A 57,671-nucleotide genomic window follows, 5' to 3' on the forward strand; every position below is an offset into this window, starting at 1 on the left:
TCTGTCCCAGCTTAACAGCGAACATAGCATTATATTTAAGTAACATAAAAAATAAATACCATAATAATTCGTAGGAGGTGTATTATGGATTATCCACTTTGGTTGGCTAATAGTGATGTTCCTGGTGCATTGGTAATTGCTTTAGTAGCTGTGTTACATGTTTTTATTTCTCATTTTGCAGTTGGAATGGGTTTATTTCTAGTTTTAGCAGAACTTAAAGCTATAAAAATTGGTAATGCTGACCTAAAACAGTTTGTTAAGAAAACTAGTGGCCTTGTTTTGCTTGTATCTGCTGTGGTCGGTGCCCTTACAGGAGTTGGTATATGGTTTACTATTGCACTTGTTTCACCTACAGGCACATCAGCTTTAATACATAATTTTGTATGGGGATGGGCTACAGAATGGGTGTTTTTTGTCTTAGAGATTGTAACCATATTAATATATTATTACACATGGGACAAAGTCTCAGATAAATACCATGTTTTGCTGGGATGGTTATATTTTGTTGGTGCATTTATGAGTTTGGTTATTATTGTAGGTATTATTTCATTCCAGTTAACACCAGGTAAGTGGATAGAAACAAAATCATTCTTTGATGCATTTTTCAATCCAACCTATATACCATCAGTTATTGGTAGAACAGGTATAGCATTTTTATTAGCAGGTCTTTATGCAATGGTTACAATATCTTTTATTAAAAATCAAAATATTAAAAAGGATGCTTCCCATTTTGCAGGCTATTTTGTGTTAGCTGGTTCAATTTTTGCTTTTTTGGGTATGACATGGTGGGTATATGCTATACCTGTAGATGTGAGAGAACAGATGATAGGTGGTAATCAAATTTTGACTAACTTCTTAATTTATTCTGGATGGCTTACTGTTATTATAACAATATTATCACTTCTATTTATGTTTGTTGTACCTAGATATATAAATATAACAATAGCGTTAATCATATTGGTTTTAGCTCAAATTAGTTTTGGCTATTATGAATTTGCAAGAGAAAGGGTTAGAAAACCATTTATTATTAGAGACTATATGTATTCTAATGGGATTCTTGTTTCTGAGGTTGAAAAGCTAAATGAAAATGGTGTTTTATCAAAAGCTAAGTGGGCAAACATAGCTGGTTACAAGGATAAACTTAAAGTGGGAAGAGCTGTATTTGTAGCTGAATGTAAAATTTGCCACTCCCTAAATGGGTTCAATGCCTTAAAACCTAAAATTGAAGGGCTAGAAGCTGAAGATCTTGATGGTCTTTTAATGGATTTAGATTCAAACCCATTGATGCCACCTTTTGTTGGTACTGACAAAGAAAGAGAAGCTTTAGCTGCTTATTTAGCAGAAATAGCAAAATAGGAGGCTAATATGAACGAAATTTTAAATTATATACCATCACCAGATCTAATACCTATTCCAAGTCATCAATATATATTTCTATTTTTCCTTGTTTTTACATTATTTATGCATTTTATCTTTATGAATCTCACACTGGGAGGAACCATTTTAATATTAGTATCTAAATATATTTCTAAAAATATGGGTGATAATGTTTATGATAAAATTGCTGAAGAGATTGGTTGGTTAAACACTTTTAATATATCGCTTACAGTTACTACTGGAGTTGCTCCTTTACTTTTCTTGCAGGTATTGTATGGTCAGTTTTTTTATAGCTCTTCTGTTTTACTATCATGGAAATGGTTATTTGTGCTATTAGCAATTATTTTAGCTTATTATTTTTATTACCTATTTAAATTTAAGCCTTTTGGATTGAAATATACTGGCGGGCGAGGATTTATTTTCATAGTATTTGCTGCTATACTATTTTTATATGTGGCTTTAATGCTTGTGACTAACACTCTTTTATCTATGCAACCAGAACTATGGAAAGATATATATTTAGGAAAATTATCTGTTTTTTCTGCAAAAACCCTTACTTTGAGATTCTTCCATTTTCTTTTTGCTGCCATTGCCTTTAGTGGCGCATTTTTGATGTTATATTCAAAAATGAGAAAAAAATATAGTAAGGAATTATCTGATAAAATGTACTCTCTTGGCAAATATTCATTCTTAATCCCTACTTTAGTGCAGTTAATTGTAGGGACATGGTACTTGTTTTCTCACCCTGCAAATTTTTATTCAAATCCAACTTTGATACTGTTTTTAGTTATTGGAATTGCTTTAGCCCTTTATCCTGCATTTTTAATACTTATGAAAAAAGAGAATGAAAAAATTGTTTTTGGAGCTGCTACATTGTCAGTGCTCAGTATGGTAATTGTTAGAAGAATTATAGAAAGCACATATTTTTCAAAATACTTTGACTATATGAGCTTAAGTGTTAAACCTCAGTGGGGGATTTTTATTATTTTTATAATATTATTTGCAGCCTTGTTAGCTACTCTTTATTATTTAATAATTAAATTGAAGTATGAACTTGCTAATAAATAAGTTTTATTTGTAGCAGGAGATTTTTCTCCTGCTTTTTTGTTGCAAACTAAAAATTTTAAATAACACTTGAGAAATAAGCAAACTTAATGTATGATTATTAGAGATAAATATCAAATAATATCAATATGTTATAAAACTGGAGGTATTTTTGATGTATTCAGAAAAGATTTACGAACTTTTAGATGAGGAGCCAAAATTAACACCAAATGCTTTAACTGTTCTTAGAAAAAGATATTTAAAAAAGAATGAAAAAGGGGAAATTGTTGAAACCCCAAAGGGAATGTTTCAAAGGGTAGCTATGAATATAGCCTTAGCTGATCTGAATTATGATAAAAATGCTGACATTGAAAAAACTGCTAAAGAGTTTTTTGATATTATGGTATCACTTAAGTTTTTACCCAATTCCCCTACCCTTATGAATGCTGGTAAAGAGTTACAGCAATTATCAGCATGTTTTGTTTTACCTGTTGAAGATTCTTTAGATAAAATTTTTGATGCTGTTAAATATACAGCATTAATTCATAAATCTGGAGGAGGAACTGGTTTTTCTTTTTCAAGATTAAGACCAAAAGATGATGTAGTAAAGACAACAAAAGGTGTTTCTAGTGGTCCAGTATCTTTTATGAGTGTTTTTGATGCTGCAACAGAAACTATCAAACAGGGTGGTACAAGACGTGGTGCTAATATGGGCATACTAAGAGTGGATCACCCCGATATAATGGAATTTATTTATGCAAAAAAGGATAAAACAAAGCTGACTAATTTTAATTTATCCGTTGCTGTTACAGAACAATTTATGGAAGCTGTTTTGAAAGGTGAAGATTATCCACTGATTAATCCTAAAAATGGTAAAGTTGTAAAAAAATTAAATGCTAAAGAAGTTTTTGATCAAATGGTAAAACTTGCTTGGGAAGGTGGCGACCCGGGTATTATTTTTATTGATAGAATAAACAAAGACAATCCAACCCCCAAAGAAGGTGAAATTGAGTCAACAAACCCTTGTGGAGAACAGCCACTTTTACCTTATGAGTCATGTAATTTGGGTTCTATTAATTTAGGTAAATTTGTTAAAAATAAAAAGATCTTATGGGATGAATTAAAAGATGTTATACATGTAGCAGTTCATTTTTTAGATAATGTAATTGATATGAATAATTATCCTATCCCTCAAATTGAAGAGATGACTAAGAAAAACAGAAAGATTGGCCTAGGTGTAATGGGCTGGGCAGATATGTTAGCTCTTCTTGAAATTCCATATAACAGTGAAGAAGCATTAAATTTGGCAGAAAAAGTTATGTCGTTTATTCGTGAAGAAGGTAGAAAAGCTTCAATGAAACTTGCAGAAAAAAGAGGGAGTTTCCCTAATTTTAAAGATAGTATTTATCCTGAACAAGGTTTCAAAATGTTAAGAAATGCTACCATAACTACTATTGCTCCAACAGGAACAATATCTATAATTGCAGGGGCTTCTTCAGGTATTGAGCCTTATTTTGCGATTGCTTTTTATAGAAATGTTCTTGATAATGATAAATTAGTTGAAGTAAACCCAATATTTAAAGAGATAGCAAAAAGAGAAGGTTTTTATAGTGATGAATTAATGGAAAAAATAGCAGAAACAGGCCATTTATCAGAGGTTGAAGGAGTACCTGAAAAATGGAAAAAGGTTTTTGTTACAGCACATGAAATCTCACCTATTTGGCATGTAAAAATGCAGGCTGCATTCCAAAGATACACTGATAATGCTGTAAGTAAAACAGTTAATTTTCCAAATGAAGCCACTGTAGAAGATGTTAGAGAAGTTTATTTGCTTGCATATAAAGAAGGTTGTAAAGGGATAACAATTTATAGGGATGGCAGCCGTGACGAACAAGTTATTAATGTAGGTATAAAAGATAAGGATGAAAAAGAAGAAACTCAGACAATTGAAATAAGAGGACAATTTAAACCAAGACCAAGACCAAAAGTTTTAGTAGGTAAAACAATTGAGATGATGACTGGATGTGGAAAATTGTATGTTACAATTAATCAGGATGAAAATGGTGAACCATTCGAAGTATTTACAAGTATGGGTAAAGCAGGTGGTTGTGCTCAAAGTCAATGTGAAGCAATAGGTAGACTTATTTCTTTGGTTCTTCGTAGTGGAGGAGAGCCTGAAACAATAATAAAACAATTAAAAGGTATTTCATGTCACATGAGATATGGTTTTGGCCCAAATCAAGTTTTAAGCTGTGCTGATGCAGTAGGAAAAGCTATTGAGCAAGCCTTAAATATGCCAACAGAAATTAAAGTGGTAAAGCAAGAGGAAATAACTGTAGATAAGTTATTAAGTGAAGTGGAAAAACAGGATAAAACCTCAACCCCTAGAAACGGTGCTTGTCCAGAATGTGGTGGAATTTTAAATTATGTTGAAGGGTGTGATGTCTGCTATTCTTGCGGATATTCTCATTGTAGCTAGAAACTAAAAAAGCTCCCAAAAGGGAGCTTTTTTTTATTTTAACGCCAACCTGGCGTTAGAATTAAGCTCAGCTAAAACCAGTAGGTCCACCACTACATGATGAACCGCTATTACCAGAAATAGATGATATTGTTGATATTAATTTCTCAATATTTTTACTTTTACAAGAAGGGCATTCAACTTCTTCATCAAATTTAAATACTAATTTTGTAAACTCTTTACCACACTCTTTACACTTGTACTCATAAATTGGCATTTTCTAATACCTCTTTTTTATAAGTACTTATTGATTGCATCTAAATATACACCTTTTGGTTGAACACCAATAAATTGTTCAACAACTTTTCCATCTTTAAAAATCATAACTGTAGGGATACTCATTATTCCGTATCTTGCTGCTAAGCTCTGGTTTTCATCTACATTAACTTTCCCTACTTTTGCTTTACCTTCAAGCTCAGTAGCCAACTGATCAATAGTTGGTGCAAGCATTTTACATGGGCCACACCAAACAGCCCAAAAATCTACTAAAACAGGAACATCACTTTCTAACACTTCTTTTTGGAAATTCTCTTCAGTAAAAGTTAAAGCCATTTTTCTAACCTCCTTTTTATATTCAACGATAATATATATTTTATAGCTTAATTGTCAATTAAAAACACACCCATTAAACCATCTGCATTTTTTACAACTTTCTTTTTTTCTAAATTTACAGCCTTCTAACATGCCTAATCTTGTAATTGCAAAATCATATTTAAGCGGGTCATAATTATTAACTTTTAAAAAGTAATTTGTTACATTTAAAACATTTTTAAAGTTGTTTGATTTATTTTTTATAATATTCATATTATATGCATATGTCAATATATGAATATCCAAAGGTGCTTTCAACAGTTTTTTATCATATTTTTTCCAAATTCCAAAATCTATACTATCTTTTCTAATCATCCATCTAAAAAACATCCTTATGCGCTTAGCAGATGATTTGTATATGTCGGGCAATAAAAATTGCAATCCATGTGAAGTGTTATTTTTAAAAGTTTCTAAAAAATCTTTTCTAAAAAGATAGTAGGCTTTTTCAACATCAGAACTATCTAAAATTAAAAAATAATTGTACAAACTGCCAAATTCATCGTAGATATTTTTTAGAAATTTAAGAAAATTAAAAATATCATCATTAGTTTGAAATCTGTAATAAAGATTTTTTTTGATTGTTATATTACTTGGTTCTGTTCCATATTCATTAAAAAGATTATTTAAAAATTGGTTTATTGATTTAACCCTTCCGTATGCAAATAATGAAGATAAAAAAGCTACATACTCTTTATTGCCATTTAGCTTATGAGGAAATAAAATAGGATCCGTGGAACAAAAACTTATATTATTGTAATAATCATATATTTTTTCTAAGAAACTTTGCATTTATAAAGAAGTGAGGATATAATCCTCACACTATTCTTTTTTCTCAAAACTACCTTGAGAGCCACACTCTGGACATTTTCTTGGCTTACATCTACCCTCTTTTTCATAACCACATTTTGTGCATTTGAATACTGCCATATTAAAACCTCCTACTGCTTTTTACAATTTTTACAAACACCTTTAATATGTAAGTCAATATGCTCAATTTCTGCGATATAATCTTTTTCAAAATCTATTTGAATATTTTCAAGGTCATAAACTTTATTACATATCTTACAGACAAAATGACCATGCTCAGAAATATCTGGATCAAATCTGCTGCATGTAGGATCCACAGTAATCTGCTTTATTGCTCCAGCTTTAACTAAAGTATCTAACGTATTGTAAACTGTGGCAAAAGAAAAATATTTTTTATCTTTTCTTAAGTCATCATAAATTTCAACTGCAGATGGGTGATTTTTGTTTCCATCAAGATACTCAACAATCCACATCCTCGGCTTAGTTAATTTAAAACCCGCATTTTTTAAAGCTTCAATCGCTTTTTCTTTAAACATTATGCTCTCCAAAATTATTTTTTGGATAAATCTTTATCCTAACTAAATCTAATTTAGAAATATTATAATCCCAAAATCTGAAAAAATCAAGAAAATTAAAGCTTCCTTTAGGTGAGATAACAAGCTTTATAAAATTATTGTTAATTTCCACTAAAAAGTCATTCAAAAAAACTTTTTTGTTTACCCCTTTTTTACTTTTTTTAATATAATAACTTTTGTTTTGTAAAAGCGAATTATTCAAAAATTCCATGGACTTTTCATCTAAAAGAAATTCTTGATAACAAACATTGAAATCATTATTTCGTAAATATTCAATGTTTTTTATTTTAAAGCCCATTCTATCTTTATAATGCAATAATTCAAAAATTTTTTCGTCAGATTCTACAATTAACAATTCATTTTGACCAACTACACCTATAGGTAAAGGGTATATATAATTTAGTTTGGGTTGAGGATTAAAACCTTGGGAAAATTTCAAATTAACACCATTTCTAATAAATAAGTTTTGAAAATATCTATTTGTGTCAAGAGCCGAGAAAAAAATAGCATCCTTTTGCTTTTCAAAAGTTATAAGAAATTTTTTATAGTTTACGACATTAACTACTTTCTTTTGTTTTTTTGGATAATCATTTGCAATAATATTTTTCATACTTTTAAAATCACATAACCCACAAGCATGACAAACCCCTTGTTTACAATCAGAAGTAGTTGATACATTTTTACTTTTTATAAACTCTTTATATAAGAATTTTTTAGATACACCTATATCAATATTGTCCCAGGGAAGCGAATCATTTTCCAAGTAACTTTTTGAAGCATACCTATAAATATTTAAACCATTCATTTCAAAAATCTCTTTCCACTTTTCAAAATTAAAAAATTCACTCCACCCATCAAAAATAATTTCATTATTTAACGCATCTTCTAATATTTTGTTTATTTCTATTCCACCTCTTGAAAAACAAGCTTCGAGTATACTTTGACCAATATCATGGAGTTTAATTTTAAGTTTTCTTTTTCTAAATTCTTCTCTTAAAAGTTTATGCTTTTCTAATAAATTCTCATAATAATCTTGACCGCACCACTGAAATGGGGTGTGTGGTTTAGGAACAAAATTAGAAACAGAAACGGAGATCCCAAATCTTTTGCCAACTGTTTTTTGAGCTTTTTCAGCTAAATCAGCTATAGCAACTACATCTGAAATTTCTTCAAATGGTAAACCAATCATAAAATATAATTTTGCATGATCGAAACCACCTTCTTTAGCTAAAAGAATAGCTTCTAATATTTCATCTTCAGTCAAATTTTTATTAATAATATTTCTTAGGCGCTGAGAACCTGCTTCTGGAGCGATAGTAAATCCTGATTTTCTAACTTTTGTTAATTCTTCAAAAATAAAACTTTTAATTTGATCTGCTCTAACAGATGGTAAACTTATGGAAACACTCTTATCGGCTAAATTATTATTTAAATTATATAAAAGTTCTTCAAGTTTTGTATAATCTGCAGCTGACAAAGATAATAATGATAATTCAAAATATCCTGTATTTAGAAATTGTACAATTGCGTTATCTAATAATAAATCTATATCTCTTTCTCTAGATGGCCTATAAATATAGCCTGCCTGACAAAATCTACACCCTCTGGTGCAACCTCTACATATTTCTAAATTTATTCTATCATGAACCACTGAGAAATTTGGAACTAAAGGTTTTTTAATAAATCCTTCTTTATCAAACTGATTATAAACCAATCTTTTAACTTTTTTGTTTGGGTCTATTAATGGAACATAAATAAAATCATACTGATTAAAAAACTCCAGCTTTTCTGTTCTATTTTTAAATGATTTTTTACTGAATTTATCAATTATATCACTTAAAGCTTCTTCGGCTTCACCAATAAAAAAAACATCAATAAATTCTTTGATTGGTGCGGGGTTAACCACACATGGTCCACCTGCAAAAACGATTGGGTCATTGTTTTTCCTTAATTTAGATTTTACTGGTATTTCTGATTTTTTCAGGATATACAGCATATTTGTATAGGACAATTCATATTGTAATGAAAAACCTATTATATCAAATAATTTTAATGGAGTCTTAGTTTCTAAAGAAACAAAAATATTTTTGTCTAAATAATTGATAGCATCTACCCAAGGCATAAAAAATCTTTCACAATATATATCATCCATTTCGTTTAGTTTTTCATACAGAAGTTTAATTCCATAATGAGACATACCAATCTCATAAACATCAGGAAAAACTAGGCAAAAATGTGTCTTAAACGAATCTTTGTAATATGAATTTGTCTCTTTTCCTACATATCTTAGCGGTTTTGAAATGTTTAAAAGCTCTTTATTATGTGACAATGTCATATCTCCTTAAAGCTATTGAGTTTACTATCCCGCACAAACTAAAAAAAGTAATCAAAGATGAACCTCCATAACTTACAAATGGCATTGGTATTCCAACAACCGGCATTATTCCCATAGTCATTGCTGCATTAACATAAGTTTGAAAAAATATAAGAGATGCTGCTAAAAGTGCAATAATTTTTCCTGTTGGCTCTTTAACCAACATGCCAATATAGAGTAATCGGCTTAATAATAATATGAATAAAAATAAAACTATGCTACCACCAATAAAACCGAACTCTTCACATATTAATGAGAAAATAAAATCTGTATGTCTTTCCGGTAAAAATTTAAGATGTGATTGTGTTCCTTTGAGAAAACCTTTACCATTTATTCCACCTGAACCAATAGCAATTTTAGATTGTATTACATGATATCCAGCTCCAAAAGGGTCTTTTTCTGGGTTTAAAAAGGTTATAACACGCTTTTTTTGATAATCTTTTAAATAGTTCCAACCAATAGGTAGTGAAATAACAAGAATTAATAATGTAATTATCACAGTATATCTTCTTACACCTAAATATAATATTCCAACCCCCCAAAGATAAACATAAACAAGGGCAGTTCCCAAATCAGGCTCTAAGAATATAAGTAAAAAAATAGGTATTAGATATATAGATTTTTTGAAAATATCTAAGAAAGTTGCATATTCAACTTTATTGGTTGCAAACTGTTTTGCTAAGAAAATAATCCAAATCGTTTTGATAAACTCCGAAGGTTGTAATCTAAAACCTCCTATATTTATCCATCTTTGTGCTCCCATACCAATATGCCCTTTTATTAAAACTAAACCTAAAATAAAAAGGCTAAAAATATATAATAACATTGAATATTTTACCAAAAATCTATAGTTGATTATTGTAAAAAATAAATAAGAAATAAAGCCTATAATTAACCATATTATCTGTTTTAAATAAAAGTTAGCAAATTTACCTGTATTTAAATCAAAAGAAGCTGAATATATGGCAAAAACTCCAATTGTCGAAATAAGTAGAATTAATATCGTTAATATATAATCAAAATTTTTAAAGTATTTTTTATTTAGCTGAAACATAACCTAAATCCACCATTTTATTTATTATAGCTCCTACAATAGGTGCTGCACCTTTACTCCCTGATCCACCATGTTCTACAAAAGCCACAACTACAAATTCAGGATTTTTTATAGGGACAACAGCAGCAAACCATGAATGATCTCTATACTCCCAAGGGATTTTATCCTCATCTAAGTCTTTAAATTTTTTTAATGATACTACTTGAGCAGTTCCAGTTTTACCCCCAATTTTAACCTTGCTAACCCTTGCTCTATAACCAGTGGCTTTTTCTGAATAAACTGTATCGTAGAGTGCATTTAACAAAAATTTTGTATAATTATTATTTAGATTTAGTTTATTTATGATTTCTGACTTTTTTTCAATAAATTCACCATTGTTTCTTTCAACTCCAAGGACAACAGAGGGTTTGAAAACATTTCCTCCATTAAAAAGTGTTGATAACATAACTGCAATTTGCATAGGAGTGGTAGATATATAGCCTTGACCTATAGAAGCAATTATAGTTTCTCCTGGATACCAAACTGTTTTAAATCTATTTTTCTTCCACTGTCTATTAGGAAACAGACCACTTTTTTCATTGGGTAAATCTATACCTGTTTTCTTTCCTAATCCAAAATTTAAAGCATAGTCAGATATTTTGTCTATTCCAAGTTGCAATCCAAGATTATAAAAGTATATATCACACGATTGGACAATGGCATCATGCAATGAAATATTCCCATGCCCGCCTTTTTTCCAACAACCATAGCTATAACCATTAAAATCAAATAAACCATTACAAAAAAAACTTGTATTATAATTAATTACTTTTTCATTTAATCCTATATAAGCCATAAGTATCTTAAATATAGAACCTGGAGGATAAGCATCTTCGATTACTCTATTTGTTAAAGGTTTGTATCTGTTTTTTATAATTTTTTTCCAATTATCCTGACTTATAAAAGGGGTAAAAAGGTTTAAATCATAACTTGGAGATGAATATAAAGAAAGGATTTTTCCAGTTTTAATATTTAAAACTACAACACCACCTACTTTATTACCAAATATTGTGCTGACAGATTTTTGTAAATCATAATCAACACTTAATATTATATTTTCCCCTTTAATGGGCTCTTTTACTGACAGTTCATCAATTACAAAACCAAGACTATCAACTTCAACCTGTCTTACACCATTTTTTCCTCTTAAAATATCTTCATAAGTTTTTTCTACACCTGTTTTACCAATTAAATCGCCTGTAGCATAACCACGATTCTTTTTTAAATCATCTTCAGTGACTTCCCCCATATACCCGATTATATGTGATAACCTTTTGCTATCATAGTATCTTCTGACAGAGTCAACTTCAATTTTTATCCCTGGAAACTCTTCATTATGCTCTAAAATATAATTTACTTGTTTTTGGTTTAAGCCCCTGTAAATTAAAAAATCCCCAAAATAATATGTTTTTTTGTATCTATTTTTAATAATTTCTTCATCAATATCAATTACTTTTGATAATTTATTAATTGTATTGTCTAAATTTTTAATATAATTTTTTGTACCAATTAAATTAAATGATGGTTGATTTGTTACTAAATATTTCCCATTTTTGTCTTTTATAAACCCCCTATCTGCTTTTATCCTAATTAGTCTAATTCGGTTATTTTCTGATAATGAATAATACCTTTCATAATTAACGATCTGTAAATAAAACAATCTTGATATTAATACCAAAAAAAACAACAAAAAAACTAAGAAAAATAAAACTAACCTTTTATTATAAATATTATTTACTAAATCACTTAAAGCTCTGAACAAAATTATACCTCAAAATAATTATTTTAGTTACAATTAAAAAAGTTATATTTAATAATAAAAACTTAAAGATATTTAATAAATTAAACTCATCATAGAAGTATGATAGTATTATAAAAAATATAATAACAAAAAGTACTTGTGTAATAAATAAGATTAACATTTTCTGATTAATAGATTTTTTTAAAATTTGATAAAGTATTTTATAAAAGATGAAAATTAACAATGTAGAACCAAAAAAAAGATTATTTATAAAATCTGAAAAAAAAGAAATCAGTATATCAAGTGAATCTATTTCAATATCTTTAAATCTTTCAAAAGCTAAAAACATTAAAAATGGGTACTGAATCACATTCCAATATTTGTCAAATGAATTTGTTAAACTATATAATAAAATTAATACAAGCAAAAATATTAATTGTTTTTTAATTTTTTTCATTTTTTACAATCACTAATACATTTTCAATCCTATTAAAATCAACAGTTGGTTTTAAAAAAACTTTTTTAAATAAGCCATATTTGGGATCTTCGATCTTTGTAACTACCCCAACAGGTATGCCTTTTGGATATAACATACCTAATCCTGATGTAATAAAAATATCACCTACCTTAACTTCTCCTAAATCTGAAAAGTAATCAACAATTAAATCCCCCTTTTCAAAGCCTCTAACAACCCCTGTTTCTCGAGAATTTAAATTTAAAACTGAGACTTTAAGTGTTCTATCTAAGGTTAATTTTACCTTTGCACTATTTTTATAAACTTCTATTACTTTACCCACAAGCCCTTTACTACTTATAACAGGAAAATTTACTTTTATCCCATTTGTACTTCCCATGTCGATAATGATATATTTTTCTAAGCCATAGATATTTTTACCTATAACATTTGCAGCTATTGTGTTTAACTTATATGTTTCTTTAAAGTTCAAAAGCTTTCTTAACCTATCCAATTCTTTTATTTTTTCTTTCAGTAATATATTTTCAAACTCAAGAAGCTCCAATTTTTTCAATAATTCTGTATTTTCTTTCTTCACATTTATGAGGAAAATATAGTTATCTATTACTTTTAAAAAATAATCTGTAGTTGAATCTACAATATATAAAAATGGATTTAAAAAAGTGCCTAATAACCCGCGAATTGGCCTATAAGTTGAAGGGATTTTAAATTGCAAAAAAATTAATAGTAATAATAACAGTACAATAAAAAATAAATTTTTTTTTAATTTAAGCATCAGTCAATAGCAACTTTCCTAAGTAAATCCAATTCCTCCAATACCTTTCCAGAGCCAATTGCTACAGCTGTCAAAGGATCATCAGAAACAATAATTGGTAAACCAGTTTCATGTGAAAGTCTTTTATCTAAACCTTTCAATAAAGCTCCACCACCTGTTAAAACAATACCTTTGTCAACTATATCAGCAGCTAATTCTGGTGGAGTTTTTTCTAAAGCGATTTTTACAGCTTCAACTATTTTCACAACCGCATCGTTTAAAGCTTCCCTAACCTCTTCATCTGTAATTTCAATAGTTTTAGGTATCCCTGTTACAAGATCCCTACCTTTTATTTCTACACTCATTTCTTCGTCTGTTTTAAAAGCAGAGCCTATTTTTATTTTTATCTGTTCGGCTGCATTTAATCCAATTAGTAAATTATATTTTCTTTTTATATAATTAACTATAGCTTCATCCATTTCATCTCCACCAACTCTTACAGAGTTGGCATAAACTATACCTGACAGTGATATAACAGCTACCTCTGTTGTTCCACCACCAATGTCAACAATCATATTGCCAGTAGGCTCTTGAATCGGTAATCCTGCACCAATTGCAGCAGCCATTGGTTCTTCTATCAAATATACTTCCCTAGCTCCAGCCTGAATAGCAGAATCTTTTACAGCTCTTCTTTCAACCTGTGTTCCACCTGAAGGAATACATATAACAATCCTAGGTCTTACAAGTGATTTTCTATGGTGAACCTTTTGTATAAAGTATCTTAACATTTTTTCAGTAACTTCAAAATTAGCGATGACTCCATCTTTCATCGGTCTAATTGCCACTATATTTGCTGGTGTCCTACCTAGCATACTTTTTGCTTCATTGCCCACTGCAAGAATTTCATTTGTATTTTTATTTATTGCAACTACAGATGGCTCATTGCACACTATCCCTTTGCCTCTGACATATATTAAAGTATTTGCAGTCCCTAAATCTATCGCTAAGTCGTTAGAAAATAGATCAAATATTTTATTAAAAATCATTTATCACCTCCAAGCAATAAACAATAGCAAATTTTTTAAATAGTATCAATATCAATAATATCAATATTATTACTTTCTGTGTCTAAAATTACAAAAGTAGCTATATCAGTTAAATATCCAGCTAAACTGCCTGGATTTATAATTAATTGAGTCTCTTTTTTATCAATAAGTACTTTATGAGAGTGCCCAAATAGAACATAATCTATAGATTTATCAATATATTTTACTATATCACCCTCATGAAAAATTATAAATTTCTTACCATAAATTTCAAAAAAATAAGGTGGTTTAAAAATCCTACCATTACTTATTTCATTAAGCATCAACCACTCACCATCATTATTCCCAAATACGGCTCTGTAATCACAATTTAATTCATTTAATATTCTTAAAGAAAAAGGTGAAACAATATCACCGCAATGAAATAAAAAATCAATTTTTATGTTGTTTAAATAAGTAACGCATTTTTTTAGATTTGTTAAATTGTCATGCGAATCTGAAATTATAGCTATTTTAGACAATTTAAACCTCCAGTTTAAAATGTTTCATAGATAAATCCGCCACCTACAACAATATCATCTATATAAATCGCAGCTAACTGCCCCTTTGTAGGAGCAAATTGAGGTTTGTCAAACAATAATAAAGCCTTATTTTCAGGTAGTATTTCCACTAAACAATCCTCTTCCTTCATTCTATATCTAATTTTTGCTTTTGCTTTAAATACCCTAAGTTTTTCATCCACCATATTTACATCTCTTAATTTTACTCCTCTTTTTACCACTTCATCTTTTTTGGCAAGATAAATATTTCCACTTTTTGCATCTATCTCTTTTACATACAAAGGTTCATGATAACTTAAGCCAAGACCTCTTCTTTGGCCAACCGTATAAAATTCAATACCTTCATGCTCTCTTAATTTTTTACCATTATAAATCATATACCCTTTTTTAAATCTTGAACTTTCAACCTTTTCCTGCAGAAATTCTCTATAGTCCCTACCACATAAAAAGCACACCTCTTGACTATCTTTTTTAGCTGACACTGGTAAACCTATCTCTTTAGCAATTTGTCTTGTGATCTCTTTAGAGCTTATTTCGCTCATGGGAAATTTCAATAAATTTACCTGGAATCTATCTAATAAAGCTAAATAATAGGATTGATCTTTTTGTAAGTTTGTAGCTTTACCAATAAATTTTTTACCATCTCTTTCGACAACTTTTGCATAATGACCAGTAGCTATATACTTTGCATTGTTTTTTTGCATTTCGTTAAAAAGATAAACAAATTTTGCAGTTTTATTACAAAATGCACAGGGGTTTGGGGTTTCCCCTTTTTTATAGCTGTTAATAAAATAAGAAATTACATCTTTGAAGTAACTACTGTAATCAGCAACATACCATTTAATACCCAATATTTTTGCCACTGATTCAGCATCAGCAATCATTTTCTCTGTGTTTTCACTATCAAACAGTTTTAAAGTAACACCGATAACCTCGAACCCTTCTTCTTTCATTTTATATGCAGAAACAGAGCTATCAACACCACCGCTCATAGCTACTATGACTTTGTCTTTCATGATACCTCCATAAATTTTAAAACATAACTATTGAAAAAAAATAAAAATTGCAATAATTCTTTTTAGATATTTAAAAATAAAAAAGGAGTTGTTAATGGATAATCACCGTTTTGAAAAATTAAATGATTTAAAAAAGATGGGAGTAAACCCTTATGTTAGCTCATTTAAAGTCCCATTTAATATAGCAGAAATTAAAAAAAGTTACTTAAATACCTCATCAAATGAATTGTTAGATAAAAAATACAGAGTTACAGTTGCTGGCCGTGTAATGGCTATTAGGGAGTTTGGGAAAGCAGCTTTTTTAAGTATAAAAGATAGAAGTGGGTCAATTCAAATATATATCTCAAAAAAAGAATTATCTGAAGATGAGTATAAAATTTTTAAGAAAACCGATATTGGAGATTTTATAGGGGTTTCTGGATATTTATTTAAAACTAAAACTGGTGAGCTTACAGTATTAGCAGAAAGCTACAAAATACTAACAAAGGCTTTAAGGGATTTACCTGAAAAATGGCATGGTTTAAAAGATGTAGAAAAGAGATACAGACAAAGATATGTTGACTTAATAGTAAATGATGATGTCAGAGAGCTTTTTATTTTAAGAAGTAAAATAATACAAAGGATGAGACAGTTTTTTATTGAAAACGATTTTATAGAGGTAGAAACTCCAATGATGCAGCCTATCGCAGGTGGAGCTACTGCAAGACCTTTCATCACTCATCACAACGCATTAGATATGACCCTTTACCTAAGAATAGCTCCAGAATTATACCTAAAAAGGCTTGTAATTGGTGGGCTTGAAAGAGTCTTTGAAATAAACAGAAATTTTAGAAATGAGGGTATTTCCACAAAACATAATCCAGAATTTACTATGGTAGAGTGGTATATGGCCTATGCTGATTATTATGATCAGATGGCTTTTACTGAAAATATGCTTTATACGATTGCCAAAGATGTACTTGGTAAAACTATTATCAAATTTGGAGAACATGAAATTGATTTAACACCACCGTGGGATAAGTTGACTTTAGAAGATTCTATTGAGAAATATACAGATATTAAGAAAGATGATTTAAAAGATTTTGAAAGTGCTAAAAAAGTTGCTGAAAATCTCGGAATTAAACTTGAAAAGAACTGGGGCAGAGGCAAAATTGTTTTAGAAATTTTTGAGAAAACCGTAGAGCATAAATTAATTCAACCAACATTCATAATTGATTATCCAAAAGAGGTTTCCCCTCTTGCAAAATCAAAATTTGATAACCCAGATGTTACAGAAAGATTTGAATTATTTATTGCTGGTATGGAAGTTGCAAACGGATTTAACGAGCTAAATGACCCAATAGATCAAAAAGAGCGTTTTGAAAAACAGGTAGAAGCAAAAGAAGCTGGTGATGAAGAAGCACACATGATGGATCATGATTATATTAGAGCTCTCGAATATGGGCTACCACCTACGGCTGGTCAGGGGCTAGGAGTGGACAGGCTTGTTATGCTATTTACAAATAAAAATTCTATTAGAGAAGTCATCCTTTTCCCACACATGAGACCAGAAGATTTATGAAAATTTATATTTTTAATAAAGGGATAGATTGTAAATATGAGTTTCTACTTTCAAAATTTGAATATAAAGTTGTTTCAGATTTAGATGAGCTATTAAAAATAAAAGACAGTATTGTTTTTATAAGTTATGAATATAATAATATATTCTTAAAGCTTATCAATCATGATAACGATTTGATTATTATTTATAAAGATAATTTTAAATTTGAAATTCAGGAAACTCTAAATAAAGGAATACTAATTCATGAAAAGCTCTTTTCTCTTGAAGAATCTAAAATTTTTATAAATTCTATATTGAATATATTAATAGCCAAAAACTCAAAAATAAATGAAATTCATAACAATCTTATTGATATTGCATTTGCTTCAACCTATGTCCTTGAAGAAAAAGAAAAAATAGAAGATCTTGCAAATAAAGATTTATTAACAGATTTATACAACCACTCTTTCTTTCAAAAGAAACTAAATGATTATTTTGGCTTAGCAAAAGAAACTAATAAAATTTTTAGTGTTTTAATCCTTGATATAGATTTTTTCAAAAAAGTTAATGACACTTATGGTCATCTTGCTGGAGATAAAGTTTTAAAAGATTTTGCAAAAATACTTAAGAAAAATACAAGAAAAACAGATATTGTGGCAAGATATGGTGGAGAAGAGTTTGGAATAATAATTCCAGATTGTGATAAAACTTGCACAGAAAAAGTATTAGAAAAAATTAAGGATGTAGTAGCAAAGCATATTTTTGAATTTGAAAATCACAAAATAAAAATAACCTTTAGTGCTGGTTTTACTATTTATAATAAAAAATATAAATCTGCACAAGACATGTTATCAAACGCAGATAAAGGGCTTTACATAAGTAAAAATTCAGGTAGAAATAGATACACTTTTGTTGACGCATGATTTATTTAGATAAAATTTCTGAGCTTTTAAAAAAGATTTATCATGAAAAATTAGTAGCTCGTATAGCAGTCGATAAATTTATAAGAAATCTCAATGTAAACTCAAAACAGAGAAAAGAAATTTTAGATTTTATATACGATTGTATTAGATTTCTCGGTTTTGTTAAAAATCATGACTTTAAAATAACAAAAGAGCAACTTGATGAGCTTAAAAACAATTTAATATTAAATAAAAGTTCATTTGTAAATATTCTTGGATTTAATGAAGAAATATCAAAACTTATATTAGACAGCATACCAATTGATGATTTTTCACTTTTCTTAGAGCGTGCACCTCTTACAATCAGGGCAAATATGATTAAAACCACCAGAGAAAAACTTTTAATAGAATTTGAAAATAAATTCAAAAAATACAAGACAGTTATGACACAATATTCACCTTATGGTTTAACTGTAGATAGTCATATCAATGTCAGAGTTATGGAAAAATTTAAAAAAGGTTTTTTTGAAATTCAGGATGAAGCAAGCCAACTTATCACATTTCTTTTACCGATAAAACCAGGTAATAGTATCTTAGATATTTGTGCTGGGACTGGTGGAAAATCTCTGGCAATTGCTTCTCATTTTTACAACTCTGTAAATATTGAAGCTTTTGATATTGACAAAAATAGGCTGCAAAAATTAGCTAAAAGAAGCAAAATTGCTGACGCTAAAATAAAAATCATTAATAAAACAAAAACAAACTTTTATGATGCAGTATTAATAGATGCGCCCTGCTCTGGTCTTGGAACCTTAAGAAGAGATGTAGATTTAAACATCAGAACCACACCAAGATCATTAAAAAAGGTTTTAAATCTTCAAAGAACTATTTTTAACAAAGCTGCTGAATCGGCAAAAACTGGGGGGTACATAATTTATGTAACATGCAGTTTTTTAAAAGAAGAAAATGAAAAACAGGTGGAATACTTTTTGGAAAATCATAAAAATATCAAGTTGATAAACTTATCCGATATTTTAACCGACAAGCAATATAACATATTTATTCATAATCAATTTTTTAAAACTTCACCAAAAATAAACGGTATGGACTCATTTTTCGGAGCAGTTTTCCAAAAAACTCATTAGGCTTGAAATAATTTAAAAAAGAGGTAAAATGTGAATATCATAACAGTATTTGGAGAACCTATGAGTTCGTTTTTAAAATATCAAAACTTTATGAAAATATCTAATTTTGATTTAATTGAAGAAATTAAGAGTTATTTTAATTCATTTCTACTTATTAAATTTCATGAGGTAAAAATAAATTCAAATTTCAAAAAATATAAAATAAAACTACTTATTTGGAGTTTTAATGAATAGAAATATTCCTATACTCAAATTTATTTTAATAATACTTTTTTCGTTTATTTATAACTTAAACAATGTTTTTTCATATGATTACGAAGTAAATGCAGCTAATAATCTTACTTGTGCTGGTTCAAGAACTAACCAAGATTTGAATTGTAATGCTGGTGAATTTACAACTATTGTTGATATATTGACAACTGGAGAATCTACTACTTGTGTAGAAGGACAATCATTATCAATTGATATAATATTAACACTAAAAGATAATAATGCTGAAAGGTATGATATTGGTTTTTTTGTAGGAGAAAATAATAATGACCCTAGATTGCAAACTGGTCAATGCTCTGTTGCAACATTTGATAGTAATCAAAGTATATCTGACTCATGGATTGATAAGGATCATGATAGCTGTAGTGATTTTAAAAAAAATGGTAATTCTACTGTAAAAGTAAATAATGTTATTGTAAGTTGTATAGACAATGATCGAGATGGTTCATTGGATGTTCCGTATACTGTAGTGTACCAACAAAATAAAAATAATTCACTTAACTGTTCAGGACCTCTAAATGTATCTAGCGGTTCGAAATCCAAATGTAATTTTGGTTATGCAGCAATAAATGATATAATAGTCCTACCAAAACCTATAGCAGACTACCACTTTGACGAATGTAGTTGGGATTCTGATCCCAATACAAAAGAAGTAAAAGATAATAGCTCAAATAGTTATCATGGTAATTCTGTTAATGGACCCGTTACAGTTGATAATAAAACAGCTAGTGGTGGAATTGGTAGAGTTGGTTATTTTGATGGAGTAGATGATTATATTGAAATTCCACAAACAGCGGCTGATATACTCAAAGGCACAGCTTCTCTAAGTTTTTGGATTAAGACAACACAAACAGGTAATGATATTACTTGGGCTGCACCAAGTATAATAGGTGTTGAAGAAGATGGCGGTATAGACGATATTAGATGGGGATGGATAGATAGTAATGGGCATATAGGTATAAGCAAAGGAAACAATGGCAGTAATTCTAAATCAACTAAAATTATAAACGATGGTCAATGGCATCATATCGTTCTAACATGGAACAGTAATGATGGAAATGTAAAAATATATATTGATGGCAACCTTGACACACAGGGACAAACAGATAGCGGTATTGTCAGTAGAAGTTTTAATAGTATAGGTAGAACAGAAAATACTAACACATCTAAGTCAGCAGTTTATTTTAATGGATATTTAGATGAGTTAAAAATCTTTGATGGAATTTTAAGTTATTCTCAAGTACAACAAATTTATAACAATGAAAAAGCTGGAAAAAATTGGGATGGGACAAATAGAGAACCACCTTGCTGTTGTGTGCCTGAAAATGGTAACTTAATAGCAAATCCAAGTTTCGAAATTTTATGTAACTCAAATATAATTGAAACATGGAATAATGTTTCTGGTGGCATAGTGCATCAGAGAAAAAATGTTTGTGGATGGAACACTGCAGATGTTATTGAGACTTGGGAAAATACTACCCAAAAACCTGCAAGTGATGGAATCGTTTTTGCTGAACTTGATGGCGATCGGGGATCAACAGATAAAATATGGCAAATTTTAAAAACTGAGCAAGGTAAACAATACACAATTGAGTTTGATTATAAGAAAAGAGATAATGGTCACAAAGATAATATTACAGTTTATTGGAATGGTAAACAGGTTCTTCATATTCCTGATAACAATTTTAGCACTAATGAATGGAAAACAGCAAAAATCACTGTTACAGGAACAGGAAACGATAACTTTACAATATCCGAAACTAAAGATGCCGATGATAGTTATGGTAGCTGGATAGACAATATAAGAGTTGTTGAAAGTACAGGATACAAATACTTACTAATAGATGCATCTCCTACAGCTCTTACCTGCCAACCAGCCGAAGTAACTATAACTGCATGTGTAAATGATAATTGTAGTCAAAAATATAGTGATGGTGTAAGTGATATAGAGTTATTAGTGAATGGTGCAAGCTGGGAAAGTAATCCAGTAGTAATAAATAGCGGCAGTAGTAGTGCAACTGCAAAACTTATAAAACATGATAATGGAACAACCATTTTATCAATCAATAATGCTAACCCTTTACCATCTGATACTCCCATTTATAAATGCTCATGGGATCCAAATTGTAAGATAAATTTCTACGATTCAGGGTTTATTTTTGATATTAAAGATACATATTCATATAAACCGCAAGATGTGACAATTAAGGCTGTGCGTAAAGATGACCAAACACAAGCCTGTGTGCCTGCTTTTCAAAATACAAGCCTTGATATTAATTTTACATTTGATAATTTGAGTGCAAATCCAACAAATACTGCACCAGAAATCAATAATTTTACACTTCCTAATAACATCTCACTTAATTTTGACAACAATGGGTCAGCCACTTTTAATGTTGTTTACAAAGAGGCTGGTAAATTAAGTTTTACAGCTACTTATGATAATGGGACTGTTTTTGCTGTTGGCTCTGACACAGCAGTTTTTAAGCCATTTGGTTTTTATGTTTATACAACAGATAATAACTGGCAAGCTGATAATGGTGCAAATAGCACAGTATTCAAAAAAGCAGGAGAAAATTTCAATTTAACTGTGAAAGCAGTAGGTTGGCAAAGTGATACTGATACAGATTTATCAGATAACCCTGTAACTGTAAATTATAATGAAAAAAATATTTCTGTAACTCATACTTTAGTAGAACCTTTTGGTGGAGATAATGGATCAATTGGTGTTAAATCTCTTGATTTTACAAATGGTGTAGCATCTATTGATAATCAAACATTTAGTGAAGTGGGAATAATTAAATTTACTGTCACTGACGATGATTATCTCGGTGCAGGTAGTATTACTGGCGCAAGTGCAAACATAGGTAGATTTATACCAGATCACTTTATTATTAAATCAAAAACCAATGGTGTTTTAAATGATAATGGAAACTTTATATATACTGGCCAAACGGTAACTTACTTAACCAAACCAAAATTTATTATTGAAGCACAAAATAAAGACAATCAAACAACTAAAAATTATAGTGGTGATTTTTTTAAGTTAGATATTGGTGGAATAAGTATAATCGATCCTACTAATGATGATAAAACTACTGGAAATGATGGTAATCTGCTATCAGTAGAAATTAATAGAGCAATTGCTACATTTACTATTAATAATGATGGTTCAGCTACTTATACCTTTGGAGATGATAATATTACTTATATAAGAGATAATAATTCTAAAATTGCACCGTTTATTCCGCAACTTACTTTTAAAATAAACAGCATTATAGATAATGATAGCGTGTCTGGAATAAAACTTCCAGACAATATATCTGTGACTGGTAGTGAAATGAGATATGGTAGATTAAAAATTTATGATAATTATGGTCCAGAAACCGAAGATTTAGAATTAGATATAGAAACACAGTATTGGGACGGGAAGTATTGGGTATTAAATACTGATGACTCACACTACAGTTTAAATATTAATGATTTTAAATTGGACAATTACACAGAAGAACTAAATAATGGTGACACTAACATTGACAATTTAACAGGTATAAATGGAGGTAAAGGGAGCTTACATTTAACTACACCAGGAGAAAACAACTATGGGACTGTTGATATTTGTATAGATACTTCATCTATTATTTATAACTACTTGAGTGACAGTGATACTTGTGGTACAGCAACATTTGGTATTTATAGAGGTAGAGATATAATAATCGATTGGCAGGAAATACCACCACAATAATAAATTACAAAGTTCTATGTTCTATGTTCTATGTTCTACGTTCTATGTTCTAGGTTTAATGTAAACCTATTATTTTTTGCAAGTATAGTAAAATAGTATGCTTATTTTTCATGTAAATATAGATTGCTTCGCTAACGCTCGCAATGACCAATTTCTCAGTCATTGCGAGGAGCAAATGCGACGAAGCAATCTTATTATTATGATATTTATCAATATGTTAGCTTATTGTACAACATCCTCATAAGATTTCCATAACAATTTGAGGCTTATGCATCATGAGGGTATTTTTTGATATCACTGTAGTTTTGAGATTGCTTCGGCAACTTTTGTTGCCTCGCAATGACCCAAAAATGCCGTCATTGAGTGTATTAGCGAAACAATCTAAAAAAAATATTTTTTTATGCAAAATCTTTTTTTGAAAAAATTTAGCTTGATTTAAAACTTTTCAGGTGTAATTATATCAAAGTTTATAAAGCAAAATATTTTGCTAATTTTTAATGTGAAAAAGGAGAAAATGTTATGAAAAAAAGTATCATTTTAGGATTTTTATTGGTCATCTTTATCGCATCTTTAGCATTTGCAGAAGATAAGATTGTAGCAAAAGTCAATGGGAAGGCTATTTATGAATCAGAAGTAAACACTATCATTACTGAGCTTTTACTGAATAATGGGATAGCTCCAAGTAGTGTGGACTTTAATAACCCTCAATTAGTTGAAATTAAGAAAAAGATATTGGAACAACTTATTGATAGAGAAGTTTTGGCTCAGCATTCTGAGACATTTACTTACAAAGGTATTGAAAACGATGTTAATAAAAAACTGGATGAGCTAAAATCTGGATTTAAAACTGATAAAGAGTATAAGGATGCTTTACAAAAAAATAATTTAACAGAAGAAGGTTTAAAAGAAAAAATTAAAAAAAATATTTTAGTAAAGAAGCATATTGACTCTTTCAAAGATAAAATATCTATTAATGACTTAGAAAAGAAAAATTATTATGATAAAAATAAAGAAAAGTTTGTAATCAAAGATAGTGTACATGTTAAACATATTGTAATATTAACTGGCGATAAAAGAAGTGATGATGAAGCTAAAAAACTAATTGAGAATATTTATAGTGAACTTCAAAAAGGTGCAAACTTTGAAGATTTAGCTAAAGAGTACTCTGAAGATGGTTCTGCAAAAATGGGCGGTGATCTGGGATATATAGCTAAAGGAAAAGTTGTTCCAGAATTTGAGAAAGTTGCATTCGAAACTGAGGTTGGTAAAATAAGTAAACCGTTTAAGTCAAGATTTGGATATCATATATTGAAGGTTTTAGACAAAAAAAAGGGTAAGCAATTATCTTTTGATGAGGTTAAAGAGCAGATAACTAAAGTTTTATTTGACCAAAAATTAGAAACAATTATAAAAACAAATATAGATAATTGGAAGAAACAGGACAAAATAGAGAGGTTTCTATGAACAAGAAAGTCAATTTTATTATATTAGCAGTGATACTAGTTATTGCTGCTTATTTCTTTTATTTTAGTAAAACAAATCAAACACCTGAAGAATTAGTAAAAACCAAGTGTTCGAGATGTCATCATACTTATAAGATTATTGAAAATAAAAGATTAACTAGGCTTGAATGGATAGTAATTTTAGATAGAATGCAATCAAACGGAGCTAACCTATCTACTGACGAATATAAAAATATTTTAGACTATTTAGTAAAGAATTATTCTAAATAGTATATATGATTGTTAAAATTAGAGAGCCAATAAACAGTTTTACGCATTTTATTGGTTCTATATTTAGTTTTTTTGCTTTTTATATTTTAATATCTAAAAGTACCACAATATCTCAATATATCTCTTTTTCAATCTATGTATTAGGTATGTTTGCAAGTTTTACTGCTAGTGCAGTTTATCACGCTTATTATGGCGATGAAAAAGTCATATTTAAATTGCGGAAACTTGATCATGTAATGATTTATGTATTTATTGCTTCTACTTATACACCTGTTTCCATCTTAGTGTTAGAAGGTAAATTGAAATGGTTAATGCTGTTTTCAAGTTGGATAATTGCCATTTTTGGCTTTCTACTAGAGTTTAAATTTAAAGAGCTCCCAAGATATTTTTCAACTCTGCTGTATGTAATGATGGGTTGGATTGCAATTTTTGCGATAAAACCTCTTTATAGGGCTCTTGAGTTTAGTCATTTTATGTTATTGCTATATGGTGGTATATTTTATACAATCGGAGCACTTATTTATGCTACCAAAAAACCAAATTTTTTTAAATTTATAGGTTTTCATGAAATTTTTCATATATTTGTACTATTAGGTAGTTTTATGCACTTTCTTTTTATGTTAAATCTAGTATAAAAAACCTTTCAAAGGAGGCTATTATGGCAAAGATTTTAATATGGCTCGCTTCAGGTGAAAAAGAAAAAGTTAAACCAGGAATTATTTATGGAACAAATGCTAAAAAATATGGTTGGGTGGACGATGTAAAATTCGTAGTATTTGGTGAAGCTGAAAAACTGATGCTTGAAGATGATGAGCTGTTTAGCAAAATACAAGATAGTGTTGAAACTGTATACTGTAAATTTGTTGCAGAAGAGATGAATATTACAAAAGATTTAGAGTCAAAAGGTGCAAAAGTAATTTATGTGGGAGAATATATCTCAAACTTATTGAAAGAAGGTTATCAGGTCTTAACTTTCTAAAAAATTAAATGAATATTTTAGTTTTTAATCCTTCATTTATAGGTGATTCCATACTCACTACCCCTCTGTGCAAAGCTTTAAAAAAGCTTTATCCTGACAGTAGAATATTTTTTTGTGTAAGGCCTGAATCAACACAACTGTTTGATAATCTCAAGTTCATAGACAAAGTAATTTCGTTTGACAAAAGAGGAGAAGAAAAAGGTTTAAAAGGGGTAAAATCGTTTGTAAAAAAAATAAATAGTGAAACAAAAATAGATTTACTTATTTCTGCTCACAAATCTTTGAGAAGCACCCTTACCTGCTATTTGATAAAAGCTAAAAAATCTGTGGGTTTTAAAGAAGCAGCATTAAGTTTTTTATACAATTTAACGGTAAATAGAGATATGTCTCTGCATGAAGTGGAAAGAAACTTAATGCTTTTGCAACCAGTTGTAAATAATTTTTCTCTCAAAGAAATTAAAACAATTGCAGGAAAGCCAGAAATTTCCTACTCGCTACAAATGTTTAATAACATTAAAAATTTTTTAGAAATTACATTTCCAAACAAAAAATATATTGGTATTGCACCAGGTAGTGTTTGGCCTACAAAAATGTGGCCAGCTGAATACTATGCAAAATTGATCGACTTATTACCTGATAATTGTATCCCAATTGTATTTGGTGCTAAATCAGAAGTAGCAGTAGTGGAAGAAATTAAAAAATCTGTGAAAAAGCATTTCATAGACCTTTCAGGGAAAACAAATCTTTTAGAATTATCTACATGGATTAGAGCTTTAGACTTATTAGTTTCAAACGATAGTGCACCTCTTCACATGGCAGTTTCACATAATGTGCCTGTTGTGGCAATTTTCGGCCCAACTGTGAAATCATTGGGATTTTACCCATATGATGAAAAATCGATAGTTGTAGAAGTAGAAAATCTTTATTGCAGACCTTGTGGTTTACATGGTGGTAAAAAATGTCCAGAAAAACATTTTAGATGTATGAGAGATATTAAACCACAAACTGTTTTAGAAAGTATATTGAGGTTTATTTGATGAAAGTTTTGTTTGTTAGGTTTTCATCACTTGGTGATATTATTTTAACTACAGGGATAGTAGATTTATTAAAAAAGGAATACCCAGAAATAGAAATAGATTTTTTAACCTATGAGCAATTTAAAGATATCCTAATTTTTAAAAAAAGTATTAATAACATATTAACAATAAAAAGAAAAAATGGATTAATACCTTACCTTACATTTATCCAAGAAAATATCAATGATTATGACTATATTTTCGATTTACATGCAAATTTGAAAACTTCCTTTTTGAAAATTTTTACACAGAGCACAATTTCAAAATATAAAAAGGACAGTTTTAAAAGAAGACTGTTTGTTAAATTTAGATTATTTAAAAATCAATTGAATAAACATGTAGTAGAAAGATACTTTGATGCTGTAAACAAGGTTTTTGAATTAAAGATTAACTCCATTGAAGATTTAAGACCCTCACTTTTAACTGGGATAAAAAAGGAAAACTATATAGTAATACACCCTTTTGCAAGTAAAAAAACAAAGGAGTGGCCATATTTTAGTGATTTAATTGAAAATCTGAGCAAATACCATAAGGTTGTAATAGTAGGAAGCGGACATTTAGAATTTACAGAAAACATTAATATAATAAACTTAACTAATCAGACATCACTGCAAGAGCTTACAAATACAATAGCAAAAGCAAAAATGCTAATTACTACAGATTCAGGTCCAATGCATATAGGAATTGCTTGCAATACCCCTACCCTAGCAATTTTTGGCTCTACAACCAAAGAGTTTGGCTTTTACCCTATTTTTGAAAATTGTTATGTAATAGAAAATAACGATGTAAAATGCAGACCCTGTCATGTCCATGGTCTAAATAAATGTCCCAAAAAACATTTTGAATGTATGACATCTATTACACCAGAAATTATTTTAGAAAAAATAAATCAATTGACTTAAGAACAATATTTCATATTATAGCCACCGATGAAAGAAAAATATATTTTTATAGTTAAATCAACTTTTTTAAATTTTTTATTTATTTCACTTTTATTCTCATTTTATCTGTTCTCATCTCTAAAAAACGCTTCTACAATTTTAGCTAAGTTTTATTTGATAGGCTCTTATCTATCAAGTAGTTTTACATTTTCTTTAATACCTTTTTTGCTAACTTCTATTTTTGCACTTTTTCTAAATAAAAAAATCACAAAAGTGTTATTTTTTATATTTAGTTTTATCGTTGTAACATTTATTTTTGTTGATTTTGCTATTTATAGAATCTATGGGTTTCATTTTAATGGCATGGTTGTAGCCATGATTACAACTCCTGGTTTTTTTGACTCTGTTTCATTGGGTGCTCCTACATTAATCTCTTTCATTTTTATTCTTGTAGCATTTTTAGTTGTTGAATTATTAATTATAAAAAAGTCAGAGAAACTAAACTTTAGTAGTAAAAAAATACTATTAATTTTTTTGCTGTTAATAATAATTACTGCTTCAGAGAGACTTACTTTTGCAATAAGTGATCTTTACAATAAAAGGGATATTACTAGACTATCAAGAGTTTATCCTTTATATCAGCCGTTGACAATTAGAGGGTTTGCAAAAAGGGTGTTGCATTTTAATGTTAATAGAGAATTTAACTTTAAAGTAAAAAAGTCAACACTAAAGTATCCTCAAACAGAAATTGTGACTCCTGATTTGGATAAAACCACTTTACCCAATATTCTAGTTATAGCTATCGATAGTTATCGTTTTGATATGCTAAACCCAAAAAATTCTCCAAATATTTACAATTTTTCAAAGAATTCTTTAGTGTTTCAAAATCATTATTCTGGTGGGAACTCAACAAGGTTTGGAATCTTCTCACTTTTTTACGGGTTATATGGTTATTGGTGGCACGATTTTTTAGCAAATAGACAGTCACCAGTATTAATATCAACATTAAAAAAAATGGGGTATAAATTTAAAATATTATCAGCTACTTCCTTAACATTTCCTGAATTTAGAAAAACTGTTTTTCTGGATATTCCTGAATCTATAGAAGATGATTTTGGTAAAAGGTTTGATAGAGTTCAACGGGAATCAGCACTTGTAGAAAGTTTTAAAAAATTTAGAGAATCACATAATGATAATTCACCTTATTTTTCTTTTATTTTCTTTGATGCTCCACATGCAAGAGCTTTCCCTAAAAGATATAATATTTTCAAAGCAAAAAGTGGAGAAACAAATTATTTGATTATAGGAAAAAGGAATATAACTAAAGTAAAAAATGCATATATGAATGCAGTATATTATGATGATGCTTTGGTAAAAGAAATTTTGGATTACTTAAAAGGAAAAGGTGATTTAAAAAATACAATTATCGTAATAACTGGTGATCATGGTGAAGAATTTTATGAAAATGGGCATTTTGGTCACAATAACAGCTTCACTGAATATCAAGTGAAAGTTCCCTTTGTTTTTTATATCCCATGGATGAAACATAAAGATATAAATTATATTACAACTCATTACGATTTTGTCCCCACAATATTTGATTTGCTAGGAATAAAAGCTGATAAAAAAGGTTACACTTTTGGAAATAATATGTTAAAACCTATTGATAGAAATTATATTTTAAGTTGCAACTGGAGTTGGTGTGCTATTATTGATAAAGAAGGGTATCGATTACTGTTTTCTTATGAAACACATAAGTCATTTGATATTTCACTTTATAATAAAGAATACAAAGAGGTAAAAGATAAAAAAATCTTAAATGAAAAGAAAAAATTTATTTTTCATCTAATAAATCAATTTAATCAGTTTTATTAAAGTTTCTAAAATTCTTCTCTGTAATAATCTGGATAAGTATCAAGCAAATTTTTTGAAGCAAGATATAGATAAACCTCATCAAGATAATTTAGTAATCTTTCTTTCTCTTCACTCAATACCCCTTTTAAAATAAACATGTTAGATACATGATTTGACCTAAAGATAATACCTTTTCCGTTTATATTTTCTATAATCATTCTTGATTCGTTGATTAAATCCCTTACCTTTGGAGTTTCTAAACTATCAAAATAGTCCCTCTTTTTTCTGATAAACAGTGTCAACATACCGAGATATTTTGGGTTTACTTCAGTAATCCACTTTGCAGTATCTAAAGCATGTTGCTCACTAAGCTTCACTCCCCCTGCCCCAAGAATTATCATTACAGAAAAAAGAAACCCAAGTTTTTGCAACTCTAATATTTTAGGTTTAATTTCCTCTGGATCCATCCCTTTATTCATTATTTTTAATACTTCTTTATTGCCACTTTCCAGTCCAAAATATAAAAGGGTTAATTTTCTTTTTAAAATCTCTCTCCATTCATCTATGCTTTTACCTAAAATTGCCTGTGGCCCAGCATAAGAACTTATTCGCTCAAGATTTGGAAACATCAAATTTATATAATCTAAAATTTTTATCAGACCATCAGTGGGGTAAATAACAGCATCACCATCAGCTAAAAAAATCCTTCTTATCTCTTTTCTTATACTTTCTGGTATTTTATCAACTTCTTTTTTAAATTCTTCAAAAGGTTTGATTTTAAACTTTTTAGTCATATACATTCCACAAAAACTACACTTGTTATAGGAACAACCCTCTGTAATCTGAAAAATTAAAGAATTAGCCTCACTGGGTGGTCTATAAAGTGGATAGCTGTATTCAGGTAAAAAATCATAAGGATTTAGGAACATATCCCAAACCCTCCAAGATATTAGTTGTAGCATTGTATTTATTTAAAGTATAAAAATGCAAACCTTTCACATTTGCTTCAATCAGCTCTTTACACTGATTAATTGCATACTCAATACCAATTTTAAACATATCTTCTTCACTTTTATTTTCAAGTTTTTTAATTAGACTATCTGGTACAGTGGCACCACACATCTCAGTAAACCGTTTTACCTGATTTAGATTTATAACGGGCATTATTCCTGGTAATATAGGAACATTTATCCCTATTTTTTCTGCTCTATCTAAAAAGTCAAAAAAGTATTTGTTATCAAAAAACAATTGAGTAATAATAAAATCAGCACCAGTATCAACCTTCATTTTTAAATACTCGATATCTTTTTCAAGAGATTCTGATTCAATATGCCCTTCAGGATACCCAGCAACACCTATAGAGAAAAAGTTTTTATTTTTTATGTATTCAACAAGTTGATATGCATATTTAAAATCTGATTTCATATTTTCCTGATCTTTTGGGATATCCCCTCTCAAAGCTAAGATATTATCGATATTATGTTCTTGTAAGACAGTTAAAATTTCATCAACATCATCTCTACTACTTGTAACACATGTTAAGTGCATCATAACATTTAAATTATACTGCTCTTTTATTTTAATAGTCCAATCTATAGTTTTATCTTTTGTACTTCCACCTGCTCCATAAGTTACAGAAACAAAATCGGGGTTATAACCTTTTAAAACTTCGATTGTATTAAAAAGGACTTTTTCATTTTCTACTTTTTTTGGTGGGAAAAACTCAAATGAAATAACAAAATCTTTTTTGCTCAATATCCTTGAAATTTTCAAATTTAAACCTCCTTAAAAAAGTTTAGAAGCAATATATAGCGATTATAAGGATTGACTTCAACCATTTTTTATGAAATAAACAAATATGCTTGATAAACTTTATATCAGACTTTTAAGATTAGTAATTTTAACAGTTATAACATTAAATTTTATATGTTTTCTAACCACTTTTAACCCAAAAGCTTTAATAAACCCTTTTTATATCAAAAATAGGACTATTAGCTGCTATTTTCTTTTAAAACATATAATTTTTGTCTCAGGAATACCCACTAAAATTAAAGATATGGACAAAGTAAATAAAACTGTTGAAATAGTTTCTGAAAAATACATGGTTGACCCCCTTCTCATTCATGCCGTGATAAAAGTAGAATCCAAATATAACCCATTTGCAATATCTAAAACAGGCGCTATGGGTCTAATGCAGTTAATGCCAAAAACATTTTTTTCACTTGGTTTTGAAAATCCATTCGATATCGAACAAAATATAGAAGCAGGAACAATGTATTTATCCACCTTACTTAAAAGGTTTAAATCGTTAGAATTAGCTCTTTCAGCTTACAATGCTGGTCCTTCAACAATAGTAAATAACAATATCCCCAACATAGGGGAAACAAAACATTATGTAAAAAAAATCATCAGAGAATATAATCAGCTAAAAACTCAAAAAGCTTCTCCTCATTAGTTTGAAAAAGGGTGTTTTTCACATTATTTTTACCCATAGCGTACTTACTCAATTTTTTCACCTCTTCTTCTGTAAATAATTTGCGCAGATCTATATTGAATATTTCAGCATATTTCTCAAGTAATCCTTCAATATTATTTACAATCTCATTTATAGAACTTAATTTTTCCACTTTATAAAATCTAAGCATTTTCATATAAACTGGTAACAATAAAAAGTTTGCAGTTCCATGATGAATATTTTTGGTGTTTGTTAAGTAATAGCCCATTGCATGTAACAATGTTGTTGCAGTATGCATTATTACTATCCCAGCAAGAGTTGAGGAATACAAAAGCAATTTTAAATGTTCCCTATCCAAATCATTATCTTTTAAGACATTACATATATTATTCATAGCTTCTTTTGCTAACAAGTCGCTAAAAGGGTTTGCTTTTACAGATAAATATCCTTCAAATGCATGAGTCAGTGCGTCAAATGCTGTAGCGAAAATCAGCTTTTCATCCAAAGTCTCGAGAAACTCGGGATTTAAAAAAGCTTTTTTAGGAAAATTAGCAGTTTTACCAAAATTAATTTTATCATTTTTTTCATAATCTGTAATAATGGCGTAATGATTTACTTCAGACCCAGTGCCACAGGTTGTAGGGATTGCATAAATAGGTATTGGAGGGTTTGGCAACCCGTTTTGGCTTAAAAGCTCATAAAATCCCATATTGTTTGTGGCAAATGCTGCAATAGCTTTTGCAGCATCTAAACTGCTCCCACCACCAAAAGCAACTATTAAATCGCATCTATTTTGTCTAACAAATCTTCCACCTTTGATAACTGTATTTATTGATGGATTCTCTTCTATTTCATCAAAAATAAATAAATTGCCCCCTTTTATTTCTTTCAAAAAATCCACAAAACCGGTTTTATAAGCAGCAGTTTTACCACAAACCAATGCAATTTTATTATACTTTACAATCTCTTTTTTAAATACATCATAAAAGTTTCCTGTCATATAAACTTTGGTTGGTGAATAAAAAGTAAAATCGTTCATTAATCACCCCTTTTTAGATTAAAAATTTTCCATCTTTATAAACTAGCTCTCCATCTACATAAACTTCACTACCATTATCCATTCTTTTTATTAAATCCCAGTGAAGACCCGATTTGTTTTTACCACCGGCTTCAGGATAAGAAGAACCTACTGCAAGATGCATAGTTTTACCAATCTTTTCATCAAAAAGTATATTTTTTGAAGGTTTAACTATATCATCATTCAAACCAAAAGCAATTTCACCCACATATTTTGCTCCTTCATCAGATTCAAGCATTCTATTTAAAAACTCTTCACCCTTTTTAGCTCTTGCCTTTACCACTTTCCCTTTTTCAAAATGTAGCTCAATGTCTTGAACCTCTACACCCATAAAAGCAGTTGGAACATCAAAAAAGATAACCCCATCTGCACTATCTTCTACAGGACTTGTAAAAACCTCACCATCTGGCATATTATGGCTACCATTGCAATTTATCCATTTTCTACCATCAACATTTAATTTTAGCTCTGTTTTAAACCCTTTTATAACAACCTCTTTCTTCCCAGTAAGGAGATTTACTATTTTATCTTGAAATTCACTTACCTTTTCCCATTCTTTTACAGGGTCATCATAGTTTAATTTGCAGGCATTAAATACAAAATCTTTGTACTCTTCAAAGGACATTTCTGCATCCTGAGCCATACTTGGTGTGGGATAAGGTGCTAAAACCCACTTAAACTCCCCTTTTGCTTCTCTTTCAAACATGATATCCTTTAGTATTCTTGTTGCTTTTCTATTAATGGCAACTTTTTTAGAATCTACATTTGTAAGTTGTCTGGTATTTGTTTCACTATCTATTGCAATTAGAGCATCTATAGTTTCTGCAGCTGTTTTGCTAACCTCGGGGATAAACTCTAATTGCTCTTTTTCTGCATATTTATAAAAATAGTACATCTGCTCTGGAAAACTCATTTTCACAATTGGATAAGCACCTATTTTAAGAAGATATACATAGCAAGCTCTTATCAAAGGTTCGGCACAAGACTCCCCTCTTATTTCTACCACATCCCCTTTTTTTACTTTTAAACTATAATCACATAGAAGTTTTGCCAATTTTTCTTCATAAGTTATCATTTTATTACCTCCTTGTATATATCATTCGAGAATGTTCCACAATAGGCTATCATGTTAATAATTATTATATTCATGAGATTGCTTCGTCGTTTCACTCCTCGCAATAACTGCAATTTATAGTCATTGCGAGCGTTAGCGAAGCAATCGAAATATTAAATAACTACTACTGTACAACAACCTCCATTCGATGTATTTAACTTATTTTATTTATTGAAATTTGCAATTATTTTTTTTAATATAAAAATAGTTGTCAAATATTAACTTTTGGGAGGGGATGATGTTTTCCATAATTTTAGCTGGAGGAAGTGGTACAAGGCTTTGGCCATTATCAAGGAAGAAATTTCCAAAACAGTTTTTGAGTTTGACTGATGAAGAAACCCTTTTGCAAAAAACCGCAAAAAGAAATCTTTATTATTCTGATAAAGAGGATATTGTAATTGTTACTAATAGAGATCATTCCTTTTTTGTAAAACAGCAGGTTCAGCCTATTCTTGGAGATGATCCTCATATCATCGATGAGCCTATTGGTAAAAATACTGCACCTGCTATTGCTCTGGGGATTAAATATATCCAGGAAAAGCTTCATGGCAAATTAAATGATGCTGTATTCATATCACCTTCTGACCATATCATTAGCCCTGCTTCAGAGTTTGCTGATTATGTAAAATTGGCTGAACAGTTTGCAAAAGATGGTTATATTGTAACTTTTGGAGTTGTTCCAACCAAACCTGAAACGGGTTATGGATATATTGAAAAAAGTAATAAAAAGCTTTTTGATGAAGATGGAAAAACTGTTTATGAGGTAAAACAGTTCCACGAAAAACCTGACCTAAATACAGCTAAAAAATATTTAGAAAGTGGGAAATTCTTTTGGAATTCTGGTATCTTCATGTTTTCCATTGAAACCTTTATCGAAGAAATAGAAAAATATGAGCCTGAAATTTATGAGCTATTTTCTAATAGTTTCGAAACGATGAAAAAAGATTTTCATAAAATGCCAGAAATTTCCATTGACTATGCCATAATGGAAAAATCTAAAAAAGTAGTAGTTATCCCTATAAACATTACCTGGTCAGATATTGGCTCATGGGATAGTGTGTATGAGGTATTACCAAAAGATGAAAACAATAATGTTATAAAAGGGAATGTTGTATCTAAAAATAGTAAAAATAGTTTAATACTTGGTTCAAAAAGATTGCTTTGCACAGTTGGTGTTGATGACCTTATTATAGCAGATACTGATGATGCTATTTTAATTGCAAAAAAAGGTTATTCTCAGCAAGTAAAGGATATCGTTGAGCTTTTGAAAAAAGAGGAAAGAGAAGAAGCAGAAGTTCATAGAACGGTTTACAGACCTTGGGGAAGTTTTACTGTGTTGAATGAAGGGAAAAATTACAAAGTCAAAAAGATAGTTGTAAATCCAGGTCAAAAATTAAGTCTTCAGCTTCATTACCATAGGGCTGAGCACTGGATAGGTGTAAAGGGCACAGCTAAAGTTCAGATTGGTGAGGATACTGTATATCTCAGTGAAAACGAAAAGGTATACATTCCAAAAGCTACAAAGCATAGAATAGAAAATCCAGGTAAAATCCCTTTTGAATTTATAGAGGTACAAGTAGGCGAATATGTGGGAGAAGATGATATAGTAAGATTTGAAGATATGTACGGTAGAGTAAAATGAAAAAAATTAAAAATATAGGTTTTGTTTCCACACGCATTGCAGGTACTGATGGTGTTTCATTAGAAATTGAAAAATGGGCGCATGTTTTAGAGCGTAACAATTACAACTGTTTCTATTTTGCTGGTGAATGTGATAGAGATCCAAATGTATCTTTTATAGCACCTTTAGCACACTTTCAGCATCCAGAAATAAAAGAATTAAACAGTAAGCTATTTGGAACAAGGAAAAGAGACCATGAAACATCACTTAAAGTTTCAGAATTGAAAGAATATTTAAAGATTAGATTGTATGATTTTGTAAATAAATACGATATTCATCTACTTATAACTGAAAATGCGTTAACTATCCCTATGAATATCCCTTTAGGATTGGCATTAACTGAATTTATTGCAGAAACTTGCTTTCCAACAATTGCTCATCATCACGATTTTTATTGGGAAAGGGATAGATTTCTTGTTAATGCAGCAAAAGATTATTTAGATAGAGGATTCCCCCCTGATTTAAAATCGATAACACATGTAGTAATAAACAGCATAGCGTCAGAGCAGCTAAGCCTTAGAAAAGGGATATCTAATTTTGTTATACCAAATGTTTACAATTTTGCAGAACCTCCTAAACCTATTGACCCCAAAATTTGCTCTGAAATTCGTCAAATTGCTGGTTTAAGAGAAGATGACCTCTTTGTATTACAGCCAACAAGAATTGTTCCAAGAAAGTGGATAGAAAGAGCTGTAGAAATTGTTTATATGATGAAATTGAAAAATCCTAAATTAATAATTTCTCATGCATCAGGAGATGAAGGTGATATTTATTATGAGAGAGTAAAAAACTATGCAAAACTTTTAGGAGTAGAAATAGTTGGAATAGATGATTATATCGGCACTGAAAGGTGTAGGGAAGTTGGTAAGAAAAAATACACAATCGGTGATATTTATCAATGTGCTGATATCATAACATACCCTTCTGGTTATGAAGGATTTGGAAATGCCTTTTTAGAAACAATTTATTTTAAAAAGCCAATAATTGTAAATAGATACTCTATTTTTATAACTGATATTGAACCATTTGGGTTTGATGTTTTCAAATTTGATGGTTTTGTGACAGAAAAGATAGTTGATGAAGCTCTAAAAGTTCTTTCTGATAAGCATCGATTAAATGAGATGGTTGAAAAAAACTACAATATTGCATTGAAACATTTCTCCTATGAAGTTTTGGAAAGAAAGCTACTTAACATTATAAAAATAGTTGAGAGTGAGTGCATATAATGAAATATAATATTGCCATACTACATTATTCTGCCCCTCCAGTTGTTGGTGGTGTTGAAGAAGTTATAAAGCAGCAAGCTCTTCTTTTTAGGCGAAACTTATTAAATGTGAAAATTATTGCTGGCAAAGGTGCTCAGTTTGAAAATTATATCCCTGTTGTTATTAATCCATTGTTACTTTCAAACAATGATGAAGTAAATGATGCAATAAATTTATTACGACAAAAAAATGATATGTCAGGAATTAACAGTTTAAAAGAAAGAATAAAAATTTTTCTAAAAAATGAATTGCAAAATTTTGATATCTTGATTGTGCATAATATTTTAAACATGAGATACAATTTACCAGCTGCAATGGCGGTTCATGAAATTGCTGATGAAATGGATATAAAGGTTATAAATTGGGCGCACGATTCATTATATTTTTATGAAGATTATGACAAAATTTATGATACCCCGCCTTTTGACATATTAAAAAGATATAACCCCAAAATAAATTATGTCACAATCACAGAGAGCAGACGGGAATTATTTGCAAAATTGATGAATGTAGATAAGGATAAAATATTTGTTGTTAAAAATGGTATCGATCCTATTACTTTTTTTAGATTGGATATAAACACAGTAAAAATTATCAACAATGAAGACTTATACAATCAAGATATTATTTTGGTTCAACCATCCAGACTTCATCCTAGAAAAAATATAGAGCTAACCATAAAAGTTGTAAAAGCATTAACTGATAAGGGGGTAAAAGCAAAAGCTCTAATTACAGGAGCTTTTGATCCTCATGAAAAAAATACTGTAAATTATTTTAACAAACTAAACACTTTGATAGATGAGTTAAATATAAGAGAACATGCTATTCTTTTAGCAAGATATACTCTCCCATCAGGTGAAGTTATAGAAAGTGATAGGGTTAAGATAAGGGATTTGTATCATATTGCTGATATGCTCTTTTTGCCAAGTATTCAAGAAGGGTTTGGTATCCCTTTATTAGAGGCTGGAATGCTTAAAATACCAATAGTTTGCTCTGATATTCCACCTTTTAGAGAAATCGCAAATAATTATGCCACTTTTTTTAAATTAGATGAAGATGTAGACTCTATTGCTGACAAGGTAATAAAAGTTTCTGAAAGCACTAAAACAACAAGGTTTTTTAGGAAAACTTTAAGAGACTATAGCTGGGATAATATTTTCAAAAAATCGATTTTACCTTTATTCAATAAAATTTATGACTACTGATTTTTTTGATAGATATGAAAAAAAGAATTTCTTAGCAGTCACCCCTTCTGGCAATGCTTTTCTTGCTGAAGATAAACATTTTCAGAGAAAAGTTATTCTAAAGGAAATTCCAAAAACTGATGCAAATATAAAAAAGCGGTTTGAAAATATTATAAAAACAGCAGGACAAATAATACATCCATCCGTTTTGACAATTATGGATTTTGCTGAGAATGAAAACAATTATTACCTTATACAAGAATTTATAGACTTAGAGTACGATTCTTTTAGTTTAAACAAAATAGCCTCACTAGATATTAACCAAAAAATAGAAATTATTTTAGATATCATTGATGCATTACAGTTTGCATACGAAAGTAATATAATACACAAAAATTTATATTTAGATTCTATTTATTTGACAAAAAATCTAAAAGTGAAAATTGACAATTTTGGTATTGATAGAGTTGTGACAAAAAATAATCTAATATCTGAGTTAGGACTTAGCACTTCTCCTCCACCATTTATCCCACCAGAAAAAATTGCAGGGAAGCATTCCACTTATAAATCAGATATATTTCAGTTAGGATGTATAATTTTTACTCTATTTACAACAATTTATCCATTTGGAGAAAAAATTTCTGAAAATACATTGTTAAATATAAAGAAATTAAATTATCCCCATTTGAGCCTATTTTCCAATGTACCTGACAATATTAAAGAAGCAATTAAGCAGTGCTTAAAACTAGATCCAAATCAAAGGATAAATAATTATCAGCAGCTCATTGAAATAATAAAAGATTTTGATAAAAAACAGATAACTGTTTCAGAGGAGCCTTTTAACATCATCGAGCTTGATAAAAAACTTTATTTAGTTGTTAACGATCCTAAAATTTCTAAAGAAAAAATATTAGAAGTTCTTATTGATGAAGGTTATTTAGTAGATGAAAACAAAGTTGATGAAGCTATAAAATTCTCAAAAGGGAATGCTTATTTAATATCAGAAAGAGTAGAAAAGTTTGATTTATCAAGATTTAAAGATATCACTCTTACAGTGTCTCAAGATAGATTGGAAGCATACCTATCTTTACCAAAATACCATAACCTGACTAAAAACGATATCATATATTTTTTAAAAAAGAATCATATCAATTATGGGATTAATGAGGAAAATATAGAAAAAATATTAAAAAATCCATCACTAAATATTCCTGTATCGGTTGGTAAAAAACCAATTAATGGTACAGATGCTTATCTAATATACTTTTTTGAAAAGGATAATATATATAAACCAAAAATTTTAGATAATGATAATGTGGATTTCAAAGAGATAAACTTTATTCAACCCGTCAAAAAGAACGATGTGCTGTGTGTTAAAATCCCTTATACAGAAGGGATTGATGGTATAGATGTATATGGAAGACCAATAAAAGCAAAACCAGGTAAAGATGTTAAACTCCCAGTTGGTAAAAATACTTATGTAAGTTCTGATGGTTTAAAACTTATTTCCACTGTAGATGGGCAAATTACATACAACGGCAATCAAGTAAATGTGATAGAAGTTATAATTATTAATAGCAATGTGGATTATTCTGTTGGAAATATAAATTATCATGGGGATGTTATTATAAATGGGGATGTCTTGAGTGGTTTTGACATTAATGCTGGCGGAGATATCAAAATAAGAGGTATCGTGGAAGGGTGTAAAATAATCTCTGAAAATGGCTCTATAGTTATAAATGGAGGGGTTTTTGGAAAAGATAAAGCAGTTATTAAAGCTTTAAAAAAAATAATTACGGAGTTTATACAAGATGCTGAAGTTTTTTGTGAACAGGATATAGAAGTATTAGATTATGTAAGAAATAGTAAAATAGTGTGCAACGGCTATTTCAAATGTATAAGAAAAACTGGGACTGTCCACACATGTAGTATTACAGCCTCAGATTTTATCGAAGTAAATATAGCAGGCACAATCCCCTACACCAAAACACAACTAAAAATTATCCCATTAAACAAAACATTAATCAAACAAAAATTAAATAGCAACAAAGAGGCTCAAAATAAAATCAATAATTCACTATCTTATGTAAAGGAAATTATCAAAAAAATAATTTTAAAATATGGGAATATAGAAGATGCTGTTATGGATAAAGAGTATCAACTAAATATCGAAAGACTAAAACAGCTGGAACAAAAACTAAAACACATTTTAGTAAAAGAAGAAATATTAAATAATCTCTATGAAAGAAGTGTTAATCATAGCCCATTTATAAAAATAAATAAAACATTATATTCTGATGTCATACTAAAAATAGGTAACTACTCTTATACAAGCCATAAAGATTATTTTAATCAAATTTTAATAAAAATAGAAGAAGGGGATATACAAATAATTGGAGGTGATTTGTAAAAATAATTCCCATTCTTTTAACTACTGAAATATCTTACATATAAAAAAGATGAAATTTTGTATAGTATATATCCAGAAATCCAACCTGCAATCATGTCTACACCATAGTGGTATCCACAATATACAGTTGCTAAGGCAAGTGAAGGTACCAAAATCAGCATAATTCTGTAAAAATAACCACCTACCCTTTTTAAGTTTAACAAACAAACAAGAGCAATACCCACATGCGAAGAAGGGAATGCGCCACCATCTATTTCTTGTGTAAGATAAATATAATCTACAATTTTTTTAAAAAGATAACCTTCTCTAGCATAGATATCTACAAAAGTCCTACCACCAACAGCAGGAAAGAATATAAATATCAAGTAGTAAATGTAAAATGAAAAGCACAGAGTAAACATATAATACAAAACATTATCTTTCTTCATTTTATAAATATAAACAAATGTTAACGGCACCATTAAATAATAAAAAGCATAGGAAAAATGAAAATATTCAGAAATTATTCTTTGAGGGATTAATTCATAAAACCAATAAATGGGTGATTTACCAAAAAGTTTTGTATCCCAATCTAGAAGTAATTTATCAAAATAACCGTGAAAAAAAAGCTGATTAAGTCTTCCTGTCTCCTGATATATAAAAGTAAAAAACATAATAGGATAAAAATAGTGAATTAAAGTAATCAACTTATTCTTATTTCTGTCATATTTAGCAATCAAAAAAATAAAAGCCACACCTAAAAGATGTGTAAAAATATGCATATAAGCAAAACTTAAACTATTATAATGAGTTAAAACAATAAAAATAATTATTATAATATAAGAAAGTGTCAAAAAATCGTGGGGCAAAAAGTTATAACCATTTGTTTTCTTTATACCATTCATAGGTTTCCCTTAATGCATCGCTTATTGGTGTCTCAACTGGCTCAATAAATTTCTTCAATTTTTCATTGGAACAAACCCAATCTCCAGCAACAATCTCTCTTACTTTATCTACAGAAAAAATATCCGGTTTTCTTAAAACCTTATTTTTTAGCTCATTTAGCCAAGCAACTGTAAAAGCAATCTGCTTTGGTATTTTAATAAAAGTAACCTTTTTGCTCATAATCTCTGCAATATTTTGAATAAACCCTTTTTGAGAAATGGGATTAGTTGCAGAAACAAAAAAAATTTCACCACTTTTTGTATTACAATTAATAAGTTTTAAAATATTTTCCACCAAGTCTTTGACATAAACATAGCTAAATAAATTATTGTTAATCAAAGGGATTATGCCATTTTTAACCATTTTGTAAGTTTTGTAAAAATCGGTATCAAAAGGTCCGAATACTGCAGGTGGTCTTATAATCAAAACATCTAATTCGTTTTTATATTGCAAAACCTTTTTTTCTGCCAATAATTTACTTTTACCATAGATACTTACTGGGTTTGGTTTATCATCTTCATTTTTTGCAATTGGACCTGCAGCAGCCTGCGAAGAAATCAAAACAAACTTTTTAACTTTATTTTTAACAGCCATTTCAATAAGATTTGCTGTAGCATCAACATTTATCTTGAAATAATCATCTTTGTTAATAGTCTTTGTACAACCTGCAAAATGCACTATAGTTTCTATACCATCAGGTAGCATCAATGATTTATCTTTTGAAAAATCAAAAGATATAAAATGCTTAAAACCTATATTCTTTCTTCCCAAAGCTATAAAACTATCCTCTGATAACAGAGAAACAAAATGTCTACCAATAAACCCAGAAGCACCTGTAACAAGTAAAATTTTATCCCCCAATTAAATATTTAATGTCATCAAATCCCTTGCTTTGAATATCTTAAAATTATAATCTTTTGCATCTATATAAAACTTATCTGTTTCTGGGTAAAAATGTGAAAAGAGCAGAGTAGAGATATTACTATTTACAGCAATCTCTAACACTTCATCATAAGACATATGCACTTCAAAATCTTCACCCTTTAGTTTTCCGCACTCTGCTATCAATAAATCAGCATTGTTTACTATTTCTATCAATCCTTCAAAATATTCAGTATCTGAAGTGTACACCAACTTTTTATCATCAAAATTTAAAACAATTCCTACAGATTCATCCGTATGCTTTGTTTTAAAAAGCTTATAACTAAAAATACCAAAATCTCTTTCTTCATTCTCAATAATATGAATCTCAATATCAGGTTCTATCCATTTTCCTAAGATATTTTTAAAAGATTCAATATATTCTTTTAACCCTTTAAACCCAAAAATTGTAACCGGCTTATCAGAATAAGCCCTTTTATTTTTCCTTGCGAAAAGAAAATGTATTAAACCCATAAAATGATCTGGATGTTTATGAGATACGAAGATATAATCTATCTCATCAGCCATCACACCTTTTTGTTCTAACCTTTCAAGCAAATAAAAACCACAATCCAAAACTATTTTTTTATCATCAATTTCCAGTAGATATGATGCAGATCCCCTACCCTCATACTGCACAACACTTCCTGAGCCCAAAACTGTTAATTTTGCCATAAATCATCACCGTTTTAAATTTTATATGGAAACTACAGCCTCTGTATGATATTATTAATTATAATGGATTTTGCAACAAGAAAGTGATGGAGGTAAAGATGATAGGATACATTATCTTAGGTTTAATAATACTAATTATCTTAGGTCTCATTTATTACTACAACAAATTTATAAAGCTTAAAAACCAGGTTGACGAATCCTGGAGCGGAATTGATGTACAGCTAAAAAGGAGATACGATTTAATACCAAATTTAGTGGAAACTGTAAAAGGTTATGCAAAACATGAAAAAGAAACCTTGGAAAATGTAATAAAAGCAAGAAATATGGCCAAGAACGCCACAAATGTAGAAGAAAAAGCACAAGCAGAAAATATGCTGACAGGTGCATTAAAAACAATTTTCGCATTGGCAGAAAATTATCCTGATTTAAAGGCAAACGAAAACTTTTTAAACCTTCAAAACACCTTAAACGAAATTGAAGATAACATTCAAAATGCCAGAAGATACTACAATGCTGTAGTAAGAGATTACAATATCTTATGTGAATCTTTCCCATCTGTAATTATTGCAAACATGTTTAACTTTAAAAAGTGTGAATTCTTTGAAATCGAGGAAAAAGAAAAAGAAAATGTAAAAGTAAGTTTTTCTTAAAAAGGGTTGAAATGAAAATAGTTATAAACTTTCTTGCAATACTATTTTTTGCTTTTACTGCAATAGCTCATGCTGAATATTTTTATATTAAAAAATATGATGTGGATATCACTGTTAACGAAAACTCTGTTTTGGATATCAAGGAAGATATTTTAGTGCATTTTTACTCACCCAGACATGGTATTTTTAGGAAAATACCCTATAAATACAAAGTGGAAAACAAAGCTGATGATTTATCAAGACCCTTTATTTATAGCAAAAATTACAAACTCTACATTTACGATATAAAAACACCCGGATTTAAAAATAAGATATATAAAAAAGGGAACTATCTTTATATCCGTATTGGTGATAAAAACAGATATGTAAATGGTGATATTAGATATACAATCAACTATAAGGTTTATGGGGCGATTAACTTTTTTGATGACCATTCAGAGTTTTATTACAATGTTATCGGTTTTGAATGGCCTGTAAAGATTGAAAAGGCTACTTTTAATATAAATTTCCCTGCAAATTTCGAGCCAGATGAATCAGAATATTTTATTTTTAGTGGAAAAAGATTTTCTAAAATAAATAATACAAAGTATTCTGTATCAGAAGGGAATATCTCTGGAGAAACCATTTCACCCCTGCCTGCTGGTTATGGAATAACAGTAGGGATTAAATTTCCTAAGGGGTTAATAGATAAAGGCTCCTTTTTTACAAAATTAAAGTTTATTATCTATAACAACTACATCTATGTATTACCTTTAATAGTGTTTATTATATTTTTCTTGCTCTGGAATAAATTTGGAAAAGATACAAAAATGATTAAGATAGTTCAGTATAAACTGCCTGATGATATCACACCTGCTGAAGCTGGAGTTTTGATAGATGACAAAGTGGATAATAGAGATTTGATTTCACTAATATTCTACTGGGCAGCAAAAGGTTTTTTAGAGATTGAAGAGGTTGAAGGGGACGGCTTAATTTTCAAAAAGAAAGATTATGTGTTAAACAGATTAAAAGACTTACCTGAAACAGCAAAAAGTTTTGAAAAGGTAATATTCAACGGTTTATTCCCTGGTAGCACAAAAAGTGTTAAAATAAGTACGCTTAAAGATAATTTTTATACATATATGAATGAAGCTAGGGAAAAGCTTGATTCTGAATTAACGCTACAAGATTACTACGATAGCACTTCGAAAATATTAACTTCACTTTCCTATGTTGTAGCTATTTTACTCTTTGTTATTGGAATTATCAGCGGAATATTTTTTGGAAGATTAGATTATCCAATATCTTTTATTTTATCATCAATTATAGTATTTATTTTTGCTAGAATAATGCCTAAAAAAACAACTAAAGGTAGCAAAATTTATCAGCTAGTAGAGGGGTTTAAAGAGTTTATAGAAAGAGTGGAAAAACCAAAACTAAAAGCTTTGCTAAAAGAAGATCCAAACTATTTTGATAAAATACTCCCTTTTGCCATAGCGCTCGGTATAGAAGAAAAAGTAGCAGAGAAATTTAAAGATTTAATCACTGAGCCACCAAGCTGGTATCGTGGCAGTAGCTATCATACTTTTAATACAATATATTTTGTAAATAGTATTGATCACTCTATAAAATCTATGAATACTGCTTTTACCTCTGCACCTCAATCAAGCAGTAGCGGTAGCGGATTTTCAGGTGGTGGTGGCTTTGGTGGAGGCGGTTTTGGTGGAGGTGGAGGCGGTAGTTGGTGAGATTTGCTCTGTTTTTAGATAATTTTATAGGCTACAAACTATTAGAGACTTTAAGCAGTAGTGGATTAAAAGATTTGAGAGTTTTTACATATCATCCAAATACTAAAAGAACAAATCAAATCTATGATTTTTCAAAGTTTGCAAGAGATTTTAGTATAATATATTTAGATGGAAACAAATATTCATTTGTAAAAAATAAAATAAAAGATATTGATTTGGCTTTATGTATTGATTGGACAAAAGATTTTTTCATCAAAGTAAATACAAGCTTTAAAGTTTTATACGCACACCCTTCCCTTTTACCCTATTATAGAGGGTATGGAGCTATATCTGAGCAATTTTTTAGAGGTGTTGTAAAAAGTGGTATAACAATTTATGAGCCAATAGATAAAGTTGATGCTGGACCAATTTTATTTCAAGATGTTATAAAGATAGAATTTGATGATTACCCAGTTGATTTTATTGAAAAATATATAGAAAAGATTGCAACTTTTATTGATAACTTATTGAATAACAGAGTAAATCTAAACGAAACTAAACCTCAAAATGATGAGTTAGGTTTTTACCTTGTTAGAAAGAGAAAAAAAGATGCTATTATAGATTTTAACAAATCAGCTTATGCAGTCTATAATCATATTAGAGCTTATGCCCACCCATTTTTTGGAGCATTCGCTATAAGTAAAAATGAAAAAATAACAATTTGGAAAGCTCATATTGAAAAATGGGATGGAGATTATGGATATCCAGGAACAGTTATAAATAAAACTAAAAACGGTATTGAAGTAGCATGTGGCAGTGGAACCATAATTGTTTCAGAATTAGAATTAAACAATAAAATATACAAATTCGAAGAAATCCCAATTGAAGAAAATACCATATTGAACCAAATTTAAAGCAAATTTTAAATATATTTCAATCAAAATCGTATTGACAGATTAAACATTGTTTGATATTTCTTAACCAAGAAAGTTAAATATATTTTAACATATAGTGGAGGATTTTATGTTAAGGATAATTTTATCAGTTTTTCTGACAGTTTTTATCAGTATTACTGCTTTTGCCGAAATAAAAATTGGTGCTTTACTTGCAATCTCTGGCCCAGCATCACACTTAGGCAAACCAGCTGAAGTAATTTTGAAAGAATTAGTTAAAGATTATAATAAAAATAACAAAGAAAAAATTAAGCTTATTATTTATGATACAAAAAGTCATCCACAGATGGCAATCCAATTTGCAAAAAGATTGATATCAAAAGATAAAGTAAAGATTATAATTGGTCCAAACACTACAGGAAGCGCTCTTGCAATAATCCCTCTTGTACAGAAATCAAAGGTGGTAACAATGACACTTGTAGGTGGTACCTCTGTAGTTGAGCCAGTGAAAAAATATGTTTTCAAATCTCCACAAAAAACATCCACCGCAATTAAAAAAATAGAAAGCTACCTGTTGGCGAATAATATAACAAAAATAGGTGTAATAGCTGATTCTGGGGGGTTTGGACAAGATGGCATAAACTCTCTTAAGGTATTATCAAAAAATATAGAAGTTGTTGGTATAGAAAAATTTAACAAAACTGATGCTAATATGACATCTCAATTATCAAAATTATTAAATAAAAAACCACAAGCGATACTTGCTTGGACAGTTGGCTCTGCAGGTGCTAAAATAGCTAATAATTTGAGAGAGTTAAATAAAAATATATTGTTAATTCAATCTCATGGACTTGCAGATTATTACTATATCAAGTTAGCTGGTAAAAATGCAGAAGGTTCTATTTTGCCAGCAACAAAGTTTATTGTTGCTGACCAGCTCCCAGATAACGATCCACAAAAACCTTTACTTATTGAGTTCAACAAAAAATTTGGCAAGCTTATAAAAGATTCATCAGTTCATGCTGTATATGCTTATGATGGTTTTAAACTTATTTTAAAAGGCTTAGAAATCTCAAAAAAAGAGAATATACCATTAGCTGATGCTATTGAAAAAATAAAAAATTTCGTTAGTGTTACAGGAACATATAATTTTTCGGCAAAAGATCACTGTGGACTTGATGAAGATTCTATGGTAATAATAAAAGTAGTAAATGGAAAATTTAAATTAATTCGGAGGTAAAGATGGAGAAATTTAGAGCTTTAGTAGTTTATGAAAACGAAGATGGTACATTTGAAAGGAAAATAGAAGAAAAACAGATATCAGATTTACCAGATAATGATGTATTGATTAGAGTATATTACTCTTCATTAAATTACAAAGATGCATTATCAGCTACAGGTAACAAAGGAGTTACAAGAAATTACCCTCACACACCAGGTATTGATGCTGCTGGAATTGTTGTAAAGTCAAAAACAAACGATTTTAAAGAGGGGGATGAAGTAATTGTTATAGGATACGACCTGGGGATGAACACCCCAGGTGGTTTTGGTGAATATATCTCTGTGCCAGCTAACTGGGTTGTTAAAAAGCCAGAAAATCTCACACTTAAGCAGGCTATGATTTATGGCACAGCTGGTTTTACAGCTGCAATGTCTGTTGATAAATTACAAAAGTTTGGCCTTAAAGATGGTGGCAAAGTTTTAGTTACTGGCGCTACAGGTGGTGTGGGTTCTATTGCTGTAGCAATACTTGCAAAAGAAGGTTATCAGGTGGTTGCAGCAACAGGAAAAATAGACCAAACAGAGTTTTTAAAATCTCTTGGTGCAAATGAGATTGTAAATAGAAATGATATCATCGATGAAAAAAAAGCTCTTTTAAGAGAAACATGGGACGGTGTGGTTGATACTGTTGGTGGCTCTATATTGGCATCAGCTATAAAAGCTTTAAAATACGGCTGTTCTGCTACAACCTGTGGCCTTGCTCAATCCCCAAAGCTTGATATTACAGTGTTTCCATTTATTCTTCGTGGAGTAAACCTTTTAGGGATCGATTCTGTTGAATGTGATATTGAGTTTAAAAAATATATTTGGGATAAGATAGCGAACGATTGGAATATAGATTTTCCTGATGGTTTTTATGAAGAAGTGACTTTAGATCAAATAAACGAAAAAATCGATTTGATATTGCAAGGGAAAATCAAAGGGAGAGTAATTTTACATCATAATTAGTTATAACTAAAATTTATATTCAGTATTATTTTAAAATAGCTTATTTCCGCATTATTTCTTGAAATAGTTTTATTGTGATTGTTATATTATCTTGAAATAGAACCAATTATAAACTATAATAATCTTAAGAATTTAATAATATTTAATTATTACGAGATTATAATCTATTTAAAATAAAATTTTTTCGGAGCATAAAAAATGTGTCCTTTAGCAAAGAAAGCTGATAAAAAATACACTTACCAGGATTATCTTACTTGGCCCGATGAAGAAAGATGGGAAATAATCGATGGAAATGCCTACAATATGAGCCCTTCCCCATCTACAAAACATCAATTAATAAGCAGAAATATTACTGGAGAACTTTATAAGAATAAATCAAAGTTAAAGAGCTGTGAATTTTTTGAAGCACCAACAGATGTTGTTTTAGATGATTTTAATGTAGTGCTACCAGATATTTTTATTGTTTGTGATAAAGATAAAATAACAGATAAAAATATACAAGGTGCACCAGACTTAGTCATTGAAATAGTTTCAAAATCTACTGCTTATAAAGATACAAAAATTAAAAAAGATTTATACGAAGCTTTTGGAGTAAAAGAGTATATTCTTGTATTTCCTGAGCTTGAAATTGTTGAAAGATATGTTTTATCTGAAGGGAAATATGGTGTTCCAGAAAGATTTAACTGGGATGAAACCCTAAAACTAAAAACTTTTGATATCGAAATTCCATTATGGGAAGTATTTGAAAAAGAAATAAAAGAAGAACAAGAAAATAAATAAGTCGATATTGGTATAATAAAGCTTGAGAAATATGTTTTAAAAATTCTTTACATCTTGATTATTATTTATTGAGATTGCTTCGTCGTTCAACTCCTCGCAATGACTGCAATTTATGGTCATTGCGAGCGTCAGCGAAGCAATCTAAATAGCTTGAACAATTATTCTATACAAATCCATTAAAAATGTTTTAACTTTTTGTTACATTTAATTTAAATATATTGACATTTAAAAATATTTAAATTAAAATTAAATAAAGTTTAATATAGGAGGTACATATTTAATGGACAAAAAAGGTTTCACATTAATTGAGCTGGTAATCGTAATAGTTATTTTGGGTATTTTGGCAGCTGTAGCATTACCAAAATTTGTCAATTTGCAAGATGATGCAAAAGATGCTGCGGCAAAAGGTATAGTCGGTGGTTTTAAAGCTGCCATAAATGTAGCAAAGTCTAAATGTTTATTAGAAGATTCTAAAGGAACATCTTCTGTGAAAGGTACTTCTGATACTGATGGTGGAACTGATTCTATTTCAATAGAAGGAACATCTTATTATTTTAATAAAAATTGTTTACCTATTGGTACAGATAAAACGCTAGATAGTAATGATGATTGTAAAAATTTACTTGAACTAGCATCATTATCAACAGATGATATAGGTACTGTAACTTTTAATGGGACAACCTGCACTTACAATTTAAAAAACACAAATTCTTATAGTAGTTTTACTTATGATGTTTCAACTGGTAAAATTGAACTCCAATAATGAAGTTTAAATACCTTGGTGAAAAGGGTGTTGAAAAGGTTTCAGGGATTATAGAGGCGGCAGATGAAAATGTCGCCTCTTTGCTTTTGATAGACCAGGGCATAGAAGTATTAGATTTAAAACAATCAAGCTTATTTGACGAAATCTTCTACAGTTTTAAAAATTTAAAGAATAGATTCTCAAAGGTTAAGTTAGAAGAGCTCATAGTTTTTACCAGGCAATTTGCTACACTATTTGAAGCTGGTATTCCTGTAATCAAAATTCTTGAAAGATTATCTACTCAGAGCTTTAGCGAAAAACTCACTCAAAGTATTAACCAGATAAAAAATGATGTAGATGCAGGTCTCCCACTATCAAACGCATTTAATAGACAAAAACATATTTTCTCACCCCTTTATGTAAATATGATAAAGGTTGGTGAAGAAGGTGGTGTGCTTGATATCACTTTGCAAAGACTGGCAGCTATATTAGAATCGGAGCTTGAAACGAAAAACAGGATAAAAACTGCTACAAGATATCCAAAAATTGTCATTGGAGCTATTGTTATTGCTTTTAGTATTTTAGTTACCTTTGTCATACCAAAGTTTGCTAGTATGTTTGCAAAATTTAATACAGAGCTACCACTACCAACAAAAATTCTTATTTGGATTAATAGTTTTTTTCAAAACTTCTGGTATGTGATAATTTTAATAATTGTTGGTGCAATTATCAGTTTTAATAAGTTTAAACAAACTGAAAAAGGTAAAAATTATATCGATGAAAATATTTTCAAAATCCCAATAATTGGCCAATTAATTCAAAAAATATATTTATCAAGGATTTCAAGAGTTTTGGCATTACTTTATAGAAGTGGGATAAATATTACAGCAAGTTTTGATATAGTATCAGAAATTACAGGAAATAATATTTTAAAAAGAGAATTATTATATATAAAAGAGCAGATAAGCAGAGGCTCAAATATCGCATCAGCTTTTAGGAGATCCAAATATTTTCCTCCTGTGGTTTCAGATATGGTGGAATCTGGTGAAGAAACAGGTAGGCTTGACGAAATGCTCATAAAGTTATCAGACTATTATGACGAAGAGGTTGACTACTCTATCAAGACACTTTCTCAAGCTCTTGAGCCAATTTTACTTGTATTTATTGCTGGTATGGTATTGCTGCTTGCACTTGGCGTATTCTTGCCAATGTGGGATATGATTAAAGCTGTAAGATAGTGCCCATGTTTAAGAAAAAAAATGATAAAAAAGGCTTTTCACCAATTGAAGTTGTAATTGTTTTATTAGTTATAGCTGTAATGATTGCTGTTATTTACAAAAGATATGAAATCTATAAAGAAAAGATGTTTCAAACTGCTATTACTTATGACATCAAAAATATTAACTTAATTTTGACCCTTTACAAAGTAAAGAATGGGAAATACCCTGAAAAATTGGATGAAATTTATAAAAATGGTTATTTACTTACTGAAGATAATAAATCAATTTTAAGTGTTATAAAATTTGAAAATGGTCATTTTGTTGTAAATGGAAATGTGCTAAAATATGATAAAAACAAAGGGAAAGTTTATATTGAAAAGAACAAATAAAGACGCTGTGCAGCAGCATTATTTGTTGATAATTAGTAGAATATTTAGATTACTTCGGCAACTTTTGTTGCCTCGCAATGACCCTAAAATGCTGTCATTGCGAGCGTTAGCGAAGCAATCTATTGCTTCAACTTTTTACCTGAGATTGCTTCGTCAGCTTACGCTTCCTCGCAATGACAAACAAATTTTCGTCATTGCGAGCGTCAGCAAAGCAATCTACTGCTTCAATGTTTTATTTGAGATTGCTTCGTTGCTCTCGCTCCTCGCAAAGACTATATTGCTGTCATTAAGAGCGTTAGTAAAGCCATCTGGAAACTTTAGTAATTTTTATTGTTCAAAATCCTCAAATAATTCGGGCTTTACACTTATTGAGCTAATTATCATCATAATTCTTGTAGGTATTCTAGCAATTGTTATCTCTCCAAAAATTGAAATAGGCTCTTTTAGTGAAGATACTGATATTATCCAGCTATATTCTGATATCAGATATGTTCAGCACAAATCAATGGTAGATGGTGGAGGATGGTCAGTAAGACTTGATGGTATAAATAAAAAATACACCATTTATGATAACAATGGGAATGTTGCCAATATCCCATCAATTGATAATCCTGTAAAGTTAAAAAATAAATTTTCATCAAATATAAATCAGTTATATTTTGACTATCTTGGAAGACCAGATAGCGACACTGATTCAACAAACAATAATTTATTAGCCACAGAAACAACTATAACATTGGGTAGTAGAAAAATTAAAATTGTCCCCTATTCTGGAGGCATAATTGTACAATAAAAACAAAGGATTTACACTTATCGAAATTATAATTTTTATTGTTGTGTTTACTGTTGGTGTTATGGGTATTATGATTTTATTTTACAATACACTTGGTAAAACAAGTGATCCAATTATCAGACATAAAGCCATTGTTGCTGCTCAAACAGTGTTAGAAGAAATAATAGCAAAGAAGTTTGATGAAAACACACCAAATGGGGGTGGAATAATAAATTCAAATAAAATAAATATTGGTAAAGAAAATAATGAAAACAATATGAATAAATATGATGATGTGGATGATTATGTAGATAGTTGTGATACAGAAAAAGAGTATCAACCATCTGATTTTGGACTAAATGGTAATTTTAAGATTTTTGTAAATGTTTATTTTGTCAAAATAGAAAATAGCCAAATTGTTTCAAACAGTTGTACAACTACAAATTACAAACTAATTCAGGTAAGTGTCGAATCAGACTTATTAAAAGAAAGGTTCACTTTAGAGTATGTCAAAGGTAATTTTTAGAAATAAAAAAGGTTTTACTCTTATTGAGCTAATAATTGTAATTGTGTTGCTTGGAATTGTGTCATTTTTAGGTGTTAATCTACTTTTGCCTATTATGACAGGTTATACAGATACTAAAGTAAAAGATTTGTTATACAATGAAGCAAAATTTATCACAGAAAGAATTGCAAAAGAGCTCAAATATGCTATCCCTAACACTGTTGCTGATTTCAACAATAATTGCCAGCCAAAAAACTCAAACAACATAAAATTTGCATCATTTAAAGATGTATATTTTTATACAAAAAATGACAAAGACAATATCAGCTTAACAGAAAATGTATCAATTAATAATAATGATATTTTGAGTATATACGTAACAAAATGTAATCAGTTTTATAATAAAGAAAGAGTTTACAATGTCACAGATAACAATTCTGGCAGCTATTTAATTTTAGATAAAAAACTGAAAAAAGACTCACCATATAAAAGGGTTTTTCTTTTTGACAAAGTCATTGCTTATAAATTGCTAAATAATCAACTTTATTGGTGTAAAGGGGATATCAATACAGATTTTAATATTGATGGTGATTGTTATGCTTTTGGTAATTTTTTAGACAATGTAGAATTTACTTATAATGCTGGAAATAGATGGAGAAATGCTTCTGTAAAAATCAGTTTAACTCTTAAAAAAAATGATGTGAGTTTAAATTATGAAAAAGTTGTTCATATTAGAAATGCTCCATGATAAAAAAGGATCATCTTTAATATTTGCCGTTTTTCTCCTTGTGATATTTGGGTTTATCGGAGTTACACTTGTAACAATTTTATCAAATCAATCCATATCAAGCAGTGAAGAATTACTTTCTACCAAAGCTTTTTATTTAGCTGAAACAGGTTGTGAAATCGCAATCGCAGATAATCAGACTGGAACTAATGAATTAATTTATGATGGAAATAATAAAACTTCTTTAACTTACAACAACTTTACTGTTGAAATTATTAGAAAAATAAAAGATAATGTAACAATTTATGAATGTGTGGCTTATAACGATTTAGTAAAAAGAAAAATTAAAGTTAAGATACAAAACTAATGAGTGTTTACACAGAATTTTTTAATTTTAAAGAGGAGCCATTTAAATTAACCCCAGATCCAGACTTTTTTTACTGCTCTACCAGTCATGAAGAAGCAATTCAACTTATAGAATATTCTATAAAAACCAGAAAAGGGTTTATGGCTTTAATTGGCGAAGTGGGAACTGGAAAAACAACACTTACAAGAGTGTTATTAAACTCATTGACTGATGTAGAAACATGCCTAGTGCTAAACCCTTTTTTATCCCCTGAGGAGATGATAAGATATATATGTTCTGATTTTGGGATTACGATTCCTAAAAACTATGACAAAGGTAAAATTTATAACAAATTAACAGAATATCTATTAAAACTTTATGAAGAAAACAAATACGCTTTATTAATTATTGATGAATCACAAAATCTATCTTTAGAGACAATAGAGCTTATTCGACAATTGTCTAATATTGAAAAAGAGGATGCTAAGTTATTACAAATACTATTTGTTGGACAACCTGAATTTTTAGAAATGCTAAACAAATATGAACTTAGACAAGTAAAACAGAGAATTTCTACCATTATTCAATTAAAATCTTTGACATTAGATGATGTTGAAAATTATGTTAACTTTAGAATTAGCAAAGCTTCAAAATATAACAAAGCTATTTTTACTAAAAATGCCATAAAAGCTATATACAAATACACAGGTGGTAATCCAAGAGATATCAATAAATTGTGTGAATATGCTTTAATTGCAGCTTACAATGATAAATCCAAAAAAATTGATAAAAAACATATAGATGAAGCTTTTATTGAAATAAACCCAACACTTGTTCAATACACTAAAAGCTTTAAAACTACTAGCAAAAACACTTCTAAATTTATAATTACTGGCCTAACAATAATAGCATTATTTTTAATATTTCTTCTTTTTGAAAACTATTGCAAAATTGAATCTAACAAAAACAATAACTCAAACATTATTAATAATAACTCTTTGTTAAATAAAAAAGATAACCTCACTAATTCCGTAAAAACAAAAGAAGACAATCATTCTAAAGAAATAGTAATAGTCAAAACCGAAACTCAATTAAATAAAACATTAAAAACAAATGATAATATCTCAGTAGAAGAAAAAGAATTTAATCAAAAGGATAAAATAATCAAAAATGATAAACAATGCATTCTATTTAAAGTAAATCAAAAAGTTAGAATAAAACCTGACTTAAACTCACCATATTTAACTATAATGAAAAAAAATAGTAAAGTTGAAGTAATTAAAATTGCTAATGATTGGGCAATGATAAGTATTGACAATAATATAGGATGGGTGTTAATATATGATAAATACAATCAAATAGTTAACTGTGAGGTTCAATGAGTTTAATTGGAGAGGCACTTAAAAAGAACAAAAATAGTGAAAAATCAATTGTTTACAAGAAAAAAATAAAATTTAACTTTAACATCCCTTTTTTACTTATTTTAATAATAATTATTTTTTTCTTAATTGGAGTTTTAGACTATCAATTAATAAATAAAACTTACTCTACTTTCAAAAACAAAAATTATCCTCAAATTACTAATCTAAAAAAAGAAAAGCTTGATAAAATAGCTGATCTAGAAAAAAAAATGGCTTCACTAAAAGATGAAGAAATTTTAATCAATCTTTCTTTAAATAATAAAAGTCAAGCTTTAAAAATAATTAATGAATCAAAAGATGATACTTTATTAGGTATTTACTACTTTAAAGAAAATAATCTTAATATGGCTAAATCTCACTTGTTAAAATGCTATAACTTATCAAAAAAGCCTTATTATAAAGCTTTATGTGGTTACTATCTTGCATTATTTCAATACAAATTAAAAAAGTATAAAAACTCAATCGATATTTTAAACGATATCAGTAAAATTAAAGGAAATAATTTGAATTGTGAAATTAATCTTTTGTATGCTGTAAATTTTGATAGCCTTGGAAATAAAGAGTTTTCAAAAATTTATTATGACAAATCTTTGAAAAGTTGCAATATACCACCCATAAAGCATAAGTTAAAAATAAAAAAATTTTTAATGGAATATACTGGAATTAAGAATGAAAGTTAGCAAGCAAAATATTGTTATTTTTGATGACAGTAATTACGAATTTATCTGTGGATATATGAAAAATAATATTTTATATCCAATTTATGCTGTTAAAGATGCGTACTCAAATATTGATGATTTGATTAAAGATATAAAGGATCATATTAGCGAATCTAAAAATAAATATTTAACTTTTATTTACTGTGGTTCCGAGTTGTTGGATAAAGTAGAATTTATTAATAAAAACATAATGAATATACCTGCTGAAATTCTAAAACGATTTAAAAATACTTTTGAAGTAGAATTAAAAGATTATCTAATCGACTATTCACTTTCTGAAACCGATAGCGAATATTTAGCTTATATATGTGGAATCCCAAAACAATACGAAAGTATTTTTACTAACCTAAAAAATGTAAAGCTTCTTTCATGCTTTAGTGACATTTATGCAACCAGTTTATTTTTCAAAGATGAATTAGATATAAGTTTAAAATTAAATGTCAGGGATAAGCAAACAATAATATTTATTTCAAGTGGTGAAAACATCCTATTTACTAGAGGTTTAAATATTGGTTATAACCATATTATTGAAAAAATCTCAATAGATGGTGGAGTCCCTACAGAAAAAGTAATTGATTACTTAGAAAATGTAGGTGTTGATGAATATGAAACTGACGAAATGAATAATATTTCTTCAACAATTAGAGACAATATTGATAGAATTAGCTTAGAAATACAACGGACCCTCGATTATTACAATAGATATATTAACAAGGGGAGTGTTAATTCAATAAACATAATTGGAAGATTCAATAGGATAAAAGCAATT

The 57,671-nt window shown here is 29.2% G+C and carries 56 protein-coding genes (1 of these 56 running past the window's edge); 36 read left to right on the plus strand and 20 right to left on the minus strand.

Features of this window, described 5'->3' with window-relative positions; all coding sequences use genetic code 11:
* The first annotated feature begins 84 nt into the window (after nt 1–84).
* From OWM07_RS08035 to OWM07_RS08045, 3 genes are all read left to right on the plus strand, one after another.
* Nucleotides 85–1,356, plus strand: a complete 1,272-nt coding sequence (locus tag OWM07_RS08035) for a cytochrome ubiquinol oxidase subunit I (RefSeq protein WP_423303176.1) — start codon at nt 85–87, stop codon at nt 1,354–1,356.
* Nucleotides 1,357–1,365: 9 nt separating this feature from the next.
* Nucleotides 1,366–2,445, plus strand: a complete 1,080-nt coding sequence (locus OWM07_RS08040) for a hypothetical protein (protein ID WP_423303177.1) — start codon at nt 1,366–1,368, stop codon at nt 2,443–2,445.
* A gap of 151 nt (nt 2,446–2,596) precedes the next feature.
* Nucleotides 2,597–4,900 carry a vitamin B12-dependent ribonucleotide reductase gene (locus OWM07_RS08045; RefSeq protein ID WP_423303178.1) on the plus strand — a complete coding sequence of 768 codons (2,304 nt, stop codon included), beginning with the start codon at nt 2,597–2,599 and terminating at the stop codon, nt 4,898–4,900.
* Nucleotides 4,901–4,967: 67 nt separating this feature from the next.
* Here OWM07_RS08045 and OWM07_RS08050 read toward each other — a convergent pair whose 3' ends face one another.
* From OWM07_RS08050 to mnmA, 13 genes are read right to left on the minus strand one after another with little or no spacing between them, the layout of a single operon-like run.
* Complete coding sequence (locus OWM07_RS08050) at nt 4,968–5,156, minus strand: FmdB family zinc ribbon protein (protein WP_423303179.1); 189 nt, start codon at nt 5,154–5,156, stop codon at nt 4,968–4,970.
* Nucleotides 5,157–5,173: 17 nt separating this feature from the next.
* Nucleotides 5,174–5,491 carry a thioredoxin gene (gene trxA, locus OWM07_RS08055; RefSeq protein ID WP_423303180.1) on the minus strand — a complete coding sequence of 106 codons (318 nt, stop codon included), beginning with the start codon at nt 5,489–5,491 and terminating at the stop codon, nt 5,174–5,176.
* 54 nt (nt 5,492–5,545) lie between these two features.
* Nucleotides 5,546–6,319, minus strand: coding sequence for a TIGR02757 family protein (locus OWM07_RS08060; RefSeq protein WP_423303181.1), 774 nt, complete (start codon nt 6,317–6,319; stop codon nt 5,546–5,548).
* A 30-nt stretch (nt 6,320–6,349) separates the two neighbouring features.
* Nucleotides 6,350–6,457, minus strand: a complete 108-nt coding sequence (locus tag OWM07_RS08065; RefSeq protein ID WP_423303182.1) for an RCKP-type rubredoxin-like domain-containing protein — start codon at nt 6,455–6,457, stop codon at nt 6,350–6,352.
* Nucleotides 6,458–6,468: 11 nt separating this feature from the next.
* On the minus strand, nt 6,469–6,873 hold the full coding sequence (locus OWM07_RS08070; RefSeq protein WP_423303183.1) for a Fur family transcriptional regulator: 405 nt from the start codon (nt 6,871–6,873) through the stop codon (nt 6,469–6,471).
* Nucleotides 6,866–9,247, minus strand: a complete 2,382-nt coding sequence (locus tag OWM07_RS08075) for a TIGR03960 family B12-binding radical SAM protein (protein ID WP_423303184.1) — start codon at nt 9,245–9,247, stop codon at nt 6,866–6,868. Before OWM07_RS08075 ends, OWM07_RS08070 begins: the two co-directional genes overlap by 8 nt.
* Nucleotides 9,231–10,340, minus strand: coding sequence for a rod shape-determining protein RodA (gene rodA, locus OWM07_RS08080; RefSeq protein WP_423303185.1), 1,110 nt, complete (start codon nt 10,338–10,340; stop codon nt 9,231–9,233). Before rodA ends, OWM07_RS08075 begins: the two co-directional genes overlap by 17 nt.
* Nucleotides 10,324–12,141 (minus strand): penicillin-binding protein 2, encoded by a 1,818-nt coding sequence (gene mrdA / locus OWM07_RS08085; RefSeq protein ID WP_423303186.1) that lies wholly within the window; start codon nt 12,139–12,141, stop codon nt 10,324–10,326. The genes rodA and mrdA overlap by 17 nt, the downstream gene beginning before the upstream one ends.
* Nucleotides 12,122–12,577, minus strand: a complete 456-nt coding sequence (locus tag OWM07_RS08090; RefSeq protein WP_423303187.1) for a hypothetical protein — start codon at nt 12,575–12,577, stop codon at nt 12,122–12,124. Before OWM07_RS08090 ends, mrdA begins: the two co-directional genes overlap by 20 nt.
* Nucleotides 12,564–13,370 carry a rod shape-determining protein MreC gene (gene mreC / locus OWM07_RS08095; RefSeq protein WP_423303189.1) on the minus strand — a complete coding sequence of 269 codons (807 nt, stop codon included), beginning with the start codon at nt 13,368–13,370 and terminating at the stop codon, nt 12,564–12,566. The genes OWM07_RS08090 and mreC overlap by 14 nt, the downstream gene beginning before the upstream one ends.
* On the minus strand, nt 13,370–14,395 hold the full coding sequence (locus OWM07_RS08100) for a rod shape-determining protein (RefSeq protein ID WP_423303190.1): 1,026 nt from the start codon (nt 14,393–14,395) through the stop codon (nt 13,370–13,372). Before OWM07_RS08100 ends, mreC begins: the two co-directional genes overlap by 1 nt.
* Before the next feature lie 35 nt (nt 14,396–14,430).
* Entirely contained in the window at nt 14,431–14,916 is a 486-nt protein-coding gene (locus OWM07_RS08105) for a metallophosphoesterase (RefSeq protein ID WP_423303191.1), read from the minus strand.
* Nucleotides 14,917–14,930: 14 nt separating this feature from the next.
* Nucleotides 14,931–15,971, minus strand: a complete 1,041-nt coding sequence (gene mnmA, locus OWM07_RS08110; protein WP_423303192.1) for a tRNA 2-thiouridine(34) synthase MnmA — start codon at nt 15,969–15,971, stop codon at nt 14,931–14,933.
* A gap of 94 nt (nt 15,972–16,065) precedes the next feature.
* Between mnmA and lysS the strand changes: the two genes are divergently transcribed.
* The 12 genes from lysS (at nt 16,066) to OWM07_RS08170 (ending at nt 30,117) form a co-directional block, all read left to right on the plus strand.
* Complete coding sequence (gene lysS, locus OWM07_RS08115) at nt 16,066–17,532, plus strand: lysine--tRNA ligase (RefSeq protein WP_423303193.1); 1,467 nt, start codon at nt 16,066–16,068, stop codon at nt 17,530–17,532.
* Complete coding sequence (locus OWM07_RS08120; RefSeq protein ID WP_423303194.1) at nt 17,529–18,434, plus strand: GGDEF domain-containing protein; 906 nt, start codon at nt 17,529–17,531, stop codon at nt 18,432–18,434. Before lysS ends, OWM07_RS08120 begins: the two co-directional genes overlap by 4 nt.
* Nucleotides 18,431–19,558, plus strand: a complete 1,128-nt coding sequence (locus tag OWM07_RS08125; protein ID WP_423303195.1) for an RsmB/NOP family class I SAM-dependent RNA methyltransferase — start codon at nt 18,431–18,433, stop codon at nt 19,556–19,558. The genes OWM07_RS08120 and OWM07_RS08125 overlap by 4 nt, the downstream gene beginning before the upstream one ends.
* A gap of 30 nt (nt 19,559–19,588) precedes the next feature.
* Nucleotides 19,589–19,792: a hypothetical protein gene (locus OWM07_RS08130; RefSeq protein ID WP_423303196.1), complete on the plus strand. Its 204-nt coding sequence runs from the start codon at nt 19,589–19,591 to the stop codon at nt 19,790–19,792.
* On the plus strand, nt 19,785–23,573 hold the full coding sequence (locus tag OWM07_RS08135) for a DUF6701 domain-containing protein (RefSeq protein ID WP_423303197.1): 3,789 nt from the start codon (nt 19,785–19,787) through the stop codon (nt 23,571–23,573). Before OWM07_RS08130 ends, OWM07_RS08135 begins: the two co-directional genes overlap by 8 nt.
* 519 nt (nt 23,574–24,092) lie before the next feature.
* On the plus strand, nt 24,093–25,037 hold the full coding sequence (locus OWM07_RS08140; RefSeq protein WP_423303198.1) for a peptidylprolyl isomerase: 945 nt from the start codon (nt 24,093–24,095) through the stop codon (nt 25,035–25,037).
* Nucleotides 25,034–25,306 carry a hypothetical protein gene (locus tag OWM07_RS08145; protein ID WP_423303199.1) on the plus strand — a complete coding sequence of 91 codons (273 nt, stop codon included), beginning with the start codon at nt 25,034–25,036 and terminating at the stop codon, nt 25,304–25,306. Before OWM07_RS08140 ends, OWM07_RS08145 begins: the two co-directional genes overlap by 4 nt.
* 5 nt (nt 25,307–25,311) lie before the next feature.
* Nucleotides 25,312–25,941 (plus strand): PAQR family membrane homeostasis protein TrhA, encoded by a 630-nt coding sequence (trhA, locus tag OWM07_RS08150; RefSeq protein ID WP_423303200.1) that lies wholly within the window; start codon nt 25,312–25,314, stop codon nt 25,939–25,941.
* A gap of 23 nt (nt 25,942–25,964) precedes the next feature.
* Nucleotides 25,965–26,285 (plus strand): hypothetical protein, encoded by a 321-nt coding sequence (locus OWM07_RS08155; protein WP_423303201.1) that lies wholly within the window; start codon nt 25,965–25,967, stop codon nt 26,283–26,285.
* Nucleotides 26,286–26,293: 8 nt separating this feature from the next.
* Complete coding sequence (locus tag OWM07_RS08160) at nt 26,294–27,322, plus strand: glycosyltransferase family 9 protein (RefSeq protein ID WP_423303202.1); 1,029 nt, start codon at nt 26,294–26,296, stop codon at nt 27,320–27,322.
* Nucleotides 27,322–28,263 (plus strand): glycosyltransferase family 9 protein, encoded by a 942-nt coding sequence (locus OWM07_RS08165; RefSeq protein WP_423303203.1) that lies wholly within the window; start codon nt 27,322–27,324, stop codon nt 28,261–28,263. Before OWM07_RS08160 ends, OWM07_RS08165 begins: the two co-directional genes overlap by 1 nt.
* A gap of 27 nt (nt 28,264–28,290) precedes the next feature.
* Entirely contained in the window at nt 28,291–30,117 is a 1,827-nt protein-coding gene (locus OWM07_RS08170) for a sulfatase-like hydrolase/transferase (RefSeq protein ID WP_423303204.1), read from the plus strand.
* Between the two features lie 5 nt (nt 30,118–30,122).
* Here the strand turns inward: OWM07_RS08170 and OWM07_RS08175 are convergent, their stop codons facing one another.
* Both OWM07_RS08175 and metF read right to left on the minus strand, forming a co-directional pair.
* On the minus strand, nt 30,123–31,025 hold the full coding sequence (locus tag OWM07_RS08175) for a radical SAM protein (RefSeq protein ID WP_423303205.1): 903 nt from the start codon (nt 31,023–31,025) through the stop codon (nt 30,123–30,125).
* The gene (gene metF / locus OWM07_RS08180; RefSeq protein ID WP_423303206.1) at nt 31,006–31,869 is read right to left on the minus strand and encodes a methylenetetrahydrofolate reductase [NAD(P)H]; all 864 of its coding nucleotides are present in this window, start codon (nt 31,867–31,869) and stop codon (nt 31,006–31,008) included. The genes OWM07_RS08175 and metF overlap by 20 nt, the downstream gene beginning before the upstream one ends.
* Before the next feature lie 85 nt (nt 31,870–31,954).
* Here metF and OWM07_RS08185 point away from each other — a divergent pair, with 85 nt between their 5' ends.
* The gene (locus OWM07_RS08185; RefSeq protein ID WP_423303207.1) at nt 31,955–32,551 is read left to right on the plus strand and encodes a lytic transglycosylase domain-containing protein; all 597 of its coding nucleotides are present in this window, start codon (nt 31,955–31,957) and stop codon (nt 32,549–32,551) included.
* On the opposite strand, the gene OWM07_RS08190 is transcribed toward OWM07_RS08185, so the two are convergent.
* Nucleotides 32,505–33,590 carry an iron-containing alcohol dehydrogenase family protein gene (locus tag OWM07_RS08190; protein ID WP_423303208.1) on the minus strand — a complete coding sequence of 362 codons (1,086 nt, stop codon included), beginning with the start codon at nt 33,588–33,590 and terminating at the stop codon, nt 32,505–32,507. The two genes, OWM07_RS08185 and OWM07_RS08190, sit on opposite strands and share 47 nt — an antisense overlap.
* 13 nt (nt 33,591–33,603) lie before the next feature.
* Nucleotides 33,604–34,704, minus strand: a complete 1,101-nt coding sequence (locus OWM07_RS08195; protein ID WP_423303209.1) for an aminopeptidase — start codon at nt 34,702–34,704, stop codon at nt 33,604–33,606.
* 277 nt (nt 34,705–34,981) lie between these two features.
* Between OWM07_RS08195 and OWM07_RS08200 the strand changes: the two genes are divergently transcribed.
* Genes OWM07_RS08200 through OWM07_RS08215 form a run of 4 tightly spaced genes read left to right on the plus strand, consistent with a single transcriptional unit; the run spans nt 34,982 to nt 41,283 of the window.
* Nucleotides 34,982–36,385: a mannose-1-phosphate guanylyltransferase/mannose-6-phosphate isomerase gene (locus tag OWM07_RS08200; RefSeq protein ID WP_423303210.1), complete on the plus strand. Its 1,404-nt coding sequence runs from the start codon at nt 34,982–34,984 to the stop codon at nt 36,383–36,385.
* Nucleotides 36,382–37,650: a glycosyltransferase gene (locus OWM07_RS08205; RefSeq protein WP_423303211.1), complete on the plus strand. Its 1,269-nt coding sequence runs from the start codon at nt 36,382–36,384 to the stop codon at nt 37,648–37,650. The genes OWM07_RS08200 and OWM07_RS08205 overlap by 4 nt, the downstream gene beginning before the upstream one ends.
* Nucleotides 37,650–38,894 carry a glycosyltransferase family 4 protein gene (locus OWM07_RS08210; RefSeq protein WP_423303212.1) on the plus strand — a complete coding sequence of 415 codons (1,245 nt, stop codon included), beginning with the start codon at nt 37,650–37,652 and terminating at the stop codon, nt 38,892–38,894. Before OWM07_RS08205 ends, OWM07_RS08210 begins: the two co-directional genes overlap by 1 nt.
* Nucleotides 38,884–41,283, plus strand: coding sequence for a FapA family protein (locus OWM07_RS08215; protein ID WP_423303213.1), 2,400 nt, complete (start codon nt 38,884–38,886; stop codon nt 41,281–41,283). Before OWM07_RS08210 ends, OWM07_RS08215 begins: the two co-directional genes overlap by 11 nt.
* A 17-nt stretch (nt 41,284–41,300) precedes the next feature.
* Here OWM07_RS08215 and OWM07_RS08220 read toward each other — a convergent pair whose 3' ends face one another.
* From OWM07_RS08220 to OWM07_RS08230, 3 genes are read right to left on the minus strand one after another with little or no spacing between them, the layout of a single operon-like run.
* On the minus strand, nt 41,301–42,167 hold the full coding sequence (locus OWM07_RS08220; protein ID WP_423303214.1) for a phosphatase PAP2 family protein: 867 nt from the start codon (nt 42,165–42,167) through the stop codon (nt 41,301–41,303).
* Nucleotides 42,136–43,068: an NAD-dependent epimerase/dehydratase family protein gene (locus tag OWM07_RS08225; protein WP_423303215.1), complete on the minus strand. Its 933-nt coding sequence runs from the start codon at nt 43,066–43,068 to the stop codon at nt 42,136–42,138. The genes OWM07_RS08220 and OWM07_RS08225 overlap by 32 nt, the downstream gene beginning before the upstream one ends.
* Nucleotides 43,069–43,803, minus strand: a complete 735-nt coding sequence (locus OWM07_RS08230; protein WP_423303216.1) for a ribonuclease Z — start codon at nt 43,801–43,803, stop codon at nt 43,069–43,071.
* Between the two features lie 98 nt (nt 43,804–43,901).
* Here OWM07_RS08230 and OWM07_RS08235 point away from each other — a divergent pair, with 98 nt between their 5' ends.
* From OWM07_RS08235 to OWM07_RS08310, 16 genes are all read left to right on the plus strand, one after another.
* Nucleotides 43,902–44,453 carry a LemA family protein gene (locus OWM07_RS08235; RefSeq protein ID WP_423303217.1) on the plus strand — a complete coding sequence of 184 codons (552 nt, stop codon included), beginning with the start codon at nt 43,902–43,904 and terminating at the stop codon, nt 44,451–44,453.
* A gap of 11 nt (nt 44,454–44,464) precedes the next feature.
* Nucleotides 44,465–46,180, plus strand: a complete 1,716-nt coding sequence (locus OWM07_RS08240) for a DUF2207 domain-containing protein (RefSeq protein WP_423303218.1) — start codon at nt 44,465–44,467, stop codon at nt 46,178–46,180.
* Nucleotides 46,177–47,073 carry a formyltransferase family protein gene (locus tag OWM07_RS08245; protein WP_423303270.1) on the plus strand — a complete coding sequence of 299 codons (897 nt, stop codon included), beginning with the start codon at nt 46,177–46,179 and terminating at the stop codon, nt 47,071–47,073. The genes OWM07_RS08240 and OWM07_RS08245 overlap by 4 nt, the downstream gene beginning before the upstream one ends.
* 109 nt (nt 47,074–47,182) lie before the next feature.
* The gene (locus OWM07_RS08250) at nt 47,183–48,292 is read left to right on the plus strand and encodes an ABC transporter substrate-binding protein (protein ID WP_423303219.1); all 1,110 of its coding nucleotides are present in this window, start codon (nt 47,183–47,185) and stop codon (nt 48,290–48,292) included.
* 2 nt (nt 48,293–48,294) lie between these two features.
* Complete coding sequence (locus OWM07_RS08255) at nt 48,295–49,281, plus strand: YhdH/YhfP family quinone oxidoreductase (RefSeq protein ID WP_423303220.1); 987 nt, start codon at nt 48,295–48,297, stop codon at nt 49,279–49,281.
* Between the two features lie 198 nt (nt 49,282–49,479).
* Nucleotides 49,480–50,061, plus strand: a complete 582-nt coding sequence (locus OWM07_RS08260) for a Uma2 family endonuclease (RefSeq protein WP_423303221.1) — start codon at nt 49,480–49,482, stop codon at nt 50,059–50,061.
* A 280-nt stretch (nt 50,062–50,341) separates the two neighbouring features.
* A complete protein-coding gene (locus OWM07_RS08265; RefSeq protein ID WP_423303222.1) occupies nt 50,342–50,824 on the plus strand; it encodes a type II secretion system protein in 483 nt (160 codons plus the stop codon).
* Complete coding sequence (locus tag OWM07_RS08270; protein WP_423303223.1) at nt 50,824–52,041, plus strand: type II secretion system F family protein; 1,218 nt, start codon at nt 50,824–50,826, stop codon at nt 52,039–52,041. The genes OWM07_RS08265 and OWM07_RS08270 overlap by 1 nt, the downstream gene beginning before the upstream one ends.
* 5 nt (nt 52,042–52,046) lie before the next feature.
* Entirely contained in the window at nt 52,047–52,412 is a 366-nt protein-coding gene (locus OWM07_RS08275) for a prepilin-type N-terminal cleavage/methylation domain-containing protein (RefSeq protein ID WP_423303271.1), read from the plus strand.
* A 277-nt stretch (nt 52,413–52,689) separates the two neighbouring features.
* The gene (locus tag OWM07_RS08280) at nt 52,690–53,205 is read left to right on the plus strand and encodes a prepilin-type N-terminal cleavage/methylation domain-containing protein (protein ID WP_423303224.1); all 516 of its coding nucleotides are present in this window, start codon (nt 52,690–52,692) and stop codon (nt 53,203–53,205) included.
* The gene (locus OWM07_RS08285) at nt 53,195–53,710 is read left to right on the plus strand and encodes a prepilin-type N-terminal cleavage/methylation domain-containing protein (RefSeq protein WP_423303225.1); all 516 of its coding nucleotides are present in this window, start codon (nt 53,195–53,197) and stop codon (nt 53,708–53,710) included. Before OWM07_RS08280 ends, OWM07_RS08285 begins: the two co-directional genes overlap by 11 nt.
* Nucleotides 53,691–54,437 (plus strand): type IV pilin protein, encoded by a 747-nt coding sequence (locus tag OWM07_RS08290; protein WP_423303226.1) that lies wholly within the window; start codon nt 53,691–53,693, stop codon nt 54,435–54,437. The genes OWM07_RS08285 and OWM07_RS08290 overlap by 20 nt, the downstream gene beginning before the upstream one ends.
* A complete protein-coding gene (locus OWM07_RS08295) occupies nt 54,403–54,783 on the plus strand; it encodes a hypothetical protein (protein ID WP_423303227.1) in 381 nt (126 codons plus the stop codon). Before OWM07_RS08290 ends, OWM07_RS08295 begins: the two co-directional genes overlap by 35 nt.
* Nucleotides 54,783–56,144, plus strand: coding sequence for an AAA family ATPase (locus OWM07_RS08300; RefSeq protein WP_423303228.1), 1,362 nt, complete (start codon nt 54,783–54,785; stop codon nt 56,142–56,144). The genes OWM07_RS08295 and OWM07_RS08300 overlap by 1 nt, the downstream gene beginning before the upstream one ends.
* Nucleotides 56,141–56,863 carry a hypothetical protein gene (locus tag OWM07_RS08305; protein ID WP_423303229.1) on the plus strand — a complete coding sequence of 241 codons (723 nt, stop codon included), beginning with the start codon at nt 56,141–56,143 and terminating at the stop codon, nt 56,861–56,863. The genes OWM07_RS08300 and OWM07_RS08305 overlap by 4 nt, the downstream gene beginning before the upstream one ends.
* On the plus strand, nt 56,853–57,671 hold the 5' portion of the coding sequence (locus tag OWM07_RS08310) for a hypothetical protein (RefSeq protein WP_423303230.1). It continues 135 nt past the right edge of the window; 819 of the gene's 954 nt are visible here — the first part of the coding sequence; it begins with the start codon at nt 56,853–56,855; its stop codon lies off the right edge, out of view. The genes OWM07_RS08305 and OWM07_RS08310 overlap by 11 nt, the downstream gene beginning before the upstream one ends.

Source organism: Deferribacter thermophilus (assembly GCF_049472675.1).
GTDB classification, from domain to species: domain Bacteria; phylum Chrysiogenota; class Deferribacteres; order Deferribacterales; family Deferribacteraceae; genus Deferribacter; species Deferribacter thermophilus.

Coding starts and splice junctions, on each gene's coding strand:
- OWM07_RS08035 (WP_423303176.1), top strand. CDS start 85: ATGGATTATCCACTTTGGTTGGCTAATAGTGATGTTCCTGGTGCATTG.
- OWM07_RS08040 (WP_423303177.1), top strand. CDS start 1,366: ATGAACGAAATTTTAAATTATATACCATCACCAGATCTAATACCTATT.
- OWM07_RS08045 (WP_423303178.1), top strand. CDS start 2,597: ATGTATTCAGAAAAGATTTACGAACTTTTAGATGAGGAGCCAAAATTA.
- OWM07_RS08050 (WP_423303179.1), bottom strand. CDS start 5,156: ATGCCAATTTATGAGTACAAGTGTAAAGAGTGTGGTAAAGAGTTTACA.
- trxA (WP_423303180.1), bottom strand. CDS start 5,491: ATGGCTTTAACTTTTACTGAAGAGAATTTCCAAAAAGAAGTGTTAGAA.
- OWM07_RS08060 (WP_423303181.1), bottom strand. CDS start 6,319: ATGCAAAGTTTCTTAGAAAAAATATATGATTATTACAATAATATAAGT.
- OWM07_RS08065 (WP_423303182.1), bottom strand. CDS start 6,457: ATGGCAGTATTCAAATGCACAAAATGTGGTTATGAAAAAGAGGGTAGA.
- OWM07_RS08070 (WP_423303183.1), bottom strand. CDS start 6,873: ATGTTTAAAGAAAAAGCGATTGAAGCTTTAAAAAATGCGGGTTTTAAA.
- OWM07_RS08075 (WP_423303184.1), bottom strand. CDS start 9,247: ATGACATTGTCACATAATAAAGAGCTTTTAAACATTTCAAAACCGCTA.
- rodA (WP_423303185.1), bottom strand. CDS start 10,340: ATGTTTCAGCTAAATAAAAAATACTTTAAAAATTTTGATTATATATTA.
- OWM07_RS08090 (WP_423303187.1), bottom strand. CDS start 12,577: ATGAAAAAAATTAAAAAACAATTAATATTTTTGCTTGTATTAATTTTA.
- mreC (WP_423303189.1), bottom strand. CDS start 13,370: ATGCTTAAATTAAAAAAAAATTTATTTTTTATTGTACTGTTATTATTA.
- OWM07_RS08100 (WP_423303190.1), bottom strand. CDS start 14,395: ATGATTTTTAATAAAATATTTGATCTATTTTCTAACGACTTAGCGATA.
- mnmA (WP_423303192.1), bottom strand. CDS start 15,971: ATGAAAGACAAAGTCATAGTAGCTATGAGCGGTGGTGTTGATAGCTCT.
- lysS (WP_423303193.1), top strand. CDS start 16,066: ATGGATAATCACCGTTTTGAAAAATTAAATGATTTAAAAAAGATGGGA.
- OWM07_RS08120 (WP_423303194.1), top strand. CDS start 17,529: ATGAAAATTTATATTTTTAATAAAGGGATAGATTGTAAATATGAGTTT.
- OWM07_RS08125 (WP_423303195.1), top strand. CDS start 18,431: ATGATTTATTTAGATAAAATTTCTGAGCTTTTAAAAAAGATTTATCAT.
- OWM07_RS08135 (WP_423303197.1), top strand. CDS start 19,785: ATGAATAGAAATATTCCTATACTCAAATTTATTTTAATAATACTTTTT.
- OWM07_RS08140 (WP_423303198.1), top strand. CDS start 24,093: ATGAAAAAAAGTATCATTTTAGGATTTTTATTGGTCATCTTTATCGCA.
- OWM07_RS08145 (WP_423303199.1), top strand. CDS start 25,034: ATGAACAAGAAAGTCAATTTTATTATATTAGCAGTGATACTAGTTATT.
- trhA (WP_423303200.1), top strand. CDS start 25,312: ATGATTGTTAAAATTAGAGAGCCAATAAACAGTTTTACGCATTTTATT.
- OWM07_RS08155 (WP_423303201.1), top strand. CDS start 25,965: ATGGCAAAGATTTTAATATGGCTCGCTTCAGGTGAAAAAGAAAAAGTT.
- OWM07_RS08160 (WP_423303202.1), top strand. CDS start 26,294: ATGAATATTTTAGTTTTTAATCCTTCATTTATAGGTGATTCCATACTC.
- OWM07_RS08165 (WP_423303203.1), top strand. CDS start 27,322: ATGAAAGTTTTGTTTGTTAGGTTTTCATCACTTGGTGATATTATTTTA.
- OWM07_RS08170 (WP_423303204.1), top strand. CDS start 28,291: ATGAAAGAAAAATATATTTTTATAGTTAAATCAACTTTTTTAAATTTT.
- OWM07_RS08175 (WP_423303205.1), bottom strand. CDS start 31,025: ATGTTCCTAAATCCTTATGATTTTTTACCTGAATACAGCTATCCACTT.
- OWM07_RS08185 (WP_423303207.1), top strand. CDS start 31,955: ATGCTTGATAAACTTTATATCAGACTTTTAAGATTAGTAATTTTAACA.
- OWM07_RS08190 (WP_423303208.1), bottom strand. CDS start 33,590: ATGAACGATTTTACTTTTTATTCACCAACCAAAGTTTATATGACAGGA.
- OWM07_RS08195 (WP_423303209.1), bottom strand. CDS start 34,704: ATGATAACTTATGAAGAAAAATTGGCAAAACTTCTATGTGATTATAGT.
- OWM07_RS08200 (WP_423303210.1), top strand. CDS start 34,982: ATGTTTTCCATAATTTTAGCTGGAGGAAGTGGTACAAGGCTTTGGCCA.
- OWM07_RS08205 (WP_423303211.1), top strand. CDS start 36,382: ATGAAAAAAATTAAAAATATAGGTTTTGTTTCCACACGCATTGCAGGT.
- OWM07_RS08210 (WP_423303212.1), top strand. CDS start 37,650: ATGAAATATAATATTGCCATACTACATTATTCTGCCCCTCCAGTTGTT.
- OWM07_RS08215 (WP_423303213.1), top strand. CDS start 38,884: ATGACTACTGATTTTTTTGATAGATATGAAAAAAAGAATTTCTTAGCA.
- OWM07_RS08220 (WP_423303214.1), bottom strand. CDS start 42,167: ATGAATGGTATAAAGAAAACAAATGGTTATAACTTTTTGCCCCACGAT.
- OWM07_RS08230 (WP_423303216.1), bottom strand. CDS start 43,803: ATGGCAAAATTAACAGTTTTGGGCTCAGGAAGTGTTGTGCAGTATGAG.
- OWM07_RS08235 (WP_423303217.1), top strand. CDS start 43,902: ATGATAGGATACATTATCTTAGGTTTAATAATACTAATTATCTTAGGT.
- OWM07_RS08240 (WP_423303218.1), top strand. CDS start 44,465: ATGAAAATAGTTATAAACTTTCTTGCAATACTATTTTTTGCTTTTACT.
- OWM07_RS08250 (WP_423303219.1), top strand. CDS start 47,183: ATGTTAAGGATAATTTTATCAGTTTTTCTGACAGTTTTTATCAGTATT.
- OWM07_RS08255 (WP_423303220.1), top strand. CDS start 48,295: ATGGAGAAATTTAGAGCTTTAGTAGTTTATGAAAACGAAGATGGTACA.
- OWM07_RS08260 (WP_423303221.1), top strand. CDS start 49,480: ATGTGTCCTTTAGCAAAGAAAGCTGATAAAAAATACACTTACCAGGAT.
- OWM07_RS08265 (WP_423303222.1), top strand. CDS start 50,342: ATGGACAAAAAAGGTTTCACATTAATTGAGCTGGTAATCGTAATAGTT.
- OWM07_RS08270 (WP_423303223.1), top strand. CDS start 50,824: ATGAAGTTTAAATACCTTGGTGAAAAGGGTGTTGAAAAGGTTTCAGGG.
- OWM07_RS08275 (WP_423303271.1), top strand. CDS start 52,047: ATGTTTAAGAAAAAAAATGATAAAAAAGGCTTTTCACCAATTGAAGTT.
- OWM07_RS08290 (WP_423303226.1), top strand. CDS start 53,691: ATGTCAAAGGTAATTTTTAGAAATAAAAAAGGTTTTACTCTTATTGAG.
- OWM07_RS08295 (WP_423303227.1), top strand. CDS start 54,403: ATGAAAAAGTTGTTCATATTAGAAATGCTCCATGATAAAAAAGGATCA.
- OWM07_RS08300 (WP_423303228.1), top strand. CDS start 54,783: ATGAGTGTTTACACAGAATTTTTTAATTTTAAAGAGGAGCCATTTAAA.
- OWM07_RS08305 (WP_423303229.1), top strand. CDS start 56,141: ATGAGTTTAATTGGAGAGGCACTTAAAAAGAACAAAAATAGTGAAAAA.